This is a genomic window from Janthinobacterium sp. GMG2 (assembly GCF_033949445.1).
GTDB classification, from domain to species: domain Bacteria; phylum Pseudomonadota; class Gammaproteobacteria; order Burkholderiales; family Burkholderiaceae_D; genus Janthinobacterium; species Janthinobacterium aestuarii.
Genome location: NZ_JAXAWA010000001.1, coordinates 1202172 through 1259842, shown reverse-complemented (window position 1 = coordinate 1259842; position 57671 = coordinate 1202172). Strand labels below are relative to the sequence as shown.

Sequence of the window (57671 nt, the reverse complement as noted above, 5' to 3'; positions counted from 1 at the left end):
TGGCAGGAAGATGGCATCCGCCATGCTCACCGCGCCATTCGGCGCCAGCAGGGTCACGCCGCTGCGCTGGCGGTTGACGCGCACGCCCGCGTCGCCCGTGATGCTGCCTGTTTTCGCCAGCACGCTCATGCTGCCCGTTGCCGGCAAGGAAAAACTTGCCGTGTCCGCAAAGCGCACACTGGCGCCCGCGCTGGCGCTGAAATTGCCGCCGCTGGCGATATTCGCATTGCCTCCGACACGGATGTCTCCGCCAGCCACCAGGCTGATATCGCGCGCGGCAGCCAACTGCGCGCCATCGCCGAGCAGCACGTCCGTGCTGGCATTGAGCGCGATATCATTGCCCGTGATCTTGCCGTTGACGGTGACGGGGCTGTGCGCCGTCACGCTGACGTTGCCGCCATTCGCATTGATATTGCCAGCGGCGACGCCGCCCGTGTTGTCGATGGCGATATTGCCCGCGCCCGTGACGAGCGTTCCCAAGGTCAAGGTGCCCGGCGCCGAGGTATTGTTCAGCGCAATGCCGCCCGCTGCGCTATTGCTGGCGGTAAAACTGCTTACCTGGTTGCCCGCATTGCCCAGCACGATGCCATCGCGTGCCTGCGCAACCAGGCTACCGGCGAGCAGCGCGCCATCCTGGCCGATGGCGCCGGTCAAGGCGCTCAGCTTTACGTCGTTCGCCGCCACGCTGGCGAAGCGCAAGTCGCCAGCCGCTTGCGTAATGGCCAGCTGGCCTGCCAGCCGGATGGCGCCGGCAGTCTGATTAAAACTGTTGGCGACGAGCAGATTGCCATTGCCGCTCAGCACGCCGCCACCTTGCGCATAGCGGTCCGCCGACAGGCTGCCGTTCAGCAACAAGCTGCCGCCGTTGATTTCCAGGCCGGTCAGGCCGCCCAGCACGGAGCGGTCCAGCGTGCTCTCGCCGAGGGTCAGGCTGCCGCCCGTCAACAGCAAGCCCGTCGCCGAGTTCAGGTTTTTCAGGGTGGTGTTGCCGGCCGCCGCGTTGTAGGTGACGATGCCCTTGCTGTTTGTAAAATCGACAGCCAGCACGTTCGCGCCTTCCGGCACGACGCCGCCGTCCCAGTTGGCCGCATCGCTCCACAAGCCGTTGCCGCTGCCGACCCAGGTGGACAATTGTTTTTGCGCAATCGATGCCTGCGCCGTGCCGCCCGTCGTTTCCAGGGTGTAGTTGCCCGCATCGGCGCCCGCCAGGCGGAAACCGCTGGCCGCCACCAACTTGCCTGCGCCCGCGTTCTTGTCCGCAAAGCTGCCACTGCCGCCTACGACGCTGACCAGGTCCTGGCCCAGCACGCCGTTCGCCGACGCGCTGACAGTGGCGGACGTCGTGCCGTCATATACCTTGCTGGCCGCGTTCAAGCCTGCCAGGGTCAGGCTGGCGGGCGTGATGCTGGCCAGCAAGCCCGTCGGCAAGACGATAAAGTAATTGCCCGCATCGGCACCCGTCAATGCCACGCCACTGAGCTGCACCGCCTTGGCCGTACCCACGTTCTTGTCCGCAAAGGTGGCTATGGCCGAGGCTATTAAACTGTCGCCGGCGACACGGTCATCGCCCAGACTCAGCTGCGCACCCGTCGTGCCATCGTAGACCTTGTTGCCCGCCACGCCGGACAGGTTCAGCGCCCGCGCGCCGATATCGGCCGTGGTGCTGCCAGCATTGCTGCCCAGCACGTAGTTGCCCGCATCGCCGCCGCTCACGCCCACGTTCGTCACCGTGACGGCTTTGCCGGTACCCGCGTTCTTATTGCCAAACGCGGCATTGCCCGCCAGCGTCAGGACATCGCCCTGCACGCGGTCGTCGCCAAAGCTCACTTGCGCACCGGTCGTGCCGTCGTAGGTCTTGTTGATGCCGTTAAAACTCACGTTCAGGGTACGCGCCGCGATGTCGGCCGTGGTGCTGCCCGCATTGGCGTTCAACACATAGTTGCCCGCGTCAGTGCCGCTCACGCCCACGTTCGTCACCGCGACGGCTTTGCCGGTACCTGCATTCTTGTTGCCAAACGCGGCGCTGCCGCTCACGCTCAAGGCGTCGCCCTGGATGCGGTCGTCGCCAAAGCCGACCTGTGCCACTGTCGTACCGTCATACGTCTTGTTGACGCCGTTAAAGCTCACGTTCAGGGTACGCGTCGTGATGTCGGCCGTGGTGCTGCCGCTGTTGGTACCCAGCACATAGTTGCCCGCGTCAGTGCCGCTCACGCCCACGTTCGTCACCGTGACGGCTTTGCCGGTACCTGCATTCTTGTTGCCAAAGGCCGCATTGCCCGCCACCGCCAGAGTATCGCCTTGCACGCGGTCGTCGCCAAAGTTCACTTGTGCAGCCGTCGTGCCGTCATACGTCTTGTTAATGCCGTTAAAACTCACGTTCAGGGTACGTGCCGTGATGTCGGCCGTGGTGTTGCCCGCATTGGCGTTCAACACATAGTTGCCCGCGTCAGTACCGCTCACGCCCACGTTCGTCACCGTGACGGTCTTGCCAGTACCCGCGTTCTTGTTACCAAAAGCGGCGCTGCCCGCCACGCTCAGGGCATCGCCCTGCACGCGGTCGTCGCCAAAGTTCACTTGCGCACCGGTCGTGCCGTCGTAGGTCTTGTTGATGCCGTTAAAACTTACGTTCAAGGTGCGCGCTGTGATGTCGGCCGTGGTGCTGCCAGCATTGCTGCCCAGCACATAGTTGCCTGCGTCGGTACCGCTCACGCCCACGTTGGTCACAGTGATGGCCTTGCCGGTACCCGCATTCTTGTTGCCAAACGCGGCGCTGCCGCTCACGCTCAAGGCGTCTCCCTGCACGCGGTCGTCGCCAAAGTTCACTTGCGCACCGGTCGTGCCGTCGTAGGTCTTGTTGATACCGTTAAAACTTACGTTCAGGGTGCGCGCCGCGATGTCGGCCGTGGTGCTGCCCGCATTGGCGTTCAACACATAGTTGCCCGCGTCAGTGCCGCTCACGCCCACGTTCGTCACCGTGACGGCCTTGCCGGTACCTGCATTCTTGTTACCAAAGGCGGCGTTGCCCGCCAGCGTCAGGGCGTCACCCTGGATGCGGTCGTCGCCGAAGCTCACTTGCGCAGCCGTCGTGCCGTCATACGTCTTGTTGACGCCGTTAAAACTCACGTTCAGGGTGCGCGCCGTGATGTCGGCCGTGGTGCTGCCCGCATTTCCATTGAGCACGTAGTTGCCCGCATCGGCGCCCGTCAGGTGGCCCGTTGCCACCTGATAATCGACCACTTTGCCAGTACCCGCATTCTTGTCGCGGAAACTGCCCTGCAAGCCGGCCATGCCGACTTGGTCGCCCGTCACGAGGCCTTCGAAATAGCCATTCAGGGCTGCCTGCAAGCCGCCGTCGTAGACGCGGTTTTGCGCGCCCGAGACGCCATAGTTCAGGACGCGCGCCGTGATGGCCGCCGTGCCGTCCGCCGTCGTCGCGGCCAGGCTGTAGTTGCCCAGTTCATTGCCGACCAGGGCCAGTCCGCTGGCGTGCACGGCCTTGCTGCCGCCCACATTCTTGTCGAGGAAAGCGGCGCTGCCGCTAACGCTGATATTGTCGCCCGTCACCAGATTGCCCAGCACGTAGCTGGCGCCGTCGTAGCCCAGAGTGCCGTCATAGACCTTGCCATTGCCGCCGATGCTCACCGTCAGCGCGCGCGGCGTGATGGCAAAGGTCGTCGTGCCGCCCAAGGTGATGTCGTATTTGGTCGACCACAGGCCCGTCGCCGCATAGCTGCCCACGTTGCGCGCGTTGCCGTAGCCGAGGCTGCCATTCACGCCCGTGTCGCCGTCGATCAATCCCACATAGCCAATCGAACCGAGGAAGGCGGCCAGCTGGCCATCGTAGACCTTGCCCGCGGCATTGCCCGAGAGATTCACTTGCAGCGGCTTCAGGAAAGCCTTCAGCATCGGCGTCGTATAGCCTTCGTAGATGCGCCACACGCTGCTGAAATTGTAGTCGTTGAAGCTGCCCTGCTGCTGCATTTGCGCCGTGCTGCGGCCGCTGGAGCCGCCGCCATCGATCTGCACCAGCGACGTTTCAGAATTGAAAAAACCATAGCTGAACGGGGAACCGGCGGAGACGCGGCCGGCCACCGCGCCCACGGCCGCATAGCCGTCACCGGTCACGGCGCCGCTGCTGAAGACATGGCTGACGCTGCCCGTGCTTTCACCAACGAGCCCGCCCATGTTTTCCCTGACCAGGATGGGGTCGGCACTGCCGGACCGGCCCACGGCGCCGCTGGCGTACGCATCGTCGATAGTGCCGCCGTTCAAGCCCACCAGGCCGCCGATGCTGCGCGCGCCAGTGACATTGCCGGTGGCATAAGACTGGCTCAGCGCACCCTGGTTGTTGCCGACCAGGCCGCCAATCATCTCGCGCGCGCCCATCACCACGCCGGTGGCGTACGAAGTCGCGATGGTAGCGACGGACGCATTCAATCCCGCCAGGCCGCCGATGGCGCCGCCGTTGTCGGCATTGACGCCAGTGACGGCGCCGCTGCTGCTGGACATGGTGATGGCGCCGCCGTTGCTGCCCACCAGACCGCCGACATTGCGCTGGCCGCTGACGGCCATGCTGCTGTTCACGCCATCGACGGTGCCGCTGACGACATTGCCCGCCAGCGCGCCCACGTTGGCCGTGCCGGTGACGCTGCCGCCGCTCAGAGTCAGGTTGCGCAAGGTGCCGCCCTGCACGGTGCCAAACAGGCCTGCCGCCGAACCGGACGCCAGGCTGCGGTCGATTTTCAAATTGCTGAGAGTAAATCCGCCGCCATCGAAGACGCCGGAAAAACCGCTGCCGCCGCCAGCGATCGGCACAAAGCCCTGGCCGTCGTTCCAGTTCGCGGTGCCGCTGGCATCGATATTGCCGGCCTGGCGATAGTTGTTGCCCAGCCCCAGGCTGGCGATGCCTTGCAAGCCGTAGATATCGGCGATCAGGTAGGGCGAGGACGCGCCGCCGTCACCGCCGGACGCGCGCAGGAAGCTGCCCTGCGCAATGCCGAAGCCGCGCGCGGAAAACATGGGCAGGCTGGCGCTGTTCTGCACCCAGCGTCCGCCATCGAGCAGGAAGTCGCCCCCTACGCTGACGGCGCCGCTCGCACTGATGTTGCCGCCGGAAGCAAGGGTCAAGCCCCTGGCCACGCTGAGGGGGGCGTTCAGATTGATATTGCCGCCCGTGCGCAGCACAAGCTGGTTCAATTCGCCTTGCGACGCCAGGTCCAGCCCGCCGATGAGATTCACGACTCCGGCAAAACTGTCGCTGCCCACCTGCACCGTGCCGGCGCTGATGGTTTTCAATTCCGCCTCGCTCAGGCCCAGGCTGCTGGCATTGTCCGCCGCCCCCGTACCCAGCGTGATGGTGCCCACGCTGGACCGGCGGCTCAGGCTGACGGTGCCGCCCGCCGTGGCCGCTACCGATTGCGCGCCGCCGCCCAGGCTCATATTGTCGGCAACCAGATTGACCGCGCCGGCGGACAGGCCGCCGCCGCTGGCGACCGACAGCAGGCCACCGGCCGTGGCGGCAATGCCGCTGCCATCCTGGCGCAACGCCAGCGTGTTCGATACGAGCACATTGCCGCCGCTTTCGAGCACCAGGTTTTTTACGCCGCCGCCCGGCGCGACCGTCGCCAGATCGACCGCCTGCTCCACCGTCAGGTCACCGCCAGTGGCGCTGCCGATATGCACGCTGCCGGCGGCGATGCGGTTCAGTTCGGCATTTGTCAGGCGCAGGCCGTTACCGGGCTTGTCGCCCAGCACGATCTCCCGTCCCGCCGTGAACGCCTGCATGGTCACCCCGGCATTGCCCGCAGCGCCGCCAAGATTGATGGCGCCGTTGATGCTGCTGTTGTCCGCCTCCAACAGCACCGTCTGGCCGGTGACACCACTGCCCAGCAGCTGATCGCCGCTGCCCGTCAAATCGATGGCACCACCGGCAACATTCGCGCGCAAGACCAGGTTGCCATTGCCGACATTGACCGAGCCGACGCCGAAAGTGACGCCGGCGCCAGACAGCCGTACGTTGCCATTGCCGCTGTCAAGCGCCGCATTCAGGTTGACGTTCGACCCGACGCCATAAGCCATGCCTGCGGCCGCATCGTTGGCCGACAGCGTGATATGCCCGCCACTGGTGGTGATGGGCGCATTGACATTGATGATTTCGCCCGCCTGCGCCGTCAAGCCCACGCCTTGCTGCGTGATGTGGATGGCGCTGTTGAAATTGATGCGGTGCAGGGCCTGCAAGCTGACGTTGCTGCTGGCGTCGGAAATGAGGTCGGCGCCAATGCTGGTGTTGCCGGTGGACGGAGAGTCGGCGAACTGGTCGACGTCAGTCAGCTGGCCGCCCGCGCCGGAGACCACGGTGATGTCGTACGGGTCAAGCAGCCAGTTGCCGCGCTTGCCGCGCGCCGCGTCCGTATTGACGCGGACGCCGTCGACGGCCAGGTAATGGCCGGACGTTTCCACGAAGCCGCCGTCGCCGCCCTGTGCGCCGCCGCGTGCGGAAATGCTGCCGTGCACCTGCGCCGATTCATTGCCCCAGGCGATGACCTTGCCGCCGTTGCCGCTGTCAATCGCATCGGCATGGACACTGGCGTCCTTGCCGACGAGTACTTGCCGCGCATTTTGCACGGCCGCGTTCTTGCCCTGGTAGTCGCCTCCCAGCAAGACCGTGCCGCCGCCCGCAGTGCCGCTGGCATCGACCTTCGCATTGCCCAGCAAACCCACCTGCTCGCCCAGCACCTGGATGTCGCCACCTTTACCCGCCGCGCCCGTGGCGCTGGTGACGCTGCCCGCTTCGAGCAGCGCCTTGCCGCTGGCCTTGAGCACGATCCTGCCGTTCTCGCCGACGACGGCGCTGTTGGCGTTGAGCACGCCGCGCTGGCTGACCAGCGCGCCGGCCATGCCGATGCCGCCGCCCTGGGCGATGATCCGGCCCAGGTTCAGCGCCTGGTCGCCTGGTGCCGAGACGAGCACGCGCAGCTGCGGATTACCGGGGTCGGCCAGCTGCACGCTGCGCCCGGCAGCCAGGATCACTTCGCCATTTGGCGCCGTGATGATGCCCGTGTTTTCCACGTTCGGTGCGATCAGGAGCACTTGCCCGCCCTTGCCCGCATTGATGGTACCCGCATTGCCGACGCCGCCGGCCACGCCGCCGGCCGTGAACTGGCGCTTGCCTGCCAGGAAATCCTCGTTCGTCATGCCCAGGCTGGACGCGACCAGCCCGTTCACGTCCACTTTCGCGCCCTGGCCGAAGACGATGCCGTTCGGGTTGATCAGGAAGACCTTGCCGTTCGATTCCAGGCTGCCCAGGATCTTGCTGGGGTCTTGTCCCGTGATGCGGTTGAGTACGGCGCTATTGCCGTTTTGCTGGATGAAGCGCGTGATTTCGCCCGCATGGATGGAAAAGCTCTGCCAGTTGATGATGGTGTTGGGCGTGTTCGTGATCGAGAAGATATTGCCCTGCTGGTTGAACGTGGCCTGTCCGTTGACCACCTGCGGCAAGGCGGGGTTGGCCTGCGCGGCGCCGAAGCAGCCGGCCAGCAGCAGCGCCAGCGCCGTGCGGCGCAAAGGCGGCGCAAAGGGCGGCGTCAGGATGAAAGCGGAGGCGTGCGGGACGTGGTTGTGCATGGTGTTCATCCTGATACTAGTAGGCCAAGGCGAGGCGGAAATGCAGGCGGTTGGCGCCCCGCTGTCCCGTGTCGCCGCCATTGACGACATGGGCGTAATCGAGTTGCAGATTGGCGTAGCGGCTCAGCAGCAAACGCAGGCCGAGGCCGCCGCTGCTGATGCCTTGCGACGCGCTTTCGCCGGGCAAGCCATGGTTGCGGCGCAGCCAGGCCGTGTCATAGAACGCCAGCGCGCGGCATTGGTAGCCGAGCGCCTGGCCGCACCAGTTCGGCGTGTACCACTCCAGGTTCAGGTTGACGCCCGAATCATTCGATACCTCGCGCTCGGCAAAGCCGCGCACGGACGCGGCGCCGCCGGCGCCGAACTGCTCGCCCGGCACCAGCGCGTCCGGCGTGACTTGCGCATTGACGAGCGCGCGCCACTGCCAGTCGCCGGCCAGCACGCGCCCCGTGCTGGCACTCAGGCGCAAGGTGTTGTAGGCGGCCTTCGCATGCGCGCGCACCCGGTCGAAATCGGCTTGCGCACCATGCTTGCCGCCAGGGATATTGTGCGCGAAGGTGACCGCCACGCTCGTCTCGCCCGTGGGCAAGGTCCAGTTGCCGATGTAGCTGATGCTGAGCGGATGCACGGTGACGTCGGCGCCCAGTTCCATGCCGAACAGCTGCACGCTGTTGCGGTAAGCCTTGTAATCGATGCCGTACACGAGCTTGGGTTCGAAGTCGCCGCTGCGGGCAAAGTTCTGGTTGTAGCGGATGCCGGCCATGCTGCCTTGGCCGCTGACGGCCAGGTCGAAGATGCCGGCCGAGACGCTGCCCGAATCGACGTTCGAATAGCTGGCGAAAAAGTCCATCGAGTCGCCCAGCGCATACAGCGGCAAATGGTAGCCGGCGCCATACACGCCCACCTTGTCGGGCTTTTCCAGGCTACTCGTGTACTGCAGGCTGGCCACATGGTCGAGCCCGAACAGGTTGGCATGCTGGAGCACGACGCCCACGTGTGTCTTGCCCGTTTGCGCATTGCCCGTATTGTCCACGTTGAGCATGGCTTTCCACGGCTTTTCATCGGCCACCGTGACGATGGCGTCGATGGCGCCCGCCGGCTCGTCGGCCTGCAGCCGCACTTCGATCTTGCGCGCCGGGTTTTCATTGGCCAGCTTCAGGCTTTGCGACAGGGCCGGCAGGTTCGGCGTCTCGCCTTCGCGCAGGGACGGCAAGGCGCGCCGCACGTTGGCCTCATCGGCGTAGGTGTTGCCGCTGATGGCGACCTTGCCCAGCGGCGTTTGCAGCACGCTCAGGCGCACCACGCCCCGTTCCAGCTCCTGCTCGGGCAATTGCACCTGCACGGCGCTGTAACCGCGCTCGCGGTAGGCCGCTTCCAGCGCCTCGACGGCGCGGGCGATGTCGGAAAAATCGCGCTGCACGCCAGTAAATGGCGCCAGCAAGGCTTGCACCTGCTCGGACGTGAGCAGGGTATTGCCCTGGACGTCGAAGCGGCGGATCTCGAAGCGCGGCACGCCGTCTTCCTGCGCGGCAGGGGTAGCGTCATCCATGGAAACGGCAGCGCCGGCGGCGCCGACGGCGAACAGCAGCGCGGAACCCGCAAGCAGGTGCACCAAACGATATGTCATGTGAAGGATTTCTTGTGTAACCGGACAAGCGCGCGGCCCGCAGGCGCCTGCATGTCCGACAATGGATTGAAGACAAATTTTAGACGGCTTTTAGTTTCCAGTCAGAAATTTCTAACATTTCTCCCTGATTTTTATCGCAACGCAACAAACAGTGCGCCGAGAATGATGAAAAATGCCGCAATGGCCGGCTATTTGCTGTGCAATTCCGTCACGCCATCCCAGCCGGCGGGCGGCGGCGCGTTCTGGTATTGCTCCAGGCGCGCCGCATACAGCCGGTACAAGCCATCGCCGGGAAAGTCCGCCTGCAAGCGGGCCAGCTGCGCGCCGGCCGCCGCCCAGTCGCTCGCGCGCAGACTGGCCAGCACAGCATGCCAGCGCTCGAGCTGCGCCAGTTCAGCGGCAGGGGCGCCGGCCAGCGGGCAGCGCGGCTCGAAGATGGCCACCGCTTCCTGCTTGCCGACCACTCTGACGCGGTCGAGCTCGCGGTATAGAAAGTCCGGGGCGGCGGCGCGCGTAGCCTCGCCCACGACGATGCCCACGCCATACAGCTTGCTGGCCCCTTCCAGGCGGGCGGCCAGGTTGACGCTGTCGCCCATCACGGTATAGGCGCGGCGGATGCGCGAACCCATGTCGCCCACATGCATGGGTCCCGTATTGATGCCGATGCCGATGCGCAGCGCCGGCCAGCCGCGCGCGCAAAACTGCTGGTTCAGCCGCGCCGCGCTGCCCTGCATCAGCAGGGCGCTGGCCACGGCCCGGCTGGCGTGATCGCCAAAGGCGACGGGCGCGCCCCAGAATGCCATCACGGCGTCGCCGATGTATTTGTCCAGGGTGCCGCCATGGCTGTCGCGGATATCTTCCGACATGGCCGTCAGGTATTCGTTGATATATTCGCGCAGCGCGGCCGGCGCCAGCTGCTCGGAAATGGCCGTGAAACCGCGCACGTCAGCAAACAGCACCGTCAGTTCGCGGTTCTCGCCCTCCATCGTGTAGCGGCGCGGATCGTCGGCCATCTCGGCCACCAGCTCGGGCGCCACGTATTCGCCGAAACGGGCCACCAGCGCGCGTCCCTTGCGCACCTCGAAAAAGTAGCCCCACGCCAGGTTGGCGATGAACAGCGCAACGATCAGCAACAGCAGCACGGCGCCGCCCAGCACCAGGTCGTGCGCGGCGTACAGGTACAGATTGATGCCGATGGCGGCCGCCAGCGCGCCCAGCGTCGCCAGCATCACGCCGGCCGGCGGCAGCACGGCCAGGGCGCCGGCCAGCAGCAGGCCAAACAGCAGTATCTGCACCAGTTCCAATGCCAGCGCATAATCGGGCCGCGCCTTGAAACGCCCGTCGAGCATGGACTTGATCAGGTTGGCGTGTACCTCCACCCCCGGATACTCGGCATTCACGGGCGTGGCGCGGATATCGTTCAAGCCGGGCGCCGTCGTGCCCACCAGCACGATGGCACCCTTGAGCAGCGTGGGGGGCACCGTGCCGGCCAGCACGTCGGACGCCGACACATAACGGAAGGCGCCGCCATCGGGGCCACCCGCGCCGCGGTACTGCACCGTCGTCGTCAAGGCTTCGCCCACGGGGATCGCCAGCGCGCCGCGCGGCGTGAACAGCATGATGTGTTCAAGGCCGCCGCTGGCCAGTTCGCGCGCCGACAGGGTATCGGCCGTGCCCGTGAAACGGGGGGCGATGGCGCGCGCCTGCAGGTAGACGGCGACGGTAGCCAGCGACAGCGAAGGATAATAGCCATCGCCGATGCGCTGCAACAGGGTCGAGGAACGCACGACGCCATCGGCATCGGTCAGCGCCGTGAAGATGCCGGCGCCTTGCGCGGCCGCCTGCAGGGGCGCGATATTGGCTTCGTAGCCGCGCGCCACATAGGCCGTCACCGTGCGGCCATTCAGGTCGGCGACCGTGAAGGCGGGCTTGGGCAGCACGCCCTTTCTTTGCTGCTCCGAGACGCTGTAGCCGAGCACCACGGGCTGGCCCCGCATGGCCTCGGCGAACAAGCCGTCGTAATCCATGGCCGGACGCAGTTTTTCCAGCTGCGCCGGCAAGCCGGCCACGCCGGCCAGTTCGCCCTGCGCCAGTCCTTGCAGCACGGCGTAGCCGGAACTGGTGTCCGCTTCGGGAAACGCAATATCGAAGCCCAGCGCGGCCACGCCGTAATGCCCGGCGAGCTGGCGCACCAGGCGCGCTTGCACATCGCGGCTCCAGGGAAAACGGCCCACCTTGGCCAGGCTTTGCTCATCGATGTCGACGATGACGATGCGGCGGTCCAGCTGCGGCGTTTCCGCGCGCATGCGCCAGTCGCCCAGCATGGCGTCCAGTCGCGCGATCGTGTCGTTGCCGGCCAGGCACAGCACGGCCGCCGCCAGAGTCAGCAGTATTCCCAGCAGCGACCGCGCCCCATGCTTGCGCCAGGCCTGCGACAGCTTCAAGGGATATAGCCCGGTATGGCCGCCTCGTCGACGGCATCGATCTGGCTCGGATGCATGTGCTTTTCAGCGAAGGTCAGATAGACCTTGCTGCGGATGAAAACGTCGAACAGCTCCGGGTCGATATGCCCGTTCAGGCTGAAATTGCCGAGGATGCGCAGCGATTCGGACAGCGACTTGCCCTTCTTGTAGGGCCGGTCGCGCGCCGTCAGCGCCTCGAAAATGTCGGCGATGGCCATCAGCCGCGCAGGCACCGACATCTGCTCTTTCGTCAGCCCCCGTGGATAGCCCTTGCCATCCATGCGCTCGTGGTGGCCGCCCGCGTATTCGGGCACCTTTTGCAGGTGCTTGGGCCACGGCAGCGCTTCGAGCATGCGGATCGACACGCTGATATGGTTGTTGACGATGGCCCGCTCGGCCGCCGTCAGGGTGCCGGCGCGGATGGTCAGGTTTTCCGTCTCGTCGGCGTCGAGAAAATCGCGCAGTTCGCCGTCGGCCGCGCGCCAGCGGCGCCTGGCGATCTGCCGCACGCGCTCCTGGTCGGCCTGCGCCATGCTTTCGCCGCCGATATTGACCGTGCGGATAAAGTCGCGTTCCTCGCGCAGCGCCGCCTGCTCCTGCTCCAGTGCGCGGGCGATGGCCTCCTTTTGCAGCGGCTGCGCCGCCTGCTGGCGCAGGGCCGCGATCTCGGCGTCGCGCAGCAGCACTTCGTAGCGCGTGTCAATCAGGGCGATGCGGTCGAAAATGGTTTCCAGCTTGGTGGCCTTGTCGACCACGTGCACGGGGGTGGTGATCTTGCCGCAATCGTGCAGCAGGCCGGCCAGCCACAGCTGCTTGCGCTCGTTGTCGCTGAGCCGGAAATCGGCCAGCGGCCCCGTTTGCGTGGCGTGCGCGGCGTCGGCCAGCAGCATCGTCAGTTCGGGCACGAACTGGCAGTGGCGGCCCGTGTACGGCGACTTTTCATCGATGCCGATATTGATCAGGGTCACGAGCGATTCGAGCAGCTCTTCCAGCTGCGAGATCAGCAATTGATTCGTCAGCGCCACGCCCGCCTGCGCGGCCAAGGCTTCGATGAAGCGCTGGTCGGTGGAGGAAAAGGCGCGCACCTGGCCCGTCTCGCCATCCTTCGCATTGACCAGCTGCAGCACGCCGATCAGGTCGCCCTCATGGTCGCTCATGGGCACCGTCAGGATCGATTGCGTATGGTAGCCGTGGTGGCGGTCGAACTCGCGCATGCCGGAAAAATTGAAGGCCTCGTCGCGGTAGACGTCGGCGATATTCACGCTGCGGCGCATGTTCGCCGCATACGCGGCCACCGATGCCAGGTTCGGCTGGTCCGCGCCATCGAACAGGGGCACGCCAGGCAAGCCCATGTCCGCCCCCTGCGCGATGCCCAGGCTGTCGTTGACGCTGATGTCGAACGCCAGCTGGCGGCCCTCGAGCGCGGGCCGGTACAGGGTGGCCCCATCGGCGCCGCTCATGCTTTTTGCCAGCAGCACGATGCGCTGCAACAGCGCGCCAATGTCGTGCCCCTCGCCGCCCAGGCCGTGGCCGAGCGCGACACTGAGTTCGGTCAATTGCTCCAGTCTGTGGGCGATTTTCTCAGGGTGCAACTGAGGCATATTGGTGGCAATCAGGTAATGGGCAAGCAAAAAAGGGGAAGTCGGCAAGCGCCAGTGTAACGGCCGTCCCGCGCACTGTACATTACTTAGTCACAACAAAATGAAATTACTTTCCGTATCACAACACGCATAAATGTTGCCGCCAATCTCATTAATTAGAATAGAATCAACAATAATTACACTGTAACAAGGTACTGAATGAAATTCACGTTCAGGGGTGTGCGCGGCTCCATCCCCTCCCCCGGCCCGCGCACGGCGCGCTACGGCGGCAACACCACGTGCATCGAAGTGCGCACCGACAACGATAGCCTGATCATTCTCGATGCGGGCAGCGGCATCTTTTCGCTGGCGCAGCAACTGCCGCCGGGCCAGCCCGTCGACGCGCACGTCTTTATCACGCACAGCCATTGGGACCACATCCACGGCTTGCCCATGTTCTCGCCCCTGTTCGTGGCCGGCAACCGCATGCGCCTGCATGGCGCCTTTGACGGCATCAGCGGGCGCGGCATCGAACACGTGATGGCGGTGCAGCTGCAAGGCAGTTATTTCCCCGTCAGCGAAGCGGCCATGGCGGCCTGCATCGAGTACCGCACCCTGGCACCGGGCGAAGCCGTCGAGGTGGGCGGCGCGCGCGTGCGCGGCGCGGAAATGAACCATCCCGTCGTCAACCTCGGCTACCGCATCGACTGCGGCGGCGCCTCGCTGTTTTTCAGCGGCGACCATGAACCGTTCTACAACCTGCATCCGCCCGGCCACGTCGAGCATGCGGCGTGCTCAGAGCGCAATGCGCAACGCCAGGCCCGCATCGATGCGCTCATCGCCGGCGTCGACGCGCTGATCATGGATTGCTCGTACACGCGCGAGGAATACCCGGGCAAGCAGGGCTGGGGCCACGGCACCTTCGACGCCGCCTTCGACCTGGCCCTGCGCTGCGGCGCGCGGCGCCTGTACTGCACCCACCACGAACCGACCCGCAGCGACGAGCAGCTCGAAGCCGTGTTTGCCGACGTGATGGGCCGCTACAGCAGCCGTCTCGATGGCCTGCAAGTGTTCCTCGCCAGCGAGGGACTGACGGTGGAACTGGCCGGCGCATAAAAAAAGGGAGCCGCAAGGCTCCCTTTTTACTGGCGTTGACTATCCATTACATGATGTGGTGGCCAATCCACCAAGCGACTGCTGCAACAAACGCGGAGGCAGGAATCGTGAAGATCCAGGCCCAGACGATATTGCCTGCCACGCCCCAGCGCACGGCCGACATCTTCTGCGACGAGCCGACGCCGACGATGGCGCCCGTGATGGTGTGCGTGGTCGACACGGGAATACCCAGCGCCGTCGAGACGAACAGGGTGATCGCGCCGCCCGTTTCGGCGCAGAAGCCGCCGACCGGTTTGAGCTTGGTGATCTTCTGGCCCATGGTCTTGACGATGCGCCAGCCACCGAACAGGGTGCCGAAGCTGATGGCCGTGTAGCACGAGATAATGACCCACATCGGCGGCATGGCGTCGGCCGAACTGGAGTAGCCAGCGGCGATCAGCAGCATCCAGATGATGCCGATGGTTTTTTGCGCATCGTTGCCGCCGTGGCCCAGGCTGTAGGCGGCCGCCGAGACCAATTGCAAACGGCGGAACCACTTGTCGACCTTGCGCGGCGTCGAACGCACGAATATCCATGACACGATCAGCATCATGATGGAGCCGAACACGAAGCCCAGTACCGGTGCGATGACGATGAAGGCGACGGTTTTCCACAGGCCGGCCGCGACCAGCGCGCCCGTGCCGGACTTGGCGACAGCGGCACCCACCAGGCCGCCGATCAGCGCGTGCGAGGACGACGATGGAATGCCGTAGTACCAGGTAAACAAATTCCAGAAGATGGCGCCCATCAGCGCGCCGAAGATCACGTACTGGTCGATCACTGCCGGATCGATGGTGCCCTTGCCCACCGTGGCGGCCACGGTCAGCTGGTGGAACACGAAGATGGCGACAAAGTTGAACGTGGCAGCCATGGCAACCGCGGTCTGCGGTTTCAATACGCCCGTCGAGACCACCGTGGCAATCGCGTTGGCGGCATCGTGGAAGCCGTTCATGAAGTCAAACAGCAGCGCCAGGACGATCAACAGGCCTAGCACGTAGATGCTGATTTGTATGGTCATTATAGTTTCTTTTCTGATTCTGGTTCAGGACAGGCCCAACGCTTACGCGTTTTCGACGATGATGCCTTCGATAATATTGGACACATCTTCGCAACGGTCGGTCACGGTTTCCAGAATTTCGTAGATCGCTTTCAGCTTGATCAGGTTGCGCACGTCCGGTTCGTCGCGGAACAGCTTGGACATGGCGGCGCGCATCACGTGGTCGGCGTCCGATTCCAGGCGGTCGATCTCTTCGCAGATGGCGACGATCTTGCGCGAGTTGTCCATGTTATGCAGCATGGCGACGGCGTCGCGCACTTTTTCGGTACAAGCCAGCACCAGTTCGGCCAGGCGCTTGGCTTCCGGCGTGACGGCCTTCAGGTCGTACAGCGAGACGGTTTGCGCCGCATCTTCCAGCAGGTCGAGGATGTCGTCCTGGCGCGTGATCAGCTGATGGATGTCGTCGCGGTCGATCGGCGTGATGAAGGTCTTGTGCAGCATTTCCACGGTGGCGTAGGTGACTTTGTCCGCCTGTTTCTCGATGCTTTCGATCGCATGCACGCGGTTTTCCAGGTCGTCGAAATTGGTCATCAGGCCGAGCATCTCTTTGGCGCCCTTGACGCACAGTTCCGCGTGCTGGTTAAACAATTCAAAAAACTTGCCCTCAGTGGGCATCAAGCGTCCAAACATGTCATTCTCCGTTAAGCATTGAGTCGTGTTATTTACTACAGAAAGCCGCCCCGCAAGAGGGGGCAGCGATGGGGTGCCAGTGCTGCTGAGTCTTAGTCGCCTTGGTAAAGCGCCAGGCCACCACTGTAATTGCCAAATTTGGTGTACTGCCCCATGAAGGTGAGGCGGATGCTGCCGATTGGACCGTTACGTTGTTTACCGATGATGATTTCGGCCGTTCCCTTGTCTGGCGAGTCGGGGTTATACACCTCGTCGCGGTAAATGAACAGGATCACGTCGGCATCCTGCTCAATAGCGCCCGATTCGCGCAAGTCGGACATGACAGGACGTTTGTTCGGGCGTTGTTCCAGCGAGCGGTTCAGCTGGGACAGCGCGATCACGGGGCAACCGAGTTCTTTCGCCAGGCCTTTCAAGCCCCGCGAAATCTCGGAAATCTCCGTGGCGCGGTTGTCGCCCGGCGTATTGGCCGACATCAGTTGCAAGTAATCGACGATGATCAGGCCCAGCTTGCCGCATTGACGCGACAAACGGCGCGAGCGGGCGCGCAATTCGATGGAATTGAGCGCTGGCGTTTCATCGATGTACAGCTGCGCGTCGTTCATCTTCTGGATCGCATTCGTCAGGCGCGGCCAGTCTTCGTCGTTCAGGCGGCCAGTACGCAAACGGTGCTGATCGAGCTGTCCGACGGAGCCGAGCATACGCATGGCCAGCTGGGCGCCGCCCATCTCCATCGAGAACACGGCCACGGGCAAGCCGCTGTCGATGGCCACGTTTTCGCCGATGTTGACGGAAAACGCCGTCTTGCCCATCGAAGGACGGCCCGCCACGATTACCAGGTCGCCCGGCTGCAGACCCGAGGTCATGCGGTCGAGGTCGATGAAACCGGTGGGCACGCCCGTGATTTCACTCTGGTTGTCGCGGCTGTACAGTTCGTCGATGCGTTCGACCACCTGCGTCAGCAGGGGCTGGATGGCGGTCCAGCCCTGGGCGCCGCGCGCGCCTTCTTCGGCGATGGCGAAAATCTTCGATTCGGCCTCGTCAAGCATCTGCTTGACTTCCTTGCCTTGCGGGCTGAAGGCCGTGCCGGAGATATCGTCGGCGACGGTGATGAGTTTACGCAGCACGCCGCGGTCGCGCACGATCTCGGCGTAACGCCGGATGTTCGCGGCCGATGGCGTGTTTTGCGCCATGGCGTTCAGGTAAGCGAGTCCGCCCACGTCATCGGCCTTGCCGAGCTGGGTCAGGGTTTCAAAAACAGTAATGACATCGGCTGGCTTGGAAGCGTTAACCATCTTGACGATTTGCTCGAAGATGATGCGATGGTCATAGCGATAGAAATCCTCCGCATGCATGAAGTCGGCGATGCGGTCATATGCGGCATTGTCGCGCAGCAGACCACCGATGACGGATTGTTCTGCTTCGATCGAATGCGGCGGAATACGGAGGGAATCCAGTTGCGGATCAGAGGGGGCGTTCATGGCGCGAATTATACCCGCTTCGGCGTGATGGCAAAAATAAAGGGCTGAAATTGAGCGAAAAAAAGGCCACAAAAAAGCCGGGCGAACCCGGCTTTTCATAGTGCGGCAATGCTTGCGGGCCAGGCCCGCAGACAATTACGCGTTCGCGTCTGGAACGACAGCGATAACAACTTCCACGACCACGTCGGTGTGCAGAGCAACCGAAACATTGTGCTCGCCAACGATCTTCAGCGGGCCGGTAGGCATGCGGATTTGTGCTTTTTCAACAGCAAAACCTTGCTTGGTCAGCGCTTCAGCGATGTCGAAGTTGGTGACGGAACCGAACAGACGGCCATCAACACCAGCTTTTTGAGCAACTTGAACGGTCAGGCCGCTCAGTTTTTCGCCCTGGGCTTGCGATGCGGCCAGTTTGGCGGCAGCAGCTTTTTCCAGTTCGGCGCGCTTGACTTCGAATTCAGCCACAGCGGTTGCCGTAGCACGACGTGCCAGGCGTTGCGGGATCAGGAAGTTACGTGCGTAACCGTCTTTGACTTTGACGACTTCGCCGAGGTTACCGACGTTAACAACTTTTTCTAACAGAATGATTTGCATAGTTCTTCTCCAGGAATATCTGACCGATTAAGCGTGGTGCAGATCGGTGTATGGCAGCAGCGCGAGGAAGCGAGCGCGCTTGATTGCGGTGTCAACTTGGCGCTGGTAGTGCGCTTTGGTACCGGTCAGGCGTGCTGGCATGATCTTGCCGTTTTCTTGGACGAAGTCTTTCAGCGTGTCAACGTCTTTGTAGTCGACTTGCTCAACGTGAGCTGCGGTGAAGCGGCAGAACTTCTTGCGTTTGAACAACGGGTTTTGCTGTTTGCGTTTTTCTTTAAGCTTGAGCTTATTTTTGTCGAACTTTTTACCGAATGCCATGTCAGGCTCCTGTATCTAAAATGCGCTAGTCAGAATTGACTGCACTAAAATCAATGATGTGAAACACCAAACTCTTGCTGTTGCGGCTCTTCCTGGCCAGGAAACCCGTGAACTGATACACCCCGCCCAAGTTTGCCTGACTGAACCTGCCTGAGATTTCGCCAGCGGCTAGCGCGGCAACATCAAACTCGGTCAAACGGGCAATCCCTGCTTCCATCTGCTGCGAACTGTGTTGCAATACTGCATTCACAATCGGCAGCCCTGCCGGGGTATAGCGCAATATTTCGCGCTCGGCAATGATGGCGGTTACTTGTAGCTGGTTCAGCGCACGATCCTGGTCAAGAATTAAGCTGCTGCTGCGGCTGGAGCGGCTGCTGGTGCTTCGGTGCGGTGGCTTTTGGCCGCGTCTTCGCGTTGTACCGATTTCATCATCGGCGAAGGAGCTGTTTCAGCTTTCTTCATTTTAACGGTCAGGTGACGCAACACGGCATCATTGAATTTGAATGCTGTTTCCAACTCGACCAGGGTCTCGTTGTCGCATTCGATGTTCAGGCAGATGTAGTGTGCTTTAGGCAGCTTTTGGATCGAGTAAGCCATTTGACGGCGGCCCCAATCTTCCACGCGGTGAACCGAACCGCCGCGGGTGGTTACGCTGGCTTTGTAGCGTTCGATCATCGCGGGCACTTGCTCGCTTTGGTCCGGATGGACGATAAAGACTATTTCATAATGACGCATGCAAACTCCTTCAGGTCGGATTGATAATCGCCCACCCCGGCGTCAAGACGGGTGTGGGAAGGTCAGCCGAAGATTATAACCGTCTTTTGCAAACGTTTCAATCATTCCTTCCACAAGCGCCTGAAAAGCCCGTGCGCCGCCGTGCTTTCCGGCCGCGGACAAGTATTTCTTGCGAAATTCGCCCAAAACACGGAAATCCCCTTGCATAGTGGGCGATACTGTACAAAAATACAGACTGTTCATATAGACAGCATTTTAGTATGCACCCACCGCTCATGATCAAGCTGACAGCACGACAAGAACAAATCCTGAACCTGATCAAGGACGCGATTGAAAACACGGGCTTTCCTCCCACCCGTGCCGAAATCGCCAATGAACTGGGTTTCAAATCGGCCAATGCGGCCGAAGAGCATTTGCAGGCCCTGGCCCGCAAGGGCGCGATCGAGATTTCGCCCGGCACCTCGCGCGGCATCCGCCTGATCGGTGCGGCCGCCGAAGCGCCGCCGTCGAAAGTGCCGGCAGCCCTGCTGATGTCGCTGCCCCTGATCGGCCGGGTGGCGGCAGGCTCGCCCATCCTGGCCCAGGAAAACCTGGAAGCGAGCTACAACGTCGACCCGGCCCTGTTCTCGGCCAAACCCGACTTCCTGCTGAAGGTGCGCGGCTGGTCCATGCGCGACGCCGGCATCATGGATGGCGACTTGCTGGCCGTGAAAAAGGTCGACAGCGCCAAGAATGGCCAGATCGTCGTCGCCCGCATCGGCGACGAAGTCACCGTCAAGCGCTACAAGAAGACGGGCTCCGTCATCGAACTGCTGCCGGAAAATCCGGACTTCAAGGTGATCACCGTGTCGCCCGAAGACGAGTTTGCGTTGGAAGGCCTCGCCGTCGGACTGATGCGCAGCTGGCATTAAACTGCCGCACGTAAAAAAAGGGCCGCGACAGCATGACTATCGCGGCCCTTTTTACATGGTGCGCGGCTGCTTATGCGTCCAGTGCGCTGCTGAAATCTTCCAATAAGTCTGCTTCATCCTCGATACCGACGGACACGCGGATCAGCGATTCGGCGATGCCCATGCTGGCGCGGCGCTCGGCACCCATCTCGTAGAAAATCGTGTGGGCGACGGGAATGACCAGGGTGCGCGTGTCGCCGAGGTTGCTGGCGGGAATGGCAAGATTGAGACGATTGAGGAAATCGAAGCAGTCGATGCCATCTTTCAGCTCAAAGCTGAACAACGAGCCATAGCTGCGGAACAAGTCGGTGGCCAGCGCATGCTGCGGGTGCGACGCCAGGCCAGGATAATGCACGGCCGCCACTCTTGGATCCGCCTGCAGCATGGTGGCCAGCGCCAAAGCGTTCGAGCAGGTGCGATCCATGCGCAAGGCCATGGTTTCCGCGCCGACGGCGATATGATGCGCAGCTTCCGGCCCCAGCGAGGCGCCGAAGTCGCGCAAAGCCTTGGCACGGATTTGCGCGATGCCCCACTGCGCGGGCGCCGCCTTCTTGTAGTTCTCGAAAATGTTCGGATACTGCGTCCAGTCGAACACGCCCGTGTCCGTCAAGCTGCCGCCCAGGGCATTGCCGTGGCCGCCGATGGATTTCGTCAAGGCATTGACCACCAGGCCCGCGCCCACGGCTTTCGGGCGGAACAGATATGGCGTCGTCATCGTGTTGTCGACGATGTACAAGATGCCCTTTTCGCGGCACAGGTCGCCGATTTTCTTCAGGTCGGCGATTTGCGTGCGCGGATTGGCGATGGTTTCCACAAACACGATGCGCGTGGCCGGCGTAATGGCCGCGGCCACATTGGCCACCTCGGTGGCGTCGACGAACGACACGCCGATGCCCTGCCCCGTCACCGTTTGCCACAAGCTGTTGGTGTTGCCAAACAAAAAGGCCGACGAGACGACATGGTCACCCGCGCGCAGCAACGATTGCACCACGGCGCCGATGGCGCCCATGCCCGTGGCGAAGCACAGGGTCGCCACGCCGTCTTCCATCTTGTTGACCTTGTCTTCCAGTGCGGAGACGGTCGGATTGCCCTGGCGGCCATAACGGAAGCCCGGCTCCTTGCCCTGGAACACGGACGCGAGCTGGCGCGCATCGGCGTAACCGAAGGCAACGGAAGTATGCACGGGCTTGTGCAGCGAGCCGTGCTCGATGCCCTTGCGGCGGTCGTTGTGCAGGATGGTGGTGGTGAAGCCGTAGGTTTTTTTGTTGGTCATGGTGGAAGTTCCAAATACTCGTCTTGCCGCTTAACCCAAGGCAAGTGCCGGGGTCAGACCTGAAGGTCCGACCCGAAAAAAAGCCCGGCATCGGCCGGGCAGGTACTTATGCTTCCGTTGTCGCCAGGTTCAGGTTCAGCTGGGAACGCGGCGTATCTTCGGGCGCTGCCGCCTTCGGATGGTGGCGCGCATATTCCAGGCGGTCCAGGTACTCCTGCGACACGTCGCCCGTCACGTACACGCCATCGAAGCACGATGCCTCGAAGTTCGTCAGGGCCGGGTTAACGTCGGCGATCGCCTGCTTCAGCGCGCCGATATCCTGGTAGACCAGGTAGTCGGCCGTGATTTCGCGGCACACTTCTTCCGTCGTGCGGCCGTAGGCGATCAGCTCGTCGCGCGTCGGCATGTCGATGCCGTACACGTTCGGGTAGATCACCGGTGGCGCGGCCGAAGCGAAGATGACCTTCGTCGCACCCGCTTCACGCGCCATCTGCACGATTTCACGGCTGGTGGTGCCGCGCACGATGGAATCGTCGACCAGCAGCACCACTTTATCCTTGAATTCGGACGGGATCGCGTTGAGCTTCTGGCGCACGGATTTCTTGCGTGCCGCCTGGCCCGGCATGATGAAGGTACGGCCGATGTAGCGGTTCTTGATGAAGCCTTCGCGGTACTCGATGTTCAACGCCATGGCCAGCTGGATGGCGGCCGGACGCGAGGAATCGGGAATCGGCATGACCACGTCGATATGCACGCCTGGCAATTCGGCGCGGATCTTCTCGGCCAGGTATTCGCCCATTTTCAGGCGCGTGGCGTACACGGAGGCGCCGTCGATGACGGAGTCGGGACGGGCCAGGTAGACGAATTCGAACACGCACGGGTTCAGGCTGGCATTGTCGGCGCACTGGGCGCTGTGCAATTTCTTGTCGGCATCGATGAAGACGGCTTCGCCGGGACCGATGTCGCGCACGAAGCGGAAGCCCATGCCTTCCAGGGCTACGGATTCGGAAGCGATCAGGTATTCGGGACCCTGCTCCGTTTCATTGATGCCCAGGCACAGCGGACGGATGCCGTGCGGGTCGCGGAAGGCCAGCAAGCCCACGCCGGCGATTTGCGCAACGGCAGCGTAACCGCCCTTGACGCGGCGGTTCAGCACGGTAACGGCCTTGAAGATGGCTTCCGGGTCCAGGTTCAGGCCCGTCGTCGCTTCCTGGATTTCATGCGCCAGCACGTTGAGCAGCACTTCCGAATCGGAATCGGTATTGATGTGGCGGCGGTCGTTCTTGAACATTTCCAGCTTCAACTGTTCCCAGTTGGTCAGGTTGCCATTGTGCGCCAGGGTGATGCCGAACGGCGCATTCACATAGAACGGTTGTGCTTCCTCTTCGCTCGACGAACCGGCCGTCGGGTAGCGGCAATGGCCGATGCCCGTCGTGCCTTGCAGCGAACGCATGTTGCGCGTACGGAAGACGTCACGCACGAGGCCATTGGCTTTGTGCATGGAAAACATACTGCTGTGATTGGTCGCAATCCCTGCCGCGTCCTGACCGCGATGTTGCAAGAGCAACAATGCATCATAGAGCAATTGATTGACAGGTTGATGGGAAACGACGCCGACGATGCCACACATGGTGTGCTCCTAAACTGTGCTACTGATTTTAAAAAAATTCAAAATTTCACATGCTGCGCGTAAGCGGCAGGCAGATAAGGCTTGATGGCGCGCGCGCCTTGCTCCGCGAGCGGGCTGAGCTGCGCATTTTTCCAGAATGGCTGCTGCGGTATGGACGTCATGCCACACAAGATGACGGCGGTCAGCACGATCACAAGGCCCCGCGCCACGCCGAACAGGGTGCCCAGGGTGCGGTCAGCCAGGCTCAAGCCCGTCACCTTGACGAGTGCGTCGACCGTCATGGACAGCAATCCCATCAAAATGCGCACGCCGATGAACAGCACGACGAAAGCCAGCAACAAACGGATGGCTTCGCCAGGCACGGCTTCCGGCAGGAATTTCGCCAAGGTAGCGCCATACGCGTTGGCAATGACGAACGCCACGATCCAGCTGACCAATGACAGTATTTCCTTGACCAGGCCACGCATCATGCTGATCAGCACGGACGTCACCAGCACGAACAGCACCAGGTAATCGAAGATCGTCACGCGCGTTCAGCCTTGCAACATCACGCCGGTACCAGGCTGCCGCCCAGGCCCAGCTTTTGCAGCTTGGCGCGGGTCTTTTCAGCGTCTTCGCGGCTACCGAACGGTCCCACGCGCACGCGGATGCGCTCGCCCGCCGGGCTCGAGACTTTCTGCGTGTACGACTTGATGCCCGCGTCGCGCAGCTTGTCCTGCAATTCGTCGACCTTGTCCTGCGTCGCCAGGGCCGCCACCTGCACCACGAACTTGCCGCTGCCGGCGTCGTGCGCCTTGTCCTGTGCTTTTTCTTGCGGCTTGCCTTCCAGGATAGCCAGCGCGCGCGCGGCATCGTCAGCCGATTGCGCTGGCTTGGCAGGCTTCGGCTCGGGCTTGGCTTCCGGCTTTACTTCATGCTTGGGCTCAGGCTTGGGTTCGGGCTTGGACTCGTGTTTCGGCTCGGGCTTGGTTTCGTGTTTCGGTTCCGGTTTCGGCTCCACCTTGACCGGCTTGGGTTCAGGCTTGGGCTCGGGTTTCGGCTCCACATAGGTCGGCTTGACCGGTGCAGGCTGGGCGGCCGCCAGCACGGGTGCCGGTGTCGGTACAGGGGTCGGCTTGGCCGCAGGCGGCAACGGCGCGTCGACGATTTCCTCGGACTGGTCCAGGCCATTCGATGCGGCCTGGGCCGGGACGGCCGGCACGGGCGCCGGTGCAGGTGCGACGGCCTTTTCCTTCGACGGAATGTCGATGGCGATATCGTTGAACGGCGCCTTCGGCTCGGAGTCGAGCAGCATCGGCAAGCCGACAGCCACGCCCAGGGCCAGGGCAATGGCCCCGACCAGGCGGCGGCGTGCGCGCTTTTTTTCAGGCAAGACCGGGTCCGGCGCTTCCTTGCCGCCACGGCGCGATCCGCCGCCACCGGCGGTGTTGGCTGCGCGCTTGCGGGTCGGCGACTGTGCTTCGCCAGGGACATAAAAGCCGCTGTCTTCGCCAGAGGATTCTTGCTTGTTTTTAAACAGTTTCGAGAACAAGCCCATGCGTGATTTTCAGTCGAGTGCGTTTCAGTGAAGTGAGGATTTTCGGGCCTTCATCACGCCGGCAACGGTGAGGAAAGAACCAAAGACCACAATTCTATCATTCTCACCGGCCCGGCTCATTGCATTTGCAAAAGCTTGTGCCGGATCATCGAAAATAGACACAGTATGTTCGCTGCTGTCGGGCTTATCTTCGAGCATGATCTGCACCTTGGCGGCCAGCTCCGAAGCCGTGGCCGCGCGCGGCGAAGGCAATCCCGTCAGGCACCAGTGGTCGACGTGTTCGCTCATCGCGGCCAATACGCCATCGATATCCTTGTCCTGCATGGAGCCAAACACGGCATAGGTGTACGGGTGGAAACCCATATTGCCGAGGTTCTGGTTCAGCGCCGACGCCGCGTGGGGATTGTGCGCCACGTCGAGGATCACGCTGGGGCGGCCAGGCAAGACCTGGAAGCGGCCCGGCAGCTCCACCGTGACGAGGCCCGTGCGCACTTCCTGCGCGCCCACTGGCAATTTCAGCTTCAGCACTTCCAGCGCGGCCAGCACGGCCGTCGCATTGAGGATCTGGTTGGCACCACGCAAGCTTGGATACGCGAGCGAATTGCGGCGCTGCTCGCGTCCGCCATAGTTCCACTGCTGCTTGTCGCCCGAATAATTGAAATCGCGGCCCATCAGCCACAGGTCGGCGCCGATGGCTTCGGCATGGTCGATCAACGATTGCGGCGGCACGGGGTCGCTGCAGATGGCCGCCTTGCCCGGACGGAAGATGCCGGCCTTTTCAAAGCCGATCGCTTCGCGCGTGTCGCCCAGGTAATCCGTGTGGTCGATATCGACGCTGGTGACGATGGCGACATCCGCGTCGATCACGTTGACGGCGTCGAGGCGCCCGCCCAGGCCCACTTCCAGGATGGCCACGTCGAGCTTCGCTTGCGACAGCAAATGCAAAATCGCCAGGGTGGTGAATTCGAAATACGTGAGCGGCGTGTCGCCGCGCACGGCTTCAACGGCATTGAAGCTGGCGACGATCTGCTCATCGCTGGCCATCTCGCCCAGCACGCGGGCGCGCTCGTTAAAATCGAGAAAATGCGGCTTGATGTATAGCCCCACTTTGTAGCCGGCGCGCAACAGTACCGATTCCAGCATGGCACAGGTGGAACCCTTGCCATTCGTGCCCGCCACCATGATCACGGGGCAAGTAAACGCCAGCTGCATGCGCGCCTTGACGGCTTGCACGCGGTCCAGGCCCATGTTGATCTGGGTTTCCGAATGGCGGGTTTCCAGCATGGCGAGCCAGTCCGGCAAGGTGGTGGGGAGGTTTTGCATGGGAGACTTCTTGATGAGGAGACAGTGCGCGAGGCGCGGAGACGGTGTTGCGTGGCAACCGGGCGGGTCCGCAGGACACCGCCCGGCCTGATACTTTGGCGTTACGCCAGGACTTCCACAGCCTGGTTTTGCAACAAGGCCAGCAGACGGGCGATTTCTTCGCGCATCTTGCGGCGGTCGACGATCATGTCGACGGCGCCCTTGGTGACAAGGAACTCGGCGCGCTGGAAGCCTTCCGGCAGTTTTTCGCGCACGGTGTTTTCAATCACGCGCGGACCGGCAAAGCCGATCAGCGCTTTCGGTTCAGCGATGACGACGTCGCCCATGAAGGCGAACGAGGCGGACACGCCGCCCATGGTCGGGTCGGTCAGCACGCTGATGAATGGCAATTTCTTTTCGGACAGCTTGGTCAACATGGCCGTGGTTTTCGCCATCTGCATCAGGGACAGCAAGCCTTCCTGCATGCGCGCGCCACCGGTGGCGGTGATGCAAATGAACGGCACTTTCTGTTCCAGCGCGATTTGCGCACCGCGCACGAAGCGCTCGCCCACGACGGAGCCCATGGAGCCGCCCATGAATTCGAATTCGAAGCACGCCACGACCACCGGCAGGCTCATGATGGCGCCGCCCATGACGACCATCGCATCCGTCTCGCCCGTCGCTTCCATGGCGGACTTCAGGCGGTCAGGGTATTTCTTGCTGTCCTTGAATTTCAAGGTATCGACGGGCAGGATTTCCTGGCCGATTTCATAGCGGCCGCCCGCGTCGAGCAGGCTGTCGAGGCGTTCACGCGCGCGGATGCGCATGTGGTGGTCGCATTTCGGGCATACGTGCAAATTCGATTCCAGGTCCGTACGGTACAGCACGGCTTCGCACGACGGGCACTTGACCCACAGGCCTTCCGGCATGGTCTTGCGCGCGGCAGCATCAGAACGCTGGATGCGCGGTGGCAGCAGTTTTTCCAACCAACTCATATTTTCTCCTTGGGCCCTTGTAGGGGTAGCGTCGGTGGACGCCCCCGGCAGACGGTAAACGGCGACACCCCCATAGGGCACCACCAGAAATTTTATCTATTGCACAATTACAGGCAAATCAGTGGCCGAAGTGTAGCCGTTTATCGCCGGGCTGTCGAACTTTGCCGCCAACGCATCTTGCGTAAACGGCAAGCTTGCTCAGGCGTCCAGTGCGGCGCGGATGCCTGCCGTGAAGCTGCGCACGGCGTCGACGGCGCCGCCTTCCGGGGCATTTTCAATTTCCTGGATGATGCGGCTGCCGATCACGACGGCATCGGCCACCTTGGCAACGGCCTTGGCCGTGGCGCCATCGCGGATGCCGAAGCCCACGCCGATAGGTAATTTTACATGCTGGCGGATGGCCGCGAGGCGCTCTGCCACCTGTTCCGTATCAATGTTGCCGGCGCCCGTGACGCCCTTGAGCGACACATAATAGCTGAAGCCGCCGCCGACCTTGGCCACTTGCGCGATGCGCTCTTCGGTCGAAGTGGGTGCCAGCAGGAAAATCAGGTCGAGGCCCGCTTCGCGCATGGCGCCGGCAAATTCCTCGCACTCTTCCGGCGGATAATCGACGACGATGGCGCCGTCGGCGCCGGCCGCTTGCGCCGCTGCAATGAACGCTGCGCTGCCGATGCGCTCGATGGGATTCGCGTAGCCCATCAGCACCACGGGCGTCGTCTGGTTCGTCTCGCGGAACTGGCGCACATAGCCGAACACGTCGTGAATGCCGACGTTGAATTTCAAGGCGCGTTCGCAGGCGCGCTGGATGACGGGGCCTTCGGCCATGGGGTCGGAAAACGGCACGCCCAGTTCGAGCACATCGGCGCCGCCCTCGACGAGCGCGTGCATCAGCGGTACGGTGGCGTCGGGGCCGGGGTCGCCGGCGGTGATGAAGGTGACCAGGCCGGTCTTGTTGTTCGATTTTAAATTGGCGAAGGTGGTGGCGATACGGGACATGGATATCTCTTTTCTGAGGGAAATTGAAGGCTGGGGTCAGACCCGGCGGGTCTGACCCCGGTAGTCAACAGCTAACGATCAGCTAAAGTTGAGTCCCATACGCTCCGCCACGGTATGCATGTCCTTGTCGCCACGGCCCGACAGGTTGGCCAGCACAATCTGGTCTTTCGGCAAGGTGGCCGCCAGCTTGGCCGCGTAGGCCAGTGCGTGCGACGATTCCAGGGCCGGGATGATGCCTTCAATATGACAGCAGTCGTGGAAAGCCTGCAGCGCTTCGTCATCGGTGATCGACACGTATTGCGCGCGGCCCGAGTCTTTCAGCCACGCATGTTCCGGTCCCACGCCCGGATAGTCGAGGCCGGCCGAGACGGAATGCGTCTCGATGATCTGGCCGTTTTCATCCTGCAGCAGATAGGTGCGGTTGCCGTGCAGCACGCCCGGGAAACCTGCCGTCAGCGAAGCCGAATGCTTGCCCGTATCGAGGCCTTCGCCGGCCGCTTCCACGCCGATCAGCTTTACCTCTTTCTGGTCGATGTACGGGTAAAAGATGCCCATGGCGTTCGAACCGCCGCCGATGCAGGCCAGCACGTAGTCAGGCTGGCGGCCCGTCATTTCCGGCATTTGTACCAGGCATTCCTCGCCGATCACGGACTGGAAGTCGCGCACCATCATCGGATACGGATGCGGGCCAGCCACGGTGCCGATGATGTAAAAGGTGTTTTCAATGTTGGTGACCCAGTCGCGCATGGCTTCGTTCAGCGCATCCTTGAGAGTCTTGGAGCCCGACTCGACGGGCACGACGGTCGCGCCCAGCAATTTCATGCGGTACACGTTCTGCGCCTGGCGCTTGACGTCTTCGCTGCCCATGTAGACCACGCATTCGAGGCCGAAGCGGGCGCAGATGGTGGCCGTGGCCACGCCATGCTGTCCCGCGCCCGTCTCGGCGATGATGCGCGGCTTGCCCATGCGCTTGGCCAGCAAGGCCTGGCCGATCACGTTGTTGATCTTGTGCGCACCCGTGTGGTTCAAGTCTTCGCGCTTGAAATAGATTTGCGCGCCGCCGGCCAGCTCGGACCAGCGCTTGGCGTGATAGATCGGCGACGGACGGCCGACGAAGTGCTTGAGCTCGTAGCGGAATTCTTCGAGGAATTCCGGGTCGGCGCTGTAGCGGGCGTAGGCGTCTTTCAGCTCGGCCAGCGCATGCGTGAGCGTTTCGGCAACAAAGGAGCCGCCGTAGGGGCCGAAGTGGCCGCGCAGGTCGGGAAACGGGTAATCGGTGGCGTGGAACAATGCGGCGGCTGCGCCGGGCGCTGTGGTGTGGTCATTCATGGTTGTTTCCTCTGGCAATGATGGCATCGGCATCCTGCACCGCGGCGATAAACGCGCGGACTCGGGATGCGTCCTTGATACCCTTGGACGCTTCGACACCACTGCTGATGTCGACGGCGTAAGGGCGCACGCGCACCACTGCGTCAGTCGCGTTTTGTACGCTCAAGCCACCACTTAAAACGACCCGAGGCGCGAGTTCTTTTGGAATGAGGGACCAATCAAATACCTTTCCTGCACCGCCATAGGCATCCACATAGGTGTCCAGCAAGAGGCTGGCAAACAAGGGACTGGCGGCGCGATAGCGCTGTTCGTATTCTAGCAAATCTTCAAAGCTGGTGTCGGGTTTGACGCGGAACACTTGCGTAAACGGCGTATTCACGGCCGCGGCCAGCGCGGCGCTGTGTTCGGGCGTCTCGTCGCCATGGAATTGCAGCATCGATAAGGGCGCAACGGCCCTGGTCGCCCGCACCTCGTCCACGCTGGCATTGACGAACAGGCCCACCGCCGTCACGTAGGGCGGCGTGGTCGCGATCAGGGCAGCTGCCTGTTCGGGCGTCACATAGCGGGGGCTCTGCGGATAAAACACGAAGCCGATGGCGTCGGCGCCGGCCGCCACGACAGCGTGGATGTCTTCGACTCTGGTCAGGCCGCAGATCTTGATGCGTGTGCGTGGCATGGCTTTTCCTTGAAGTTATTGCTTGAAGTAAAACGTCAGAACCAGGGCAAGGCGCTGCTGCTGTCTTGCGGCAATGCCCATTTCGGATCGTAATCGATCTGCGCCAGGTACAGGCCATCCGGCATGAAGGTGGGCGCGGCCGCATGGCGATCCTTGCTTTCCAGCAAATGCCCGAGCCATTCCGGCTTTTCGCGCCCCGTGCCGATGTAGACGAGCGAGCCGACCAGGTTGCGCACCATGTGGTGCAGGAAGGCATTGGCCGTAATCGTAAAAATGACGCAATCGCCGCGCCGCTCGATGCGGATGTCATGCATGAGCTTGACGGGCGACTTGGCCTGGCATTGCGCGGCGCGGAAGGCCGTGAAATCGTGCCAGCCCAAGAGCGGCTGCACGGCCTGGCGCATCAGTTCCACGTCGAGCGGGCGGAAAAAGAAGCCGGCACGCCCTTCCACCAGCGGCGAACGGGTGGCGTTGTTGTACAACACATAATGATAGGTGCGCGCGCGGGCGCTGAAACGGGCGTGGAAGAAGTCATTGACCGTCGGGTCGCCTTCAAGTTCCCTGGCCCAGCGCACGGCGATGGATTTCGGCAGGAAGGCGTTGACGCCGCGCACCCACGAGTGCACGTCGCGGTTCAGTTCCGTATCGAAATGCACGACTTGCTCGAGCGCATGCACGCCCGTATCCGTACGGCCGGCGCACGTGGTGGCCAGGCGCACGCGGGCAAACTGCTCCAGCGCGTTTTCCAGCTGGTCCTGCACCGTTTGCCCGTCTTCCTGTTTCTGGTATCCATGCCAGGCCGTGCCGTCATACTGCAGGCCGAGGACGATACGCTTCAATGGCGTTGCTGTCGTAATATTTTGCATCGAAGCATTATACCGGCGCGGCAGCCTGCCGCACCGGCGGGTATTGCTAGCTAAGGAGTGCCTTCATTGTGTTAGCCTTGGCAACCTGCTCTTCGCTGCCGCCCTTGATGACCTCATCGATCAGTTCGCGCGCGCCTTCCTTGTCGCCGATTTCCTGATAGGCGATCGCCAGGTCCAGCTTGGTATCCATTTCCATGTGGATGGCCGACAGCGGGTCGTCCACGCCCACGCTGGCCGTCTTGCCATCGTTGAGATCCAGGTCGATGCCGGACAGGTCGAATTCCTGTGCCGGCGGTATGGCTTCCGGCAAGGAGGCAGGCGTTTGCGCATCGTCGAACAGGCTGTCGAGGGAAGGCTCGGCCGCCGCGACCGGCGCGGCAGCCGGCGCCACGGGCTCGTCGAGGTCGAAATGGGCCAGGTCGATATCCTTCAGCGGATCAGGCAGCGGCGTCAGGCCGGCACCCACGCCATTGACGGGGCCGGCAGGCGGCTCCAGGTCCAGGCCGAAATCCATGCTGGCGTCATACTGCGCATCCTGCGCGGCGGAGACCGGCTTGCTGTCCGGTCCCGGCATGACGATCGGGTCGGTGGTAGAAACAGGCTCGAAATCGAGGCTGTCGAGGTCAAAATCGAGGGGATCGCGCGCATCGCGGGCCGCCACGGAAGACACCGGCTCGGCCGGCGCCAGATCGGCCAGCGGTGCTGGCGGCTCGTCGGGCAAATCCATGCTGTGGCCATGCACGTCGTCGCCGGCAGCCTTGCTCAGGCTGACGACGGCGTCGTCTTCCGTATCGCCATACAGGGGATTGGTGGGGTCGAGCGCCAGGCCCAGCGCGGCCGCCTGCGGCCACTCTTCGCCTTGGCCCCGGGTCAGGCTGTACAGCTCGCTGGCCTGGTCTTCAAACGCGCGCACGTCGTTGCGTGCCGAATAAATTTCCAGCAGCTTCAAGCGGGCGGCATGGCGTTCCGGATGGATACGCAAGGCTTCCTTGAGGATATCTTCCGCCTGGCCATCGCGGCCGTAGGCGATATACACGTCCGCTTCGGCGACGGGGTCCGTTTCATTCGCATCGAGCATGCTGGCGCCAGCCGCGGCGGCCACGCCGGCAGCGGCGGCGCCCGTACCGAACAGGTGGTTGCTCGCTTCGGACTGCTGGTCTTCCGGCGCCAGGCCGGACGGCGGCATCACGGGCGCTTCCGGTTCGAACACGGGCGCGATATCTTCCTGGGCGGGCGGCGGCGTCTCCTTGCGGCGGCGCGCGATCACCAGCGCGGCCACGGCGGCCAGCAGCGCGGCGATGCCGATGCCGATGGCGCCCAGGTGGTCATTGATCTTGTCGGTGATGGTCGGTTCCAGCGGCGACGGTTTTTTCACCAACGGCACCGGCTTCGCTTTGGGCACGGGAGGCTGGGCTTCGGCTGGCACGCTGGCAACAACCGGTGCGCTGGCGGCGACCTCGGCCGGTTTGGCGGGCGCCGGGGCGCTCTTGTCGGCCATGGCCTTGCTCTTGACCGCCATCAACTTTTCCAGGTCGCTGACGTTCTTTTCCAGCTCTTTGACGCGGGCAGCCGCTTCATCGACCTGCTTGGCCTTGGCGATCTTGTCTTCCTCGCTGGCCACCGCGCTCTTGCCGGCCGACTTGGCAGCGGGCTCCGCCTTCGACAGTTTCAGCTTGTCTTGCGACTCGCTCACGGCCGTCGGCTTTTCCTGTACCTTGGTCGCGCCGATCTTGCCGGCCGTGCTTTGCGTCGCTTCCGCCGCCTTGGCCGGCTTGCTTTGCGACACCTGGCCTGCCAGCTTGTTGCGGTAGGCTTCGAAATCGATGGCGTGCGCCGTCACGATACCCTTCGCTTCGGCAGCGCCGGTGGCGCGCACGGTGTCCGCGCCCGGCACGGCCAGGATGCGCCCGGCCTGCATACGGTTCATGTTCTCGCCCTTGAAGGCGTCGGGATTGGCACGGTACAGGGCCACGAGCATCATGTCGAGCGACACGCCCGATGGCTTCAGTTCGCTGGCGATGCGGCTCAGGGTATCGCCCGTCCTGACCTTGTATTCGCCGGCCGGTTTTTTCGCCGCGGCTGGGGCAGCTTCAGCGGCCGCCTTGCCTTTGCCCGGTTCGGCCGGTGCCGTCACTTGCGCGCCGCGCGTCTGGCGCGCTTCCGGCGTGTCAAGCACGAACGCATATTCGCGCACCTGGCGTCCGCTCTTGCTGCTCAGTTCCAGCAGCAAGTCCACCATGGGCTCGGCCACCGGCTGCGCCGAGCTGATGCGGATGAAAGGCTTGCCATTGCGGTTTTCCACGGCAAACGTCAGCGCGTTCAACGCGGGATTGAATTCCACGTTGGCCTGGCGGTAGGCGTCCGGCGGCGCCAGCTTGGCCAGCAAGCTCGACGCCTCGCCTGGCTTGATGGCCGATAATTCGACCTCGGCGCGCAGCGGCTGGCCGGCGGCGGACAGCACCGTAATCTTGCCCAGCTCGGCTGCGGATGCCGCCGGTGACAATAACACCGCACAGGCGACAGCGCTGCTGAGTGTTTTAATGGCAAGGGAGGCGACCCGGGGACGAGTGTGTACAGGCATAGTTGGCGGCATCTTAGTTGACATGGGAAAACTGTTACTTTTCCAGAGGTATCAACATATCATCATGCCCAGAGCTATGCAAGCTCCGCATGGTTGAGCCTTGACGGGCTCAGGACGAAAAAAAAGCCGGGAAAACAGCCCCGGCTTGATCTGGATCAGCAATTTATGGTCGTTATGCGTCCAAGAGGATGCGCAGCATGCGGCGCAGCGGCTCGGCCGCGCCCCACAGCAACTGGTCGCCCACGGTGAACGCGGACAGGTATTCGCCGCCCATGCTCATCTTGCGCACGCGGCCGACGGGTATCGTCAGGCTGCCCGTGACGGCGGCCGGCGACAGGTCGCGCACGGACGCTTCGCGCGTGTTCGGCACGAATTTCACCCATTCGTTGTTGCTGGCGATGATGTCGTTGATTTCATCGAGCGGCACGTCTTTTTTCAGCTTGATGGTCAGCGCTTGCGAATGGCAGCGCATGGCGCCGATGCGCACGCACAGGCCGTCGACCGGAATTTCCTTGGTGCCGAAATCGAGGCCGCGGCCGAGGATCTTGTTCGTTTCCGCACCCGCCTTCCACTCTTCCTTCGACTGGCCGTTGCCCAGGTCCTTGTCGATCCACGGGATCAGGTTGCCGGCCAGCGGCGCGCCGAATTGCTTGATTTCATCCGGGGAATAGCCGTGCTGGGTGGCCAGCACCTGACGGTCGATTTCCAGGATAGCGGAAGCGGGGTTGTCCAGCAGCGCCTTGACGGAACCGTTGATGGTGCCGAACTGCGTCAGCAGTTCGCGCATGTGCTGCGCGCCGCCGCCCGATGCCGCCTGGTACGTCATCGACGTCATCCAGTCGATCAAATCGTGCTGGAACAGGCCGCCCAGGCCCATCATCATGCACGAGACGGTGCAATTGCCGCCGATGTAGTTCTTGACGCCCTTGCCCAGCGCATCCTTGATGACGTGCAGGTTGACGGGGTCGAGCACGATGACGGCGTCTTTTTCCATGCGCAAGGTCGAGGCCGCATCGATCCAATAGCCATTCCAGCCGCTGGCGCGCAGCTGCGGGAAGACAGCGCTCGTGTAGTCGCCGCCCTGGCAGGAAATAATGATGTCGCACTTGGACAGTTCGGCGATGTTGTTGGCATCCTTGAGGATGGTTTCATTCTTCGCCATGGCCGGCGCCGAGCCGCCCGTGTTCGAAGTGGTGAAAAACACCGGTTCGATATGGGCGAAATCGCCCTCTTCCTGCATGCGTTGCATCAGGACCGAACCGACCATACCGCGCCAACCTACCAAGCCAACTAATTTCATTACCATTCCTCAAGATGAGACGGCGACTGCCGTCATTAGACTATTTTATCCCAGTGCTTTTACAACTGCATCACCCATGGCCTCGGTACCGACCAAAGTCGTGCCCGCTTCATGGATGTCGGCCGTGCGCAAGCCCTGCGCCAGCACTTGCTTGACGGCGCCTTCGATGCGGTCCGCCTGCTCTGCGCGGTTCAGCGAATAGCGCAGCATCATGGCGGCCGACAAGATCGTCGCCAGCGGATTGGCAATGCCCTTGCCCGCGATATCGGGCGCCGAACCGTGCGATGGTTCGTACAGCCCCTTGTTGTTGGCATCCAGCGAGGCGGACGGCAGCATGCCGATCGAACCCGTCAGCATGGCGGCCGCATCCGACAGAATGTCGCCGAACATGTTGCCGGTCACCATGACGTCGAATTTCTTCGGCGCCCGCACCAGCTGCATGGCCGCGTTATCGACATACATGTGGTCGAGCGCCACGTCCGGGTATTCCTTGTGCACGTCGGTGACGATGTCTTTCCAGAACTGGAAGGTTTCCAGCACATTCGCCTTGTCCACGCTGGTCAGGCGCTTGTCGCGCTTTTGCGCAGCCTGGAACGCCACGTGGGCGATGCGGCGGATTTCGCCTTCCGCATAGCGCATGGTGTCGAAGCCTTCGCGCTGGCCCTTGAACGGACCGTCCGGGCACTCGCGCACGCCGCGGGGCTGGCCGAAATAGATGTCGCCTGTCAATTCGCGGATGATCAAAATGTCCAGGCCGGACACCACTTCCGGCTTCAGGGTCGAGGCGCCCGCCAGTTCCGGATACAGAATGGCCGGACGCAGATTGGCGAACAGGCCCAGGTTCTTGCGCAAGCCCAGAATCGCTTGCTCGGGGCGGAACTGGCGCTCCAGGTTGTCGTATTGGTAGTCGCCGACGGCGCCGAATAGCACGGCATCGGCCGCTTTCGCCAGCGCCAGGGTGGCTTCCGGCAAGGGGTGGCCATGGGCCGCATAGCCGGCGCCGCCCACGGGCGCCGTTTCCAGTTCGAACGATTCGCCCAGCACATGCAAGACCTTGACGGCTTGCGCGACGATTTCAGGACCGATACCGTCGCCGGGTAAGATTGCAATTTTCATATTTTTATCGATTAGATGACGTTGGCGAGCCAGGGTTGATTATGCAGATGCCGCTCTTCGAAGGCGCGGATATCGTCGGCGTGGCGCAGGGTCAGGCCGATATCGTCGAGGCCATTCATCAGGCAATATTTGCGGAAGGCGTCGATCTCGAACGGATACGACACGGAACCATTGCTGGTGCGCACGCACTGCTGCTCCAGGTCCACCACCAGCTTGTAGCCGGGGAAAGCCTTGACTTCATTGAACAGGTGCTCGACCTGGCTTTCCGACAGCACGATGGGCAGCAAGCCGTTCTTGTAGCAGTTGTTGAAGAAGATGTCGGCAAACGATGGCGCGATGATGGCGCGGAAACCATATTGATCCAGCGCCCACGGCGCGTGTTCGCGCGAGGAGCCGCAGCCGAAGTTCTTGCGTGTCAGCAAGATCGAAGCGCCCTGGTAGCGTGGCTCGTTGAGCACGAACTCGGGGTTCAGCGGACGGCGGCTGTTGTCCTGGCCCGGCTCGCCATGGTCGAGGTAGCGCCATTCGTCGAACAGGTTGGGGCCGAAACCGCTGCGGTGGATCGATTTCAGGAATTGCTTCGGAATAATCGCGTCGGTGTCGACGTTGGCGCGGTCCAGCGGGGCGACCAGGCCTTCGTAAATCGTAAATTTATCCATGCTGTTTCTACTCGGTAGGACGCGCGGCGCAGGGCGCCCGCACGTCACGGTTTATTTTCCGCCGGCGCCAGTGACAACCTGGCCGACTTTCTGCACATCGCGGCCGATGCCGGAGACGGTGTTGCAGCCAGACAGGATGACGGTGGCGATGAGGAGGGCGAAGAGTTTTTTCATGATGAGTTCTCGATAAGAAAGATGGGACTGATACCGCTAGTGTAAACCAGCGGCGCCAGTCCCTGCCGTCATCGCAATCCCCGCACGTCGACAAAGTGGCCGGCGATACCCGCCGCGGCCGCCATCGCGGGCGACACCAGGTGGGTACGGCCGCCCTGCCCTTGCCGGCCTTCGAAGTTGCGGTTCGACGTGGAAGCGCAGCGTTCGCCCGGCTCCAGACGATCCGCATTCATGGCCAGGCACATGGAGCAGCCCGGCTCGCGCCATTCGAAGCCGGCATCCTTGAAGATGCGGTCCAGGCCTTCGCGCTCGGCCAGGTCCTTGACGAGGCCGGAACCTGGCACCACCAGCGCCAGGGTGACGTTCGAGGCGCGGTACTTGCCACGCACCACGGCGGCGGCCGCGCGCAAATCCTCGATGCGCGAATTGGTGCAGGAACCGATGAAGACCTTGTCGATGCGGATGTCTTCGATGGCCGTGTTCGGCTTGAGGTTCATGTAGACGAGCGCCTTCTCCATCGCATCGCGCTTGACGCTGTCTTTTTCCTGGTCAGGGTCAGGCACGCGGCCATCCACGCCGACCACCATTTCGGGCGACGTGCCCCAGGTCACTTGCGGCACGATCTCGGCCACATTGAGGGTGACGACGAGGTCGAAGCGGGCGCCCGGGTCCGAATGCAGGGTGCGCCAGTAGGCAACGGCGCGTTCCCAGTGCGGACCGGCCGGCGAAAACGGACGGCCCTTGACGTAATTGATGGTGGTGTCGTCGACGCCGATGATGCCGGCGCGCGCGCCCGCCTCGATGGCCATGTTGCACACCGTCATGCGTCCTTCCATCGACAGGGCGCGGATGGCCGAGCCGCCGAACTCGATACAGTAGCCCGTGCCGCCGGCCGTGCCGATCTTGCCGATGATGGCCAGCACGATATCCTTGGCCGTCACGCCGGCCGGCAGCGCGCCGTCGACTTGCACCAGCATGGATTTGGATTTCTTTTGCAGCAAGGTCTGCGTGGCCAGCACGTGTTCCACTTCGGACGTGCCGATGCCGTGCGCCAGCGCGCCGAAGGCGCCATGCGTGGACGTGTGCGAGTCGCCGCAGACGACCGTCATGCCGGGCAGGGTCGCGCCCTGTTCCGGGCCGATCACGTGCACGATGCCCTGGCGCTTGTCGTTCATGTTGAAGTAGGTCAAGCCGTAGTGTTTGGCGTTCTTGTCCAGGGTTTCCACCTGCAGGCGCGAGACCGGATCGGCAATGCCGTCCACGCGGCTCGTGGTCGGCACGTTATGGTCGGCCACGGCCAGGTTGGCGGAAATGCGCCATGGCTGGCGGCCCGCCACACTGAGGCCGTCGAAGGCTTGCGGGCTGGTGACTTCGTGCAGCAGGTGCCGGTCGATATACAAAATTGTCGTGCCATCATCTTCGGCCCGAACAACGTGGGATTCCCAGAGTTTGTCGTAAAGCGTCTTCATCATGATTTATGCAGCGTTGCCACAGCCTGTAGTAAGTGATCTGTCGTACTGATCGAAGGGATCGGCAATGATTATGCCATATATTGTGCAATGCAGAACCAAAAGCCGCTCCAGCGTGGGATAGGCGATACAAAATTTGGCATGCTTTGCGGATATGACGAAAAAATTGCTGATACGAAAATCCGCCAAAATGCCGGCGGGGCGAATAAAAATCGAAAAAAGCCGAAAAAAAAGCCCGCTGCAGAGGTCTGCAGCGGGCTTGGTGTCAGTGCCGGTGTTTCTAGGCAGCCATGCGCACACTTCCCCTGCAACCATCCATCAGGAAAGATAGGCCCACGACTAGCACCAGCTCGCCTTCGGCCGAGCGGGCAGTACCGGTAATGCCTTCCACCGTGATGGCCGTCATCGGCTTGATCACGAGGTCGGCCGTGCCATCGACGGCTTCCACGGCCAGAATATAAGGCTGTGGCGCGGCGACAACGATGCCGACGCGCTCGCTGCACGATTCGTAGCCCAGCGAGCCGGCCAGCGACCGCACGGGCAATGGACGGCCCTGGTCTTTCAGCACGGGCGCGCCGCCCACTTCCATGAAGGTTTCCGGCAATTCGACGACACGCTGCACCACCGCCATCGGCAGCGCCAGCGCGGCGCCCGAGGTCGACACGAGCATGGTCGGCACGATCGACAATTCGATCGGCAGGCGGATGGCGAACTTCGTGCCCTTGCCCAGCGACGATTCGATATGGATGGCGCCGCGGTTTTTCTCCACGGCCGTTTTCACCACGTCCATGCCCACGCCGCGGCCGGAAACGCTGGAGGCGACTTCCTTGGTCGAGAAGCCCGGCAGGAACACCAGCTGGAAGCATTCGTCGTTGCTCAGTTGCGCGTTTTCGCTGATCAAGCCCTTTTGCTGGGCCTTGCTGCGCAGGAAGACGGGGTCCATGCCCTTGCCATCATCCTGCAGCACGATCATGACGCTGTTCGCTTCCTGCCAGGCTTTCAGCGAAATATACGATTTGGCGGGCTTGCCGGCAGCCAGGCGCGCTTCCGGCGATTCGACGCCATGGTCGAGCGAGTTGCGCAGCATGTGCACGAGCGGATCGTACAGGCTGTCCACGACGACGCGGTCGACTTCCGTCTCCGCGCCTTCGATGGTCAGCTCGACATCCTTGCCCAGGTCTTTCGCCAGTTCGCGCACCAGGCGAGGGAATTTCTGGAACAGGCGGCCGACGGGCTGCATGCGCGTGGCCAGGGTGGCCCGCTGCAGTTCCGTCGAGTAGCGCGAGGCGCGTTCCAGGGTTTCCGCCAAGGTCGCCATCAGGGTGGCGGCCTGGCCTTCGAATTTGAATTGCAGCAAGCGTTCGAGCAGCACGGCAGCCTGGTTGGCGGCCTGCACGGATTCGCCGGCCACTTCCAGCAGCGCGTCGAGCTTGACGGCGTCGACGCGGATGCTGTCTTCCTTGACAGGAGCGGCATGGCGTACTTCCGGACGCTCTTCGCGCCGTTCGGCGCCATCCCAGGCCTTGGCGGCCGGTTTGGCGGCAGCGGCGGCAGGTGCTGCTGCGGCCACGGCGGCAGGCGCAGCGGCGGCGGACACGGGCGCGGCTGCGACACGACTACCCTCTGGAACGACGGCGTTGTACATGGCTTCCCAGTCCAGGCCATCGGCGCCGGCTGTGGCAACGGCAGCGGTCGGCGCGGCCACAACAACTTCGGCAACCTCGGCAACGGGCGCGGCCACTTCCGCCACGGCGGCAGCTGGCGCAGGCGCGTCCATGCCCTTGCCTTCGATGGCGTTTGTCAGGATGTGTTCCAGCTCTTCCGGCATGGCCGGCAAGCTTTCCGGCGCGGCGCCATTGGCCAGCTCCGTCAGCTGGTCGGCGACGAAACCGGACGCTTGCAGCGCCGCCTCGATGGCGATCGGGGTCACGGGCGCGGCGCCCGTGCGCAAGGCATCGAACAGGTTTTCCGTCAGATGGCAGGCCGCCACCAGCGCGGGCAAGCCCATGAAGCCGGCGCCGCCCTTGATGGTGTGGAAGGAACGAAACACGGCATTCAGTGTTTCCTTGTTGTCAGGATCGCGCTCGAGGCGCAACAAGTGCTCTTCAACATTAACCGCAAGATCCATCGCCTCAACGACGAAATCCTTGAGCATATCGTCCATTAGAATCCCAAATCCGCAAGAAGGTCGTCTACATTATCCTGGTCCAGCGCCACCGACGGCACAGACGGGCCCTGCATCAGCGGCACCGGCTTTTGCGCCAGTTTCTCGCGCACTTCGGCCGGCGCGTTGTCGCGCAGCAGCTGGGCCAGTTCGTTTTCCACCGTCTTGGTGATGTTGACCACTTTTTTGATCAGCTGGCCCGTGATGTCCTGGAAGTCCTGCGCCATCATGATTTCCAGCAAGCGCGCTTTTTCCGCTTCCGTTGCTTCGGAAACGGCTTGCGCGAACTGGCGCGAATCGCCGGCCAGGGCCTTGAATTCTTCCAGGCTCAGCTTGCCATCGAACAGGGCCGTCCAGCGGCTGTCCATGTCCTTGGCCTTCTTCGACAGCACATCTTGCGCCGGCATGCCTTCGTCGAGCGTGTTCAGAACCTTGTTGGCTGCCTGTTCGGTCAGGGTGGCGACGTATTCCAGGCGGTCCTGGGCGTCGACGATCTGCGACGACGCTTCCGTCAACGCCTTGTCGTAGCCCAGTTCGCGCAGCGAATCGTGCAGCAGGCGCACGATGCCGCCCAGGCGCTCGAACATCGGCTTGTCGGACTGGTCGACGGGATCGGCCGCGTCGCCAGGCGCATCGGCGCTGGCCACGGGCGCCGCTTCCGGCGCGGCCGGCGTTTCTGCCACGGCGGCTGCCGGCACGGCGGCGCTGGCCGACACGGAGTCGAACAGCGCGTCGAAATCGTCATCCGCAATCACGGCGGGAGCGGGCGCGGCGGCAGGCGCGGGCTGAGCCGCGGCCGCACTTTGCGCAGATACTTCATCGAATAATGCGTCGAAATCATCAGCGGCGTTGGTCATATCCCTGCTTCTCCATAATTTGTCAAAATTCCGCCTGAACTGTGCGTTTTACAGACTGATACCCACAATTTCTCGATTAAGATGATTTGAGGCAATACCGCTGCGATGGTGCGAGTGTAGCAGGGCGCCGCCCTGTTGGTAAATCTCAAAACGCGCTTCCTGGTGCAAAGCTGGTCCACAAGAGCTTTTCCACCAGGAAATAAGTGTTCCTGCTGTTGTATTTTGAAATACTACCATTGGCGTGCGTGCAAGACCACGCGCAGTACAACAAATCCTGCTTCCGGACGCCCGCGCAACAGCGCAGTATGGACAGCGTTGCAGCTAAAACACGATCTTTCTGCCAATGTTGTCTATACTGAAGGTGCAGTTGTGTTGATAATTATCAAGTCTTTACATGAATACAATGCTGCCGCCGCGTCTACAATAAGAGGCGTTGCGCGCGCTCAGTCACCGTCAAAGGATCTGCCATGTATAAGAAAATTCTGATCGCCACGGACGGCTCCGCCGTCTCCAACTTGACGGCCTGTGCCGGCGTTGCCTTTGCCGAACAGATGCACGCCGACATCCTTGCCGTGTACGTGGCGCCCGAATACCAGTACCCGGTATACATCGAGATCATTCCGCCAAGCTACCCCAGCGAGGAGGAGTACCGCATCGCCATGCGCAAAGCGGGCGCCGACCACTGGCAGCCCATCCTCGACGCGGCCGCCAAGCGGGGCCTGGAAGCGACGGGCTTGACGGCCTTTTCCGACAGCCCCGCCCTGAAAATCGTGGAAGTGGCGCAATTGCAGCATTGCGACCTGATTTTCATGGGCTCGCATGGCCGCAGCGGCTGGGGGCAATTGCTGCTGGGCAGCGTCACCAACAAGGTGCTGTCGCACTCAAAACTGCCGGTACTCGTGCATAGGCTGATCAAGGAACCACCGTCGGAATAAGGGGTCACATGACCACGGAGACCGCCGTTGCCGGCACATTAAGAAAAAGGCAAATTTTCGGCCGCGTCAGTTAAAATGGCAACGTTTCTCGTTTCTCAACATTTGATTGTCCGGTGACGGACAGAGCAGATTTCACGCCTCCAGATTGCCCGCCTATGATACGTATTGTGATTGCCGACGACCACACCATCATGCGAGAAGGATTGAAGCGCATCCTTGACGGCGCGCCGGACATCGATATCGTGGGTGAAGCCATCGACGGCTTTGAAGTACTCAACCACGTACGCCAGGGCGGCTTCGACCTGCTGCTGCTCGACCTGTCGATGCCGGGCCGCAGCGGCGTCGACCTGATCCGGCAAATCCGCAGCGAGGCGCCGAAGCTGGCCATCCTGATCCTCACCATGCACGAGGAAGAACAATATGCGGTGCGCGCCATCCGCGCCGGCGCGCAAGGCTATCTGACCAAGGAAAGCGCGGGCACCCAGCTCGTGGGCGCCATCCACAAGGTGGCGTCGGGACGTCCGTATATCAGCGCCGAGGTGGCGGAGCAGCTCGTGCTCAACATCATGATGCCGAATGAAAGCTTGCTGCACAAACAGTTGTCGGACCGCGAGTTCGAAGTCTTTTCCCTGCTGGTGGCGGGCAAGTCGATCACGGAAATCGCCAACAATCTGCACCTGAGCGTCAAGACGGTGAGTACGCACAAGACGCGCATCATGCAAAAGATGGGCATGAGTTCGCTGTCGGAAATGGTCCAGTACGCCGTGGCGCACCGCCTCTTATCCCCCTTCAAGACTTGAGCACGGCGGCGCGCGCCCGCGCGTCGACAGTAGGAACAATCCTACCTCACCTACCACAGCTCCTACTGCCATATTCAGCCACTGCTGATATTAATTGGATACGGTTGTTGGCATACTGAAACCAGTAATCAAGTTGCTGGGAAGTTATTTCATCACACAGCAAGTCGTCAGCGAATTGAGCTTTACCTGCCTGGACGCGCGCCGCCCCTTCCCTGCCCGCCGTCCTGCGCACCCTGTTATTCAACTCTGAACTACCTGTCACCAGGAGATGAACATGCTGTCCACGCAAACGCCCGAAACCCGCGCCGCCTCCCCATCGCTGGCCCCCTCCTCTCCGATGGAAGCAGGGCGCCAGCGCCAGGGGCGGCTCTGGTCGAACCTGAAGGAGGTGTGCGACCTGCTGCATATCTCCAGCGCCTGCACCATCGCCGCCGACGAACTGCTGTTCCAGCACGTGCAATTCAAGACGGGCCAGCGCGTGCACACCATCGGCCAGCCGTTCGACACCTTGTACATCGTCAATTCGGGCTTCCTGAAAACCGTGCTCATCGATGAATTCGGCAATGAACAAGTACTGAGCTTTCCCATGAAGGGCGACATGCTGGGCGTCGACGGCATCCACTCGCGCCATTACTCCTCGGAAGCGGTGGCCCTGTCCGACTGCGACCTGATCCTGCTGCCGTTCAAGAAGCTGACGGCGCTGGGACGTGTTCACCTGGAACTGGAAAACGTCATGTACGGCGTGATGAGCCGCGAACTGGTGCGCGAACAGGCGATGATCGGCATGCTGGGCGCCTTGAGCGCCGAAGCCCGCGTGGCGCGCTTCCTCGTCTCGCTGGCCGACCGCTTCGCGCAGATGGGTTACTCGAGCAAACTGTTCAACCTGCGCATGACGCGCCATGAAATCGGCAGCTACCTGGGCCTGACCCTGGAAACGGTGAGCCGCACCCTGTCCGCCTTCAATGAAATCGGCCTGATCTCGGTTGACCAGCGCACCATCGGCATCAAGGATCCTGACGCCCTGAAAACCCTGCGCCGCCTGCCGCCTTCGCGCTCGCGCGCCAAGCAGCTGGCCGCCGCCAAGCTCAAGGCCGACACCACCGCTGCGGCGGCCGCCTCGGCCCAATTGCTGGCCACGATTTAACGCCATCCCGCTTTCTTCCAGCTTGGCACAGGCTTGACCCGGCCAAGGCGCGCACCGCCTTGCCGGGTCTTTTTTGCCGCCACCGCCCCTCCACGCCGCGCCAGCGGCCGCCTTTGAACGACCTCGTCGGCCAAGGCGTCGCGCTGCCATAAAAAAGCGCAGGTTCCGCACAAATAAGCCTTGCTTTTCGGGCCACATTCAACAATAATGCAAATACGAATCATTCTCAACTGAGATAAAGAAAGCCCAACATGCAAAGCTCAAAACCAGCCTTGATCCAGGATGCCGCTACTGCCCACGTCCGTCCTCCCGTCAGCATGGCCCAGCCGGCGCGCCGCATCACCAGCGAAGCCCTGTTGCAGCAGGGCCGCGAAGTGGAGATTGAACACAGCGGCAAGATCTATCGCCTGCGCGTCACCCAATTGAACAAGCTGATCCTGACTGCCTGAAGCAGCACGGCAGCCAGTCACCACACTCGCCAGCCAGTCGCGCCCCGTGCGCGCAGCCAGCCAAACCACCGCACAGGAGTGTTTGATGGCGCACGACCGACCTTCCCCGATGTTTTCTTCCCCGCAAGGCCAACAGCCTGAATTGCTGCTCTCGGCCGTGCTGCACCTGATGTCGCACTACCATGCGGGCAGTCCCTGCGAGAAACTGGCCGGTGTCATCGAACGCCATCTGCAAGCGCTGGCCGGCTCGCCCGGCCTGAGTCCCGTGCTGCAAGCAACTTGCCAGCAACTGTCGCAGCAATGGGCCGCCCTGGTGGCGCTGCACCAGCCCGTGCCGCCGAAGACCACCTTGCTGGATCGCCTGGCACGCATGCTGAGCGCCAGACGCCCCGCTTCACCCCTGCCGCAATAGTTCTCTTCAACATCTCCACCGCCCAACAGGATACCGCCATGTGTGACAAAGACCAGTCCCTGCCCGTCATCAGCAATTGCGCCCACGCCGACACGGAAACGGCCGCGCTCGCTTCGCGCCGCCGCAGGCTGTGGGAACTGTCGCACACCTGCCATTGCCCGCTGGTCGGCGTGGGCCTGCCATTGGGCTACCTGCGCAAGCTGGTGGGCAAGATGACGGGCGGACGCGTGCTGGCCGACGACTACGAAGTGCACGTGGGCGCCGTGACGGAATGCGGCGCGCGCAACCGCCTGTCCGAAGCGCTGCAAAAGGAACTCGAACGCCGCTACGCTCCCGTGATCCTGCGCTTTCGCGGCGCCAAGACCACGGAGCAGGTAGCGCAACTGTGGCGCACGGCCGTCGCCAACGGCGACGTGTCGGGCGCTTTCTGGGCCGGCCTGACGCACCCGCGCTGCGATGCCGAGCTGGAAGAGCAGATGTGCCGCGACCTGCACATGATCCAGCACCAGGCCGGCGCCTGCGTGCGCGCCGACATGGGTAAATTTACGGCCTTGCAGGAAGAAAACGCGCGCCTGACACAGGAACTGGCCAAGCTGCAACAACGCAGCCAGGCAGCACTGATGGAAAAGACGGGCGAGCTGGAACGCCAGGAAGCCGTGCTGCTGCGCACGCGTGCCGAGGCCATCGGCAAGGATAGCGTGATCGACGGCTTGCGCGCGGAACTGGCGCAATTGCAGGCCGCCATCCCCGCGCTGGAATCGCGCACGCGCCTGGTCGAACGCCTGGCGCAAATGGATGAGCGCGAAAAGGAATTGCGCCAGCAAATCGCGGAATTGAAACAGGCCCAGCCGCGCCCGGCCGCTGTCGCGCCGCCACCGGCGCCGAAGCTGGAAGTGCCGACCAGCGGCAAGCTCAAAATGCCGATCCGCCTCGTCGACCAAAGCGTCTTGTGCGTGGGCGGACGCAGCGGCAATGTCGCCACCTACCGCGCCCTGATCGAGCGAGTGGGCGCGCAGTTCGCCCACCACGACGGGGGCCTGGAAGACAATGCCAACCTGCTCGACTCGAGCCTGGCGGCGGCCGACTTGGTGATTTGCCAGACGGGCTGCATCAGCCACAGCGCCTACTGGCGCGTGAAGGATTATTGCAAGCGCACGGGCAAACGCTGCGTCTTCATCGACAACCCCAGCATCTCCAGCCTGGCGCGCGGCTTGCAGGAAGTGAGCGGCGACATGGACACGGCGCCGCTGGCCGATATCCAGCCGTAAGCAGTCCCCTCCGTATTAATACACGTCGCGCCGGTAGCGCCCTTCAGCTGCCAGCGCATCGAGCGCGGGCCGGCCCAGGATCTCTTGCAGCGCCTGGTCGACGCCGCCCGCCATGCCGGCCAGGCTGCCGCAAATATAGATGGCCGCGCCCTGCTCCAGCCACAGCTTGACCTCATCGGCATTGCCGCGCAGGCGGTCCTGCACGTAGGTCCGCTCCGCCTGGTCGCGCGAAAACGCCAGGTCCAGGCGCGGCAAGTCGCCGCTGGCGTGCCAGCCTTCAATTTCTTCGCGATAATGGAAATCGTGGGCCACATGGCGTTCGCCAAAGATCAGCCAGTTGCGCCGCTGCCCTGCCAGCACGCGGCTTTTCAAATGTCCGCGCAAGCCGGCGATGCCGCTGCCGTTGCCGATCAAAATCAATGGCCGCTGAGCATTGTCTTCCAGACGGAAACGCCGGTGCTGGCGCAAACGCAGCTGCACCACGTCGCCGACCTTGGCCTGCGCCGTGAGCCAGCCCGAGGCCAGGCCCAGGCTGCCATCGGGATGCGCATGCTGGCGCACCAGCAAGTGCACGCCGCCATCGCGCGGGATCGAGGCGATCGAATATTCGCGCGGCTGCGATGGGTCGGCGGGCGCCGTCACCTGCACCAGGTCGCCCGACTGCCACTCCGGCAAGGCGCCGGCCACGGGCGCCAGTTCCACGTGATAAATGGCGCCGCCGGCGCTGCCAGGGTTGAGGTGGCGCCGCTGCGTCAGCCGCCAGTCGCCAAACGCGGGCGCGCTCCAGTCCGGTGCGTCGCTGGTGCCGGCCAGGTGGCTCAGGTGTTGGAACCATTGCTCGATGGCGGCGCTGGCGCTGCGGTCGACTTCGATGCGCTCGAACAGACGCGACGCACCCTGCGCCGCCAGCCAGGCATCGAGCGAGCGGCCGAAACCGCAGAACTGGCCATAGCTGCGGTCGCCCAGGGCCAGCACGGCATAGTGCAATTGCGGCAGCGCAATCTCACCCGTCATCAATCGGCCCATGAAGGCAGCCGCATTGTCGGGCGCGTCGCCTTCGCCATACGTGCTGACCAGGAACAAGGCCCGTTCCGCCTGTTGCAGATCAGCGGCTGTCACTTCCGCCAGCGCACACAGGCGCACGGGGATGCCGGCCAGCTGCAGGCTCTGCGCCGTTTGCGTGGCCAGTTCCTCGGCATTGCCCGTCTGGCTCGCATACGCCACGAGCCAGGGACGGCTGTTGGCCAGCGCCGCCTTGGCCGCGTCGGACGTGCGGCGCTTGGCGCGCGCGCGCAGCCAGGGCGCCAGGCACACGCCCGCATAACTGAGGGACAGGGCGGCCAGCAAGGCCAGCCGCGTCGTATCTTGCGTAAAAATCATGGATTAATCGTTCATTCGTCGAGCATGGCCAGCATGTGGCTGCTCAGCGTTTCGTGGTAGCCGTGGCCGTCGCGCTGCAGGAAGCGCGCGGCCAGGCCCTGCTCTTCCGCCAGCGCCATGCCGGCCTCGACACCCAGCACGGTCAGGGCCGTCGACCAGGCGTCGGCCGCCATGCATTGCTCGTGCACGACGGTGACGGAAGCGAGTTGATTGGCGATCGGCATGCCGCTGCGCGGATCGATCGTGTGCGAGAAACGCACCGTGCCGTCCTCGAAGAAACGCCGGTAGTCGCCCGACGTCGCCACGGACAAGCCGTGCAGCGCCAGCAGCATTTCCGCCGGATGCTGCGCATGATCGGCACTATCGGCGGCGCCATCGACCTGTTCCAGCATGACCCACCACGGCTGGCCGTCGGGCTTGCTGCCGGCGCCGCGCAGCTCGCCACCGACTTCGACCAGGTAATGGTGGATGCCCTGGCTGTCCAGGTAGCGGGCCAGGCGGTCCACGCCATAGCCCTTGGCGATGGCGGACAAATCGAGCTGCAAGCCGCCCGGCTGGCGCGCGCGGCGGGCCGGCAAGTCCAGCTCCAGGCGGCGGCGCTGGCCTTGCGCCAGCAGCAGCGCCACGCTATCGCCTTTCGGCGGCAAAAAGCCCGGTTCATCGTAGCGATGGCGGGGACCGAAGCCCCACAGATTGACGAGGGCGCCCGCGCACGGGTCGTACGCACCGCCCGACGCTTGCGACACGTGCATGGCAAAGCCCAGCACCTCGCAAAACGCGGCGGGCAGGCTGTGCCAGCTGCCTGGCCCGGCCCGGTTGAAGCGGCCCAGGTCGGACTCGTCGTTCCAGTGGCTCATTTGCGCGACGACCAGGTCCAGCTGCTGCTGCAAGCCCTGCTGCAAGTCGGCGCTGCCCGCGCGTCCCGGCATGGCGGACTCGAGCAGGCGCACCGACCAGCTGGTGCCCATGGACAAGCCGCGCAAGTCCCGGATCGCGGCGCCGCGCGGCGCGGCCTGATCGGAAATATGCTGCGGCAGCAGGACCCGGCGCATCGGCGCTCTCGTGAGGATGCCGCCGCTTACTGCGGCAGCACTTCCACGGTGGCCGCGTACGTCATGCGGCGCTCGGGCATCACCGGCGGCTGGCCGGCCACGGCCGGTGCGGCCGCTGGCCAGGTGCTGCTCAGGTAATACATGCCGGCCGCCGGCACAGTGAACGTGATCTCGCCCTTGGCATCGGTGCTCTGGCGGATTTCACCGAGCACGCCACGGTATCGCACGCCGCCTGGCACCAGGCTGAAGGCCTGGTTCGCCGCCGGCTTGCCATCGACGAGGAAGCGCCACGTGGCTTTTTCGCCCGCGCGCAAGTCGTTCGGGTGCGTCACGGGGACGAATTCCAGGCCCACGCCGGTCGGCTTGAACACTTCCGTGCTCGTTTCGCCATTGCTGAAGAAAGTTTCCAGGCGCGCTGCCGTGCGCGTGATTTTCAGCTCTTGCGCGTCGGCCGGCACGTCCTTCTTGAACGTCTCTTCATTGCCGCGGAAACGCTTCTGCTCGCCATTGAGCTTGTAGCTGCCCATCACATTTTGCGACACGATGGCCGCTTTATACGTACCCGGCTTTTCCATTTTCACGTCGAAGACGCTGCGCAAACGGCCCGTGACCGTGTTCGCCGGCGTGACTTTCGCGCCATCCGGACCGGTCACTTGCAGCGCATCCAGACGCAACGGCTGGTGGTCGATCTCGAACAGGCCGTCGGAGACGGCGGCGTCCACCGTCACCCAGGCGTCCTTGCTTTCCACCATCGTGCTCGATGGCACCATCCAGCCCCGATGGGCGTGGGCGTTCATGGCCAGGCCGGCCAGGGCCACAGCGATCAGGGTTTTGTTGAATTGCTTGAACATGATGTGCGCCTTATGGTTTGAGTTGGACGACGACATTGCCGAGTTCTTCCTTGCCCTTGGCAGGCACGGACTGGGCCGATTTCAGCGGCCACTGGAACGGCACGCGCACCAGTTCGCGTCCGCCCGCTTCGCGCGCCGCTTCCACGACGACCTGGTATTCGCCGGCCGGCAGCTTGTCGAGCAAGGCTTTGGCGCCGGGGAACGTCAAGGTATGTTCGCCGGGGGCGCGCGTGGCGCCGCTGACGCCGTCAACAGGCATGGCCAGGTCGCGGCCGCTCTTGCGCCACCATTGACGCATGTCCTTCAGCCATTTTTCGCCGGCCTTGTCCTTCTTTTTCACGTCATACAGCACGGCCAGGTTGCCAACGACCTTCTGGTCCGCCGTTTCCAGCCACGCCGCCACGTAGGGACGGTGATATTCCGCCACGTTCAGTTGCGGCAGTTCAATCTTGAGGGACAGGTCGGCAGCCATCGCCGACGTACCGATCAGGGGAAGGCCAAGCGCCAGGGAGTAGCGTAATTTCATGGTGTGCCTGTAAAAAGGAAAAATAAAAACATCAGTGGATAAACAGCAAGGCGATCGCGCAAGGTATCAAGATACCGAGGCCCACCATCGGCCAGGTAAATGGCCGGTTGGCCGCGTGGAACTTCAAAATCAATAATCCCGTCAGGCAAAACACGATGCAGGCACCGGCAAAGATGTCGATGAACCAGCTCCAGGCCACGCCCGTGTTGCGGCCCTTGTGGACATCATTGAGCCAGGACACCCAGCCCCGGTCCGTCAATTCATATTCGGCGGCCCCGTCTTCGAGGCCGATGCGCACCCAGGCGTCGCCGCCCGCCTTGGGCAGCGGCAGATACACTTCGTCGACCGACCATTCGGCGGGACGCCCGCCCGCATTGAGCGACCATTGCTGCTGGAGCCAGGCTTCGGCGGCGGCCGGCATCGGTGCGTTGGCACCATCGTGCTTGACGGCATAGGCGGCCAGTTCCGTGACGAGGGGCGCCGGCAGCTCCGCCTTCTGGCGCGTGATCGCCGGCTTCGCTTCGATCTGGCCGGCGTGGTTCAGGGTGATGCCGGTAATGGCGAACAAAAACATGCCCAGCAGGCAAAGCGCCGAGCTGATCCAGTGCCATTGATGCAAATTCTTCAGCCAGACGGCGCGGCTGGCGTTGTTCCTGGCCTTGTCTGCGGCGCCCGCATTACCCATCAATCGCTCCCGGCAAGGAGCGGGCCAGGTGGCGCGACAAGTCAGTGTGCTTCATTCCCATCCTTCAATCAAAGTGCATGCTCATATTTTCAAACAAATGATAATGATTATCATTTATTAAGTCAATACATGGGGCGCCCCGCCGGGCTAGCGTTTTGTAACAGCTTTGAAACAAAGCTGGTCTGCTACGTAAGCTGCCGTACAGAACCGCGTGCCGCACCCGCCTATGCTGTTGTTCAGGACAACCATCAAGGGAGCAACCATGCAACAGTATTCCAGCGAACAAATGGCCAGCATCGCGGCCAAGATCAAGGACGTCAAATTCGGCATGCTGACCACCAGCGACGACATGCGCACGCTCACCAGCCGGCCGCTGACGCAGCAGCAGGTCGACAGCGAAGGGCAAATCTGGTTTTTTGTCTCGGACGATGCCGCCTACACGCGCGACTTGCTGAACAATCCGCAAGTCAACGTCAGCTTTGTCGACACGGGCGACAGCCTGTATGTATCCGTCTGCGGCCACGCGCAACTGCTGAAGGACCGCGCCAAGGCGGAGGAATTGTGGAACCCGCTGGTGAAAGCCTGGTTCCCGGGCGGACTCGACGATCCGAAGCTGTCGCTGATCAAGGTGACGATACAGTCGGCCGAATACTGGGATAGCAGCGCCAGCAAGATGATGCAATTCTATGAAATGGCCAAGGCCGCTATCACGGGCGAGCCGCCGAAGGATATGGGCGAACACGGCCGGGTCGATCTGTAGCAGATTTACCCTATTTTACCCGGGTGTTATTGACTTTCAATTTAACCCGGGTAAAATTGCCTCATTCCCCCATGGAGGCAAACATGCATACCCCCGCAACACCCGAGCTCACCGCTTTCGCCGGCAAACGCAAAGTGGCCGCCGGCCCCTTGCACGCCGTGGCGCAAACACTGAAGGAACTGGTGACGCGCGAACCCGATGCGCAGATCCTGATCTTCGACGACGCCAGCGGCAGCCAGGTCGACCTGAACCTGCATGGCAGCCTGGCCGATGTGCTGCAGCGCCTGCCGCGTGCAGCCACGCCGGCGCCGCAGGAAGAGATTCCCGCGCGCACGGCGGGCCGGCCGAAGCTGGGCGTGGTGGCACGCGAAATCACCCTGCTGCCGCGTCACTGGGAATGGCTGGCAACGCAGCCGGGTGGTGCTTCCGTGGCCTTGCGCAAACTGGTGGAACACGCACAGCGCGGCAACAAGGCGCACGATGAGCAGCGCCAGGCACGCGAAGCGGCCTATAAGGTCATGAATGCGCTGGCCGGCGACGCGCCCGGCTTCGAGGAAGCGAGCCGCGCCCTGTTCGCCGGCAAGCAGCCGGAGTTCCTCGCATGCGTGCAGGACTGGCCAGCCGATGTGCGCGAACACGTCTCGCGGCTGGCTCAGCGGGGATGGTCTGAAGATTAAGCGACGGTGGAAAGATCAGACGCCCGTGCTGCCTGTGGTATCGGGCGCATCGTCGGCGCTCTGCCGGCTCTGCCCGGCGGAGCCGGCCTGGTGATGGGGCAAGCGGTCGGCGCGCCGCACTTCGCCGATGGAAAACAGATCGTCGCCGATATCGAGGCCTTGCTCGCTATCGACCAGCACAAAGTTTTCGCCCGACTCGGCCATGCTTTGCTTGCTGCCTGCCATGGACGGCGCACCGCCCTGGCTATTGCCGGGCTGCGGCGTAGTGGAGTTGCCCATCATCTTCTCCCTGATCGTGAGTACGTGAGTGCGGATTGACTGCTTTCACTGCGTTGACTGCGCGTGGGCCGTGGCCCGCGCAGCTATTTCATCATAGTCCATGCCTGCTGCAATGCATCAAAATTTTCGCTAGCCAGCGGTAGCCAAACAAGCGCGGCCCTGGCCAGCGGCGTGCCTGCCTCCCGCCGGCCAGGGCCCATTGCTACTTGCAACGTGCTACTGCTTGCCAGTCACTACTTGTTGCGCGACCCCGAGCTGGAGCCCGAACCGCCGCTTTGCTTGTTGCCACTGTCGCGGCCGCCATCCTGGTTCATGCTGGCATTGTCGCGCGAGCCGCTGGAGCTGGAGGCGCTTTGCCGGTTGGCATCGTTCTTGTGGCTTTGGCTGCCTGCGCGGCGGGCCTCCTCGGACGTGAATTCATGGGCCGTGCCCTTTTCATGCGCGGCACGTCCGCCTTCACTGGCGATTTCACGCTGCTGGGCGGGGTCCATGGAAGCGAAACCCCGTTTGCTGGTATCGCTTTGCTTGTTGCCGCCGCTGCTACTGCTGCTACTGGTTTTACTACCTTGCTGTTTATTGTCGCTCGATGTGGCCATGATGATCTCCTTGATCGATGGAATCAGAAACAATGCAAAAAACAATGCAAACCATGCAAATCTTCCCCCTCGCATGGCAAGGGAACCGTCATCTTAGTGCGCGCATGGGCCACAAGAAATAGGAGGATGGCAAGAGCGCATGTAGGATGAGTCCCGCCTACGGTAGCGTAGTTACTTTCAGTTTTCCACCAAAAGTACCAGACACTCAGCAGTTAGCGGGTAGGGCGAAAATCGCCGCGTCCGCCGTCACGTAGACGCGCTCGCCAGCTCCTGGCCGCACCGCATGGCCACCCGTGAAAGCGCCAAACGAGGGCAAAATGGCACGCTCCTGCCCCAGCAGGAAACACGGCAGGCGCAAGCCCCCCCCATGTCGTCCCGTCCCTGCTGCGCGCAAGTGGAACACGGGATGCACGTGGCCAGCCAGCACGTAGCCGGGCGCCACCGTATCCGGATGATGGCAAAACGACAGCTTGCCCACCTGGTGCGGTTCGTCGACCATGCGTATCCGCAGCGTGGCGGCCGGATCGCCCGCATGCGCATCGTGGTTGCCGCGCACTACCGTCAAGCGCACGTCCCGATGGCGCGCACGCCAGGCCAGCATGGCCGCCACGGTGGCGGGCGCATGCGCGGCGCGCGCGTGCAGAAAGTCGCCGAGAAAGACGATTTCCTCGCAAGCGTAACTGGCCAGCAAGCTGTCGAGCGCCAGCAGGTTTTGCGTCGTGGTGCCGCGTGGCACGGGTACGCCCAGCGCGCGAAACGCGGCCGCCTTGCCGAAATGGATGTCGGCGACGACCAGCATCTTGCGCGCCGGCCAATAGATGGCCTTGTGCGCCAGCAGCCAGACTATCTCGCCAGCCAGCTCCACCACGCAGTGCGCTTGCTGGCCGCTCATGCGGCCGCCTTTTCCAGCGCGCTGACCAGGCGCGCCACCCGGTCCGACAGCTTTTCCGTCGTCAGCTGTTCGCGGAAGCGCTCGACCATCAGGCCGAAGGCAAATGGCGATGCCCGCTCCAGCGCTTGCAGGGAAATGCGCCGTCCATGCAGCTCGCGCAAGGTGGCGCGCAGGCGCGTCAATTCCAGTTCCTGTTCCAGCACTTCGCGCTGCGCCTGCGTGAGCAGCAGATTGGCCGCATCGTGCTTGCGGAACACTTCAAAAAACAGCGAGGACGAGGCCTGCAACTGGCGCGCGCTTTTTGGCTGGCCCGGATAGCCCTGGAACACGAGGCCGGCGATGCGGGCGATTTCGCGGAAGCGCCGCTGCGACAGCTCCGTCGCATTCAGGCTGGCCAGTACGTCCTCGAGCAGATTGTCCGTGCTGAACAGGGCAAGGTCGGCGCCGCTGGCCCCCGACAACAGCGGCGCAAAATCGATGTCGTCCGCGCCCAGCAATTCAAAGCCGTAATCGTTGACGGCGATCGACAAGGTCGCCGGCTGCACGCGCGCGATGCGGTAGGCCAGCAGGGACGCCAGGCCCAGGTGCACGGAGCGTCCCGCAAACGGATACACGAACAGGTGGTGGCCTTCGCGGCTGGACAAGGTCTCCACCAACAGGGCCGCGCACGTGGGCAGGCTCGACCATGCCTGCTGGATGGCCAGCAGCGGCGCCAGCGCGCGCATTTCCGGCCCGCTGGCCTTGCCTTCCTGCGCCAGTTGCAACTGGTCGAGCACGGCATGCGCGAGTTCCGACGACAGCGGCATCTTGCCGCCCTGCCAGCGCGGCACGGCGCCGCGGCTGCCCGTGGCGCGCCGCACGTAGGCCGTCATCTCGTGCACGCGCACGAATTCCAGGATGCGCCCGCCAAACAGAAAATGGTCACCCGGCTTCAGGCGCGCGATGAATGATTCCTCGATACTGCCGATGCGCCCGCCACCGAGGAACTTGACCTGGATCGCCGCCTCCGAGACGATGGTGCCGATGCTCATGCGGTGGCGCCGCGCCAGCGCCACGTCCGGCACGCGGTACACGCCCTCCTCGCCCGGCAGCACTCTGCGGTATTCCGGATACACGGTCAGGCTTTGCCCGCCGCGCGCGACGAAATCGAGCGCCCATTGCCACTCGTCCGGGGTCAGGTGGCGGTAGGACCAGGCCGCGCGCACTTCCGCGTACAGCTCGGCAGACTGGAAACCGCCGCCCAGCGCAATCGTCACCAGGTGCTGCACCAGCACGTCGAGCGGCTTGTCCGGCACGGGCCGCGCTTCCAGGTGGCCTTGCGCCAGGGCAGTGCGGGCAGCGGCCGCTTCCAGCAATTCCAGGCTGTTGGTGGGCACGAGGGTGACGCGCGAAATGCGGCCCGGCGCGTGGCCGCTGCGCCCGGCCCGCTGCACCAGGCGCGCGATGCCTTTCGCGCTACCCACCTGCAGCACCCGCTCGACGGGCAGGAAATCGACGCCCAGGTCCAGGCTGGACGTGCACACGACGGCTTTCAGCTCGCCCGTTTTCAGGTGCTGCTCGACCCACTCGCGCACTTCGCGGTCCAGCGAACCGTGGTGCAGGGCGATCAGTCCCGCCCAGTCGGGCCGCGCATCAAGCAGGTGCTGGTACCACAGCTCGGCCTGCGAACGCGTGTTGGTGAACACGAGGGTGGTGGCGCTGCCCTCGATCTCGGCGATCAACGGCTGCAGCATCTGGATGCCCAGGTGGCCGCCCCAGGGAAAGCGCGTGGGGTTGACGGGAATCAGGCTGTCGACGAGGATGCGCTTTTTGACTTTGCCTTCCACCAGCACGCCGGCACTTTCCTCGCCCAGCAAAACGTCCTGCGCCTGCCGCAGATTGCCCAGGGTGGCCGACAAGCCCCACGTCATCAACGCGCCATGCCAGCGGCGCAAGCGGGCCAGCGCCAGCTGCACCTGCACGCCACGCTTGCTGCCCATCAATTCATGCCACTCGTCGACGATCACGGTTTCCAGCAGGCTGAAGCGTTCCCGGGCATCCGCCTGGCTCAGCATCAGAGACAGGCTTTCCGGCGTCGTGACGAGCACCTCGGGCCAGGCCTTCGCCTGCCGCGCCCGCTGCGCGGCGCTCGTGTCGCCCGTACGCGCCTCGATGCGCCAGCCCGGTGCAAGCTCCGCGCCCGAGGCTTGCAGCGCGCGCACCGTGTCGGCCGCCAGCGCCCGCATGGGCGTGATCCACAGCACGCGCAAGCCCTGCTTTCGTCCCTTGCGCGCCAGCCGCTCGGCGCGCAGCAAGGCGCCGAACCAGACGGCATACGTCTTGCCGGATCCCGTGCTCGCGTGCAGCAAACCCGATTGTCCCTGTGCGGCCGCGCGCCAGACGGCGCGCTGGAACGGAAACACCGCCCAGCTGCGCGCGTCAAACCATGCATCGATGCGCTGCGCCAGCGCGCTTTTGCTCATCGCTTGCTCATGTGGCCTGGACCAGCATGGCCTTCAGCGTGGCCAGCGTGTCCGCATCGGCGATGGCCTTGTCGTCACGCCGGCGCAAGATGCGGGGAAAGCGCACGGCGATGCCCGCCTTGTGGCGGCTGGACGCGGCGATGCCTTCGAAGCCGATCTCGAACACCATCGTCGGCTTGACGCTGCGCACGGGGCCGAATTTTTCTATCGTCGTCTTGCGGATGGCGGCGTCGACTTGCCCGATCTCCGCATCCGTCAAGCCCGAGTACGCCTTGGCGAACGGCACCAGCTTGCGCTCGCCTTCCTCAACGTCACCCCACACGGCAAACGTGTAATCCGTGTACAGCGACGCGCGCCGCCCGTGACCCGCCTGGGCATAGATCAGCACGGCGTCGATCGAATACGGGTCGATCTTCCACTTCCACCAAGTGCCCACGTCTTTCGTGCGACCCACGCCATACGCGGCAGACATGGCCTTGAGCATCATGCCCTCCACGCCGCGCGCCCGCGATTTGCTGCGGATGGCCGCCAGCGCCTCCCAGCTTGCCGCCGCTATGCGCGGCGACAGGCGCAGCGCGTCAGAACCGACGCCGGCCACCACCGCTTCCAGCAATGCGCGCCGTTCGAGCTGGGGCAGCTGGCGCACGTCCACGCCATCGAGTTCCAGCACATCGTAGGCCACGAGCACGGCCGGCAGCTCGGCCAGCAGCTTGGACGACACGCTCTTGCGGCCCATCCGTTGTTGCAGATCGGCAAATGGCGCCGGCACGTCGCCCGGCTGCCAGATGAGGATTTCGCCATCGAGCACGGTGCCCTCGGGCAAAACCAACTGCGCCAGCTCGGGAAACCACTCCGTGATCAATTCCTCGCCACGCGACCACAGCCAGTTCACGCCTTCGCGGCGCAGCAGCTGGGCGCGCATGCCGTCGTATTTCCACTCGACCAGCCAGTCGCCGATATCACCGAGACTCTGCGGCTCCGCCTGCAAGGGATGGGCGAGGAAGAACGGATACGGCTGGCCGCCGCGCAGCGCATGTTCGCCGTCCGACTGCGCGGCGATCAGTTTGAGAAAGCCCGCGCCCGTGGGGCTGACCTTGCCATCGGTCCAACCCATCAGGCGCTGGGCGATCAGCTTGCTGTCGACGGCGGCGATGGAGGCCAGCGCGCGCGTCACCAGCAGTTTGGACACGCCCACGCGAAAGCCGCCGCCGATCAGTTTGATCAACAAAAAACGTTCGCGCGTTTCCAGTTCGTCCCAGTAGGCCAGCAAGTCGGTGCGGATGGTCTCGGGCGGCGCGCCGCGCAACGGTGCGATACGCTGCTCGACCCACTCAGCCAGGCCGACGTCGCTGCGTTTGGTGGGCGCGGGCAGG

General features: G+C 63.2%; 49 protein-coding genes (2 of these 49 cut by a window edge). 10 read left to right on the top strand and 39 right to left on the bottom strand.

Annotated elements, in window-relative coordinates; genetic code table 11:
* The 4 genes from SKZ59_RS05610 to SKZ59_RS05595 all read right to left on the bottom strand — a co-directional run.
* A protein-coding gene (locus SKZ59_RS05610) for a YDG domain-containing protein (RefSeq protein WP_319991038.1) crosses the window boundary here: on the bottom strand, positions 1-7623 show its 5' portion. Its footprint begins 225 nt before the window's first position; the window shows 7623 of its 7848 coding nt (coding positions 1-7623); the start codon lies at positions 7621-7623; its stop codon lies beyond the left edge, outside the window.
* 16 nt (positions 7624-7639) lie between these two features.
* On the bottom strand, positions 7640-9250 hold the full coding sequence (locus SKZ59_RS05605; RefSeq protein WP_319991037.1) for a ShlB/FhaC/HecB family hemolysin secretion/activation protein: 1611 nt from the start codon (positions 9248-9250) through the stop codon (positions 7640-7642).
* Between the two features lie 188 nt (positions 9251-9438).
* On the bottom strand, positions 9439-11694 hold the full coding sequence (locus SKZ59_RS05600) for an adenylate/guanylate cyclase domain-containing protein (RefSeq protein ID WP_319991036.1): 2256 nt from the start codon (positions 11692-11694) through the stop codon (positions 9439-9441).
* Positions 11691-13313, bottom strand: coding sequence for a GAF and HD-GYP domain-containing protein (locus tag SKZ59_RS05595; protein ID WP_319991035.1), 1623 nt, complete (start codon positions 13311-13313; stop codon positions 11691-11693). The genes SKZ59_RS05600 and SKZ59_RS05595 overlap by 4 nt, the downstream gene beginning before the upstream one ends.
* 198 nt (positions 13314-13511) lie before the next feature.
* Here SKZ59_RS05595 and SKZ59_RS05590 point away from each other — a divergent pair, with 198 nt between their 5' ends.
* On the top strand, positions 13512-14408 hold the full coding sequence (locus SKZ59_RS05590) for an MBL fold metallo-hydrolase (RefSeq protein WP_034750481.1): 897 nt from the start codon (positions 13512-13514) through the stop codon (positions 14406-14408).
* 46 nt (positions 14409-14454) lie between these two features.
* Here the strand turns inward: SKZ59_RS05590 and SKZ59_RS05585 are convergent, their stop codons facing one another.
* The 7 genes from SKZ59_RS05585 to rpsF form a co-directional block, all read right to left on the bottom strand.
* Positions 14455-15468, bottom strand: coding sequence for an inorganic phosphate transporter (locus SKZ59_RS05585; protein ID WP_034750483.1), 1014 nt, complete (start codon positions 15466-15468; stop codon positions 14455-14457).
* Positions 15469-15507: 39 nt separating this feature from the next.
* Positions 15508-16134 (bottom strand): DUF47 domain-containing protein, encoded by a 627-nt coding sequence (locus tag SKZ59_RS05580; protein WP_010400015.1) that lies wholly within the window; start codon positions 16132-16134, stop codon positions 15508-15510.
* Positions 16135-16226: 92 nt separating this feature from the next.
* Complete coding sequence (locus SKZ59_RS05575; RefSeq protein WP_034750488.1) at positions 16227-17612, bottom strand: replicative DNA helicase; 1386 nt, start codon at positions 17610-17612, stop codon at positions 16227-16229.
* A 135-nt stretch (positions 17613-17747) separates the two neighbouring features.
* On the bottom strand, positions 17748-18203 hold the full coding sequence (gene rplI, locus SKZ59_RS05570; RefSeq protein ID WP_034783456.1) for a 50S ribosomal protein L9: 456 nt from the start codon (positions 18201-18203) through the stop codon (positions 17748-17750).
* Positions 18204-18230: 27 nt separating this feature from the next.
* A complete protein-coding gene (rpsR, locus tag SKZ59_RS05565; RefSeq protein ID WP_010400024.1) occupies positions 18231-18521 on the bottom strand; it encodes a 30S ribosomal protein S18 in 291 nt (96 codons plus the stop codon).
* Between the two features lie 25 nt (positions 18522-18546).
* Positions 18547-18846 carry a primosomal replication protein N gene (gene priB / locus SKZ59_RS05560; RefSeq protein ID WP_034750494.1) on the bottom strand — a complete coding sequence of 100 codons (300 nt, stop codon included), beginning with the start codon at positions 18844-18846 and terminating at the stop codon, positions 18547-18549.
* Positions 18847-18866: 20 nt separating this feature from the next.
* A complete protein-coding gene (rpsF, locus tag SKZ59_RS05555) occupies positions 18867-19256 on the bottom strand; it encodes a 30S ribosomal protein S6 (protein ID WP_034750499.1) in 390 nt (129 codons plus the stop codon).
* 275 nt (positions 19257-19531) lie between these two features.
* Between rpsF and lexA the strand changes: the two genes are divergently transcribed.
* Positions 19532-20167 (top strand): transcriptional repressor LexA, encoded by a 636-nt coding sequence (gene lexA, locus SKZ59_RS05550; protein ID WP_034750502.1) that lies wholly within the window; start codon positions 19532-19534, stop codon positions 20165-20167.
* Between the two features lie 70 nt (positions 20168-20237).
* On the opposite strand, the gene SKZ59_RS05545 is transcribed toward lexA, so the two are convergent.
* From SKZ59_RS05545 to SKZ59_RS05460, 18 genes are all read right to left on the bottom strand, one after another.
* Positions 20238-21479 (bottom strand): cystathionine gamma-synthase family protein, encoded by a 1242-nt coding sequence (locus SKZ59_RS05545; RefSeq protein WP_319991034.1) that lies wholly within the window; start codon positions 21477-21479, stop codon positions 20238-20240.
* 106 nt (positions 21480-21585) lie between these two features.
* On the bottom strand, positions 21586-23109 hold the full coding sequence (purF, locus tag SKZ59_RS05540) for an amidophosphoribosyltransferase (protein ID WP_034750508.1): 1524 nt from the start codon (positions 23107-23109) through the stop codon (positions 21586-21588).
* Between the two features lie 38 nt (positions 23110-23147).
* Positions 23148-23636 carry a CvpA family protein gene (locus tag SKZ59_RS05535; RefSeq protein WP_046685790.1) on the bottom strand — a complete coding sequence of 163 codons (489 nt, stop codon included), beginning with the start codon at positions 23634-23636 and terminating at the stop codon, positions 23148-23150.
* 20 nt (positions 23637-23656) lie between these two features.
* A complete protein-coding gene (locus tag SKZ59_RS05530) occupies positions 23657-24646 on the bottom strand; it encodes an SPOR domain-containing protein (protein ID WP_319991033.1) in 990 nt (329 codons plus the stop codon).
* A gap of 24 nt (positions 24647-24670) precedes the next feature.
* Positions 24671-25969 carry a bifunctional tetrahydrofolate synthase/dihydrofolate synthase gene (folC, locus tag SKZ59_RS05525; protein WP_034750518.1) on the bottom strand — a complete coding sequence of 433 codons (1299 nt, stop codon included), beginning with the start codon at positions 25967-25969 and terminating at the stop codon, positions 24671-24673.
* A 101-nt stretch (positions 25970-26070) separates the two neighbouring features.
* Positions 26071-26943, bottom strand: coding sequence for an acetyl-CoA carboxylase, carboxyltransferase subunit beta (gene accD, locus SKZ59_RS05520; RefSeq protein WP_010400390.1), 873 nt, complete (start codon positions 26941-26943; stop codon positions 26071-26073).
* A gap of 198 nt (positions 26944-27141) precedes the next feature.
* Positions 27142-27939, bottom strand: a complete 798-nt coding sequence (gene trpA, locus SKZ59_RS05515; RefSeq protein WP_034750524.1) for a tryptophan synthase subunit alpha — start codon at positions 27937-27939, stop codon at positions 27142-27144.
* Positions 27940-28017: 78 nt separating this feature from the next.
* Positions 28018-29268: a tryptophan synthase subunit beta gene (gene trpB / locus SKZ59_RS05510; RefSeq protein ID WP_139248182.1), complete on the bottom strand. Its 1251-nt coding sequence runs from the start codon at positions 29266-29268 to the stop codon at positions 28018-28020.
* Positions 29261-29944 (bottom strand): phosphoribosylanthranilate isomerase, encoded by a 684-nt coding sequence (locus SKZ59_RS05505; protein WP_319991032.1) that lies wholly within the window; start codon positions 29942-29944, stop codon positions 29261-29263. The genes trpB and SKZ59_RS05505 overlap by 8 nt, the downstream gene beginning before the upstream one ends.
* A 35-nt stretch (positions 29945-29979) precedes the next feature.
* Entirely contained in the window at positions 29980-30783 is an 804-nt protein-coding gene (truA, locus tag SKZ59_RS05500) for a tRNA pseudouridine(38-40) synthase TruA (RefSeq protein WP_034750899.1), read from the bottom strand.
* Positions 30784-30856: 73 nt separating this feature from the next.
* Positions 30857-33319 (bottom strand): FimV/HubP family polar landmark protein, encoded by a 2463-nt coding sequence (locus tag SKZ59_RS05495; RefSeq protein ID WP_319991031.1) that lies wholly within the window; start codon positions 33317-33319, stop codon positions 30857-30859.
* A 244-nt stretch (positions 33320-33563) separates the two neighbouring features.
* Positions 33564-34691: an aspartate-semialdehyde dehydrogenase gene (asd, locus tag SKZ59_RS05490; protein ID WP_072452459.1), complete on the bottom strand. Its 1128-nt coding sequence runs from the start codon at positions 34689-34691 to the stop codon at positions 33564-33566.
* A gap of 45 nt (positions 34692-34736) precedes the next feature.
* Positions 34737-35807: a 3-isopropylmalate dehydrogenase gene (leuB, locus tag SKZ59_RS05485; RefSeq protein WP_319991030.1), complete on the bottom strand. Its 1071-nt coding sequence runs from the start codon at positions 35805-35807 to the stop codon at positions 34737-34739.
* A gap of 11 nt (positions 35808-35818) precedes the next feature.
* Positions 35819-36466, bottom strand: a complete 648-nt coding sequence (leuD, locus tag SKZ59_RS05480) for a 3-isopropylmalate dehydratase small subunit (protein ID WP_058049067.1) — start codon at positions 36464-36466, stop codon at positions 35819-35821.
* Between the two features lie 51 nt (positions 36467-36517).
* Positions 36518-36640, bottom strand: coding sequence for a lipoprotein (locus SKZ59_RS05475; RefSeq protein WP_010400408.1), 123 nt, complete (start codon positions 36638-36640; stop codon positions 36518-36520).
* A gap of 68 nt (positions 36641-36708) precedes the next feature.
* Positions 36709-38112 carry a 3-isopropylmalate dehydratase large subunit gene (leuC, locus tag SKZ59_RS05470; protein WP_319991029.1) on the bottom strand — a complete coding sequence of 468 codons (1404 nt, stop codon included), beginning with the start codon at positions 38110-38112 and terminating at the stop codon, positions 36709-36711.
* 277 nt (positions 38113-38389) lie between these two features.
* Complete coding sequence (locus SKZ59_RS05465; RefSeq protein ID WP_319991028.1) at positions 38390-40273, bottom strand: chemotaxis protein CheA; 1884 nt, start codon at positions 40271-40273, stop codon at positions 38390-38392.
* Positions 40273-41130: a protein phosphatase CheZ gene (locus tag SKZ59_RS05460; RefSeq protein WP_034750552.1), complete on the bottom strand. Its 858-nt coding sequence runs from the start codon at positions 41128-41130 to the stop codon at positions 40273-40275. The genes SKZ59_RS05465 and SKZ59_RS05460 overlap by 1 nt, the downstream gene beginning before the upstream one ends.
* A 467-nt stretch (positions 41131-41597) precedes the next feature.
* Here SKZ59_RS05460 and SKZ59_RS05455 point away from each other — a divergent pair, with 467 nt between their 5' ends.
* The 6 genes from SKZ59_RS05455 to SKZ59_RS05430 all read left to right on the top strand — a co-directional run bounded on the left by SKZ59_RS05455 (position 41598) and on the right by SKZ59_RS05430 (position 46138).
* Positions 41598-42065, top strand: coding sequence for a universal stress protein (locus tag SKZ59_RS05455; RefSeq protein WP_319991027.1), 468 nt, complete (start codon positions 41598-41600; stop codon positions 42063-42065).
* Positions 42066-42220: 155 nt separating this feature from the next.
* Positions 42221-42865, top strand: coding sequence for a response regulator transcription factor (locus tag SKZ59_RS05450; protein ID WP_034750556.1), 645 nt, complete (start codon positions 42221-42223; stop codon positions 42863-42865).
* A gap of 337 nt (positions 42866-43202) precedes the next feature.
* The gene (locus SKZ59_RS05445) at positions 43203-44009 is read left to right on the top strand and encodes a Crp/Fnr family transcriptional regulator (RefSeq protein ID WP_070221155.1); all 807 of its coding nucleotides are present in this window, start codon (positions 43203-43205) and stop codon (positions 44007-44009) included.
* 251 nt (positions 44010-44260) lie between these two features.
* Complete coding sequence (hemP, locus tag SKZ59_RS05440; protein WP_034750559.1) at positions 44261-44458, top strand: hemin uptake protein HemP; 198 nt, start codon at positions 44261-44263, stop codon at positions 44456-44458.
* Between the two features lie 85 nt (positions 44459-44543).
* Entirely contained in the window at positions 44544-44870 is a 327-nt protein-coding gene (locus SKZ59_RS05435) for a hypothetical protein (protein WP_072452447.1), read from the top strand.
* Positions 44871-44908: 38 nt separating this feature from the next.
* On the top strand, positions 44909-46138 hold the full coding sequence (locus SKZ59_RS05430; RefSeq protein WP_319991026.1) for a DUF2325 domain-containing protein: 1230 nt from the start codon (positions 44909-44911) through the stop codon (positions 46136-46138).
* A 15-nt stretch (positions 46139-46153) separates the two neighbouring features.
* On the opposite strand, the gene SKZ59_RS05425 is transcribed toward SKZ59_RS05430, so the two are convergent.
* Genes SKZ59_RS05425 through SKZ59_RS05405 form a run of 5 tightly spaced genes read right to left on the bottom strand, consistent with a single transcriptional unit; the run spans position 46154 to position 50632 of the window.
* Entirely contained in the window at positions 46154-47518 is a 1365-nt protein-coding gene (locus SKZ59_RS05425) for a sulfite reductase subunit alpha (RefSeq protein WP_319991025.1), read from the bottom strand.
* 11 nt (positions 47519-47529) lie between these two features.
* Positions 47530-48570, bottom strand: a complete 1041-nt coding sequence (locus SKZ59_RS05420) for an FAD:protein FMN transferase (protein WP_319991024.1) — start codon at positions 48568-48570, stop codon at positions 47530-47532.
* A 26-nt stretch (positions 48571-48596) separates the two neighbouring features.
* Positions 48597-49421, bottom strand: a complete 825-nt coding sequence (locus tag SKZ59_RS05415) for a DUF4198 domain-containing protein (protein ID WP_219327516.1) — start codon at positions 49419-49421, stop codon at positions 48597-48599.
* A gap of 10 nt (positions 49422-49431) precedes the next feature.
* Complete coding sequence (locus SKZ59_RS05410) at positions 49432-49947, bottom strand: DUF2271 domain-containing protein (protein ID WP_070303571.1); 516 nt, start codon at positions 49945-49947, stop codon at positions 49432-49434.
* A 31-nt stretch (positions 49948-49978) separates the two neighbouring features.
* Positions 49979-50632 (bottom strand): PepSY-associated TM helix domain-containing protein, encoded by a 654-nt coding sequence (locus SKZ59_RS05405; RefSeq protein WP_219327517.1) that lies wholly within the window; start codon positions 50630-50632, stop codon positions 49979-49981.
* A gap of 262 nt (positions 50633-50894) precedes the next feature.
* On the opposite strand from SKZ59_RS05405, the gene SKZ59_RS05400 reads away from it, so the two are divergent.
* Together SKZ59_RS05400 and SKZ59_RS05395 are read left to right on the top strand one after the other, a co-directional pair.
* A complete protein-coding gene (locus SKZ59_RS05400; protein WP_319991023.1) occupies positions 50895-51392 on the top strand; it encodes a pyridoxamine 5'-phosphate oxidase family protein in 498 nt (165 codons plus the stop codon).
* Positions 51393-51475: 83 nt separating this feature from the next.
* Entirely contained in the window at positions 51476-52069 is a 594-nt protein-coding gene (locus SKZ59_RS05395) for a DUF2239 family protein (RefSeq protein ID WP_319991022.1), read from the top strand.
* A 15-nt stretch (positions 52070-52084) separates the two neighbouring features.
* Here the strand turns inward: SKZ59_RS05395 and SKZ59_RS05390 are convergent, their stop codons facing one another.
* The 5 genes from SKZ59_RS05390 to SKZ59_RS05370 all read right to left on the bottom strand — a co-directional run.
* Positions 52085-52351: a hypothetical protein gene (locus SKZ59_RS05390; RefSeq protein ID WP_319991021.1), complete on the bottom strand. Its 267-nt coding sequence runs from the start codon at positions 52349-52351 to the stop codon at positions 52085-52087.
* Between the two features lie 230 nt (positions 52352-52581).
* Positions 52582-52944, bottom strand: coding sequence for a KGG domain-containing protein (locus SKZ59_RS05385; RefSeq protein WP_046686239.1), 363 nt, complete (start codon positions 52942-52944; stop codon positions 52582-52584).
* Between the two features lie 205 nt (positions 52945-53149).
* Positions 53150-53836 carry a ligase-associated DNA damage response endonuclease PdeM gene (gene pdeM, locus SKZ59_RS05380; protein ID WP_319991020.1) on the bottom strand — a complete coding sequence of 229 codons (687 nt, stop codon included), beginning with the start codon at positions 53834-53836 and terminating at the stop codon, positions 53150-53152.
* Positions 53833-56298, bottom strand: coding sequence for a ligase-associated DNA damage response DEXH box helicase (locus SKZ59_RS05375; RefSeq protein ID WP_319991019.1), 2466 nt, complete (start codon positions 56296-56298; stop codon positions 53833-53835). The genes pdeM and SKZ59_RS05375 overlap by 4 nt, the downstream gene beginning before the upstream one ends.
* A gap of 7 nt (positions 56299-56305) precedes the next feature.
* Positions 56306-57671: the 3' portion of an ATP-dependent DNA ligase gene (locus SKZ59_RS05370; RefSeq protein WP_319991018.1), read on the bottom strand. It continues 266 nt past the right edge of the window; only the last 1366 of its 1632 coding nucleotides appear in the window; its start codon lies off the right edge, out of view — the gene reads right to left on this strand; the stop codon is at positions 56306-56308.

Excerpts from the sequence above, each read along its gene's own strand:
- SKZ59_RS05605 (WP_319991037.1), bottom strand. The coding sequence starts at position 9,250 with ATGACATATCGTTTGGTGCACCTGCTTGCGGGTTCCGCGCTGCTGTTC.
- SKZ59_RS05595 (WP_319991035.1), bottom strand. The coding sequence starts at position 13,313 with ATGCCTCAGTTGCACCCTGAGAAAATCGCCCACAGACTGGAGCAATTG.
- SKZ59_RS05590 (WP_034750481.1), top strand. The coding sequence starts at position 13,512 with ATGAAATTCACGTTCAGGGGTGTGCGCGGCTCCATCCCCTCCCCCGGC.
- SKZ59_RS05580 (WP_010400015.1), bottom strand. The coding sequence starts at position 16,134 with ATGTTTGGACGCTTGATGCCCACTGAGGGCAAGTTTTTTGAATTGTTT.
- SKZ59_RS05575 (WP_034750488.1), bottom strand. The coding sequence starts at position 17,612 with ATGAACGCCCCCTCTGATCCGCAACTGGATTCCCTCCGTATTCCGCCG.
- rplI (WP_034783456.1), bottom strand. The coding sequence starts at position 18,203 with ATGCAAATCATTCTGTTAGAAAAAGTTGTTAACGTCGGTAACCTCGGC.
- rpsR (WP_010400024.1), bottom strand. The coding sequence starts at position 18,521 with ATGGCATTCGGTAAAAAGTTCGACAAAAATAAGCTCAAGCTTAAAGAA.
- rpsF (WP_034750499.1), bottom strand. The coding sequence starts at position 19,256 with ATGCGTCATTATGAAATAGTCTTTATCGTCCATCCGGACCAAAGCGAG.
- lexA (WP_034750502.1), top strand. The coding sequence starts at position 19,532 with ATGATCAAGCTGACAGCACGACAAGAACAAATCCTGAACCTGATCAAG.
- SKZ59_RS05545 (WP_319991034.1), bottom strand. The coding sequence starts at position 21,479 with ATGACCAACAAAAAAACCTACGGCTTCACCACCACCATCCTGCACAAC.
- purF (WP_034750508.1), bottom strand. The coding sequence starts at position 23,109 with ATGTGTGGCATCGTCGGCGTCGTTTCCCATCAACCTGTCAATCAATTG.
- SKZ59_RS05530 (WP_319991033.1), bottom strand. The coding sequence starts at position 24,646 with ATGGGCTTGTTCTCGAAACTGTTTAAAAACAAGCAAGAATCCTCTGGC.
- folC (WP_034750518.1), bottom strand. The coding sequence starts at position 25,969 with ATGCAAAACCTCCCCACCACCTTGCCGGACTGGCTCGCCATGCTGGAA.
- accD (WP_010400390.1), bottom strand. The coding sequence starts at position 26,943 with ATGAGTTGGTTGGAAAAACTGCTGCCACCGCGCATCCAGCGTTCTGAT.
- trpA (WP_034750524.1), bottom strand. The coding sequence starts at position 27,939 with ATGTCCCGTATCGCCACCACCTTCGCCAATTTAAAATCGAACAACAAG.
- trpB (WP_139248182.1), bottom strand. The coding sequence starts at position 29,268 with ATGAATGACCACACCACAGCGCCCGGCGCAGCCGCCGCATTGTTCCAC.
- SKZ59_RS05505 (WP_319991032.1), bottom strand. The coding sequence starts at position 29,944 with ATGCCACGCACACGCATCAAGATCTGCGGCCTGACCAGAGTCGAAGAC.
- asd (WP_072452459.1), bottom strand. The coding sequence starts at position 34,691 with ATGAAATTAGTTGGCTTGGTAGGTTGGCGCGGTATGGTCGGTTCGGTC.
- leuB (WP_319991030.1), bottom strand. The coding sequence starts at position 35,807 with ATGAAAATTGCAATCTTACCCGGCGACGGTATCGGTCCTGAAATCGTC.
- leuD (WP_058049067.1), bottom strand. The coding sequence starts at position 36,466 with ATGGATAAATTTACGATTTACGAAGGCCTGGTCGCCCCGCTGGACCGC.
- SKZ59_RS05475 (WP_010400408.1), bottom strand. The coding sequence starts at position 36,640 with ATGAAAAAACTCTTCGCCCTCCTCATCGCCACCGTCATCCTGTCTGGC.
- leuC (WP_319991029.1), bottom strand. The coding sequence starts at position 38,112 with ATGATGAAGACGCTTTACGACAAACTCTGGGAATCCCACGTTGTTCGG.
- SKZ59_RS05465 (WP_319991028.1), bottom strand. The coding sequence starts at position 40,273 with ATGGACGATATGCTCAAGGATTTCGTCGTTGAGGCGATGGATCTTGCG.
- SKZ59_RS05460 (WP_034750552.1), bottom strand. The coding sequence starts at position 41,130 with ATGACCAACGCCGCTGATGATTTCGACGCATTATTCGATGAAGTATCT.
- SKZ59_RS05455 (WP_319991027.1), top strand. The coding sequence starts at position 41,598 with ATGTATAAGAAAATTCTGATCGCCACGGACGGCTCCGCCGTCTCCAAC.
- SKZ59_RS05450 (WP_034750556.1), top strand. The coding sequence starts at position 42,221 with ATGATACGTATTGTGATTGCCGACGACCACACCATCATGCGAGAAGGA.
- SKZ59_RS05445 (WP_070221155.1), top strand. The coding sequence starts at position 43,203 with ATGGAAGCAGGGCGCCAGCGCCAGGGGCGGCTCTGGTCGAACCTGAAG.
- hemP (WP_034750559.1), top strand. The coding sequence starts at position 44,261 with ATGCAAAGCTCAAAACCAGCCTTGATCCAGGATGCCGCTACTGCCCAC.
- SKZ59_RS05435 (WP_072452447.1), top strand. The coding sequence starts at position 44,544 with ATGGCGCACGACCGACCTTCCCCGATGTTTTCTTCCCCGCAAGGCCAA.
- SKZ59_RS05430 (WP_319991026.1), top strand. The coding sequence starts at position 44,909 with ATGTGTGACAAAGACCAGTCCCTGCCCGTCATCAGCAATTGCGCCCAC.
- SKZ59_RS05425 (WP_319991025.1), bottom strand. The coding sequence starts at position 47,518 with ATGATTTTTACGCAAGATACGACGCGGCTGGCCTTGCTGGCCGCCCTG.
- SKZ59_RS05420 (WP_319991024.1), bottom strand. The coding sequence starts at position 48,570 with ATGCGCCGGGTCCTGCTGCCGCAGCATATTTCCGATCAGGCCGCGCCG.
- SKZ59_RS05415 (WP_219327516.1), bottom strand. The coding sequence starts at position 49,421 with ATGTTCAAGCAATTCAACAAAACCCTGATCGCTGTGGCCCTGGCCGGC.
- SKZ59_RS05410 (WP_070303571.1), bottom strand. The coding sequence starts at position 49,947 with ATGAAATTACGCTACTCCCTGGCGCTTGGCCTTCCCCTGATCGGTACG.
- SKZ59_RS05405 (WP_219327517.1), bottom strand. The coding sequence starts at position 50,632 with ATGGGTAATGCGGGCGCCGCAGACAAGGCCAGGAACAACGCCAGCCGC.
- SKZ59_RS05400 (WP_319991023.1), top strand. The coding sequence starts at position 50,895 with ATGCAACAGTATTCCAGCGAACAAATGGCCAGCATCGCGGCCAAGATC.
- SKZ59_RS05395 (WP_319991022.1), top strand. The coding sequence starts at position 51,476 with ATGCATACCCCCGCAACACCCGAGCTCACCGCTTTCGCCGGCAAACGC.
- SKZ59_RS05390 (WP_319991021.1), bottom strand. The coding sequence starts at position 52,351 with ATGATGGGCAACTCCACTACGCCGCAGCCCGGCAATAGCCAGGGCGGT.
- SKZ59_RS05385 (WP_046686239.1), bottom strand. The coding sequence starts at position 52,944 with ATGGCCACATCGAGCGACAATAAACAGCAAGGTAGTAAAACCAGTAGC.
- pdeM (WP_319991020.1), bottom strand. The coding sequence starts at position 53,836 with ATGAGCGGCCAGCAAGCGCACTGCGTGGTGGAGCTGGCTGGCGAGATA.
- SKZ59_RS05375 (WP_319991019.1), bottom strand. The coding sequence starts at position 56,298 with ATGAGCAAAAGCGCGCTGGCGCAGCGCATCGATGCATGGTTTGACGCG.